The following is a 54,325-nucleotide window of genomic DNA, read 5'->3' as shown; positions in this document are numbered from 1 at the left end:
GCCATTTTTGATACCAGTAAATCCACCCCACGAATTGGTCAATTGAACCCCGCTCAGGAATGGGATGGGGTGTTACTGGTATTGTTTGATGATGAATATCAGCCAATAGAAATATTTTATGCTTCCAAGCAGATTATCCAGGAAGCCCTGAATGATCGTGAGAGTAATCGTAAAAAACGTGGTGCCATGTCTATCGCCCAATTCAAAATTATCGGCGAACGGATCTGGACGGCTGAAAATGGAGCAGAACCTGAAGTCTGGGATAATCAGGCTACGTGATTTATGTTGGCAGGTTAATGGAGTTGTACGGACGTTGTTATGCAGGATGATTTACAACAGATTTTTGCCGATGGCGGCATTCTTGCCAGGCAAATCAAGGGATATCATCCACGTCAGGCACAACAGGAAATGGCTCAGCGTATTGCCGATACTCTGGCCTCTGCTACAGTTTTAGTCGCTGAAGCGGGTACCGGCACTGGAAAAACATTTGCCTACCTGGCACCAGCGATTTTATCTGGTCAAAAAGTCTTTATTTCTACTGGTACCAAAAATCTTCAGGATCAATTATTCAGACGCGACTTACCCACATTGCGTAAAGCGTTGGCCGTACCATTTCAGGCAGCCATCCTTAAGGGGCGTAGTAATTATCTATGCCATCACCGATTGACGCTCGCCGAACAGGATCCTTTACTACTTTCACAAAGCGACACGTTAAGGTCATTACGTGATTGGTCACAAAGCTCCAAAAATGGCGATTTAAGCGAGTCAGATCTACTGGAAAACCAATCAAATCTATGGCCAAGAGTGACCTCGACTGTAGATAACTGTCTGGGACAGCAGTGCCCTGAATATCAGCAGTGCTTTATTGTGGAAGCCCGTCGTCGGGCTCAGGAAGCTGATATTGTGGTGATTAATCATCACTTGCTGATGTCTGATTTTGCCTTGAAATCCGCAGGGCAGGGTGAAGTGTTACCAACAGCCGATGCATTTATAATCGATGAGGCACATCAGCTACCAGCAATTGCAGGCCAGTTTCTCGGTAATCGTATCAGCAGTAATCAAATCAACGAATTATGTCGTGATACCGTGCAGGAAGTTCAGGAACACGCAGCCGACAGCAAAACACTGGGATTACACGCAGAAAAACTACAGGCAAAATTACAATCATTACGCCTGCACATCGGCAACGTCGAACAACGTACGCCTTGGTTAACTCATTTGTTTAATGACGAAATTAAAAATAACTTCAATGAGTTAGTGGACTATCTTGAAGTGTTTGAATCAGAGCTTGAACCTTTGGCGGTACAAAGCCCGGGGCTATCACAATGCCATGTTCGAGCTAAAGAATTAGTCAATATTATTCAGTTATTCTCTGAGCAAAATGACGATAATCTGGTGTTGTGGCTGGATAATCGACCAACAGGATTTGTTTTACATGCCACCCCGTTTGAAATTAGTCAGCATTTTCAACAATGGCTTGAAGAAAAACCGGCAGCATGGATTTTCACCTCAGCAACCTTAACCGTCGCCGGCAAATTTAATCATTTCTGCCAGCATCTGGGCATTGAAAACGCTGAATATGCCAGTTGGGAAAGCCCATTTGACTACGCAAAACAAAGTCTTTTGTATTTGCCAAATATTCCAGTTGAACCCTCAGATCGACAATACAATCAATATGTTGCTGATATAGCTAAAGAAGTCATTTTGCACAGTCAGGGACGCATCTTTTTATTATTTACCAGTTATCGGGCCATGCATGAAGTGGCAGATTTACTGGCCGATCTGGATTATCCCTTAATGGTACAGGGTAGTGGGGCGAAAGCCACCTTACTGGAAGAGTTCCGTCAGCATGGAAATGCCGTTTTGTTAGGCACCAATAGCTTTTGGGAAGGCGTTGATGTGCGGGGTGAAGCTTTATCTTGTGTATTAATCGATAAAATACCGTTTGCCTCACCGGGCGATCCGGTATTGGAAGCACGTATCAATAACCTGCGGGAGCGGGGTGGTAATCCGTTTCGCAGTATTCAAATTCCTTCTGCAGTAATCCAGTTAAAGCAGGGAATAGGTAGGTTAATTCGTGATGAACAGGATCATGGTGTATTGATCCTGTGTGATCCACGGCTATTAAATAAACCATACGGCAAAGTGTTTATGCGGAGTTTACCCGCCATGCCGATCACACAGGACATCAATCAGGTCGAAGACTTCTTTGTACAACGACAAGTTAAAACTACCATTTAGTTATTTAAATTCAATAACTAAAAATGTAAACATCACATCAAATCTAATGCATATTTTTTCAATAACGCTAACGGAACAATCTCAGTAGCACGCTGATGAGTACTGGCAAGCACGACTTTTGGTGCTACTTCATGTTGTTCGGCCTCAAGCCAGCGCTGTGCGCAAAGACACCATCTATTACCCGGCTTTAATCCGGGAAAATCAAAATCCGGGACAGGGGTGCTTAAGTCATTGCCACGAAACCTTGAAAACTCAAGAAACGCCTGAGTCACTTCAACACAAACCGTATGCGAGCCAAAATCCTGATCATTGGTATTACAACATCCATCGCGGAAAAATCCAGTGAGCGGATCATGACTGCAACTTTGCAACGGTTCACCAAGAACATTTAATGCAGGGTTGATTTCCAGTTCCATGATTAGTCGTATTTAATATATTTAAAACGGGCATCATCGGGNNCTTCAATCAGGCCTGGCTGCCACATAACGACTTCTTCGATTTTACTCGCTAGCTCAAAATCTTTATCAGTAATGCCTTTGGCAGCATGATTCGTGAGCTTAACAATAACGAAAGCATATGAAGCAGTCAGGTCAGGGTGGTGAAAAGCGGCTTCTGCCAAATGTCCAACCGTATTGATCACCATTAATGTGGATTTCCAACCACTGGTTTTATATTTACGGCGGATCCAGCCATTCTCCAGATACCAGTTAGGTAACTCAGCCTTGAGTCGTTGTTCAACTTCGGCATCAGAATAGGTTTTCTCGTTTTCAGTTTCTCTCCAGCTCATATTTACATCCTCATTTTATAAACCAACTGATAAGAGAGTCAGTGTAAAGCAATATTAAGTTTCACACTCACTACAGAATTGTTTGGCAATCGTTAGGGCTTAATTTAGATTCTTTGGATTCTAACTCATGGAGATGGATTTTCAGCTCACAATCTGCTTGATTGAAATTAGCATCTTTAAGCAAGTTAGCAATGTTGAATGTTTCTGGTAAACAAATAGTGTTTCTATCGTAACGCTTAAAATTTGGATGGTGCTTAATTTAGGTTAGTACCAATACAGAAACATCGCTTTTTAGTCTGAAAATGTATGGGTTAAGACAAAACGGATAGGCTTATCAAAATTAAGTTGCTAAGTACTCACATTCGTCATAGAACTTATTAATCAATACTTAATTTAACATAATATACATTATACGAATTTATAAAAAGACAAGAAATCGAGATAAGCCATGCTCAAAAACCAATTTCGAGTTAACTTCAGATAATATGCGTTATGACAAACAGATTGGTTTTCTAAGGTGGTTCAGAATTTAAAATCTGAGCGTTTTTACGATACCAAACCCCACAAGATTTTAAATTCTGCACGGCTTGTAATTCAGGTACTCCATCTGAATGATTCGATAGAATCATTTTTCACATTACAAAATATATCGTCATCAGGTTTCTACCAACCAATGAAATCATGGAATAATCTTCTCAGCACGTAAACGATCAAACAGATCGAAAAATGCAGCTCTTGTTTCGCGGAAATGATCAAAACCAAAATCACGAGACTTAGTCGTATCGTTGACGCATTCTTGATCCCGACCCAGGTCTGCATCGGTATGCCACCAGGAAGCCAGTTTACTAATGTCCGTCTCAACCAAATCATGCTTTTTAGCAATTTCACGCCAGGTCACATCTGCTTCGCGCATCTGATTTTCCAATGGCTGCGGCGTTTCAGGGCAATCCGCAACTTCAAGACCGAAATACTCGCCGATTTCACGCCACATACGTCTCCAGCGAAAAACATCACCGTTAACGGTATTGAATGCCTGATTTGCTGCACCTGGAGTTGTGGCGGCCCACTCCATCTGACGTGCCAAAACCAGTGCATCGGTCATATCGGTTAATGCATTCCATTGAATCTGCGAACCTGGAAATACAAATGGTTTATCTGTTGCTCTGCAGATCGAGGCGTAAACGGCAAGTGTTGTGCCCATGTTCATAGTGTTACCTCGGGCGTAGCCAATTACTGTGTGTGGACGATGCACATTCCATGAAAAGCCTTGACGCTCGGCGGTTTCGAACAAAACATCTTCCAGCGCATAATAAAAGTTGTCGCCGGGGACGCGTGGTTCGGATTCGCGAAACGGTGTCTCAGTGCGACCGCTACCGTATGCTTCGAATGAACCGAGATATTGTTTGGTCCCGGTTACTAGTGAGGCGTGTTGTAGGTCGGCATCTTCAAGCGCTGAGAACAGATTACGCATCATGGCACTATTGGCCTCAATGTTAGCTTTCTCATTATCGCGACGGATCCAGGTGCAGTAGAAAATATGCGTGATCGGCAGACCAGCTAATGCCTCTCGTGTAGCCGAATCATCCAGCAGATCTGTGGTTACCGGAATAATGCCGCTCTGTTCAGTCGCGTGTCGTGAAAGACCAAATACCGTCCATCCGCTGGCAACCAAATATGAAGCCAGATTACCGCCAGTTATTCCGGTGGCGCCAACGACTAGTGCAGTACCTTTTCGCATGATTTTTTCCTTTCGAAAAATGAAAAATTAGTTTTATTTTATGAGATGTTATGGAATAGACTCGCTTTAGATAAGAATCTATGCGGTTTTTAAATTCTGCAGGGTCGAGCAATTACAAATTGATTTTATTCAGGCTTTTTCAAGTTTCGGTTAATAATTTCAATAGCATGATCAATCTGTGCTGTGTCAGTATAACGGCCGAAACTAAATCTGAGTGATGAGGTAGCTTCTGCTTCTGTAAGACCTATGGCAGACAAAACATGTGATGCTTGGGGATATTCGCTATTACAGGCTGACCCAGTAGATGCACAAATTTCGGGTTGCATCGCTGCCAATAAGTTTGTGGCATCAACATCTGCAAACCTGATATTCAGGCAACCCGGATGGGTGTTATCAGTTGTGCCATTAATAGTGAAATCAATATGTTTGTCTCTGAGCCCCTCCAGAAATCGTTGTCTCATGGAAGTTAGCCAGGTTCTGTTGTGCTCTGCCCCTTCCCTGCTTAATTCCATAGCTTTGGCAAAACCTACGGATAAGCCGGTAGGCAGCGTACCTGAACGTTGACCGAACTGCTGACCGCCACCATGAATAAACGGTGGCAATGATGCTTGCAGTGAGTTTTTGATGTAAAGCGCTCCAATCCCTTTTGGGCCATATACCTTGTGTGCCGATAAACTCAGCATGTCGACATTCCATTGTTTGACATCAATATCCATGGCTTCAAGAGCTTGTGCGGCATCACAGTGAAATATTGCACCAACGTCATGGGCTAATTCAGCAAGTTTCTGAATGGGCTGAATGATACCGATTTCATTATTGACAGCCATAATTGAAACGAACAAAACTTGATCATTAAGCATGGATTGATACGCATTAATATCCACTAAACCGGTTGAATCAACCGGAATTTCGCTCACTTGATAGCCCAGTTTATGACCAAAAAAATACGCTGCATTTTTAATGCATTTATGTTCAATTGAACTGATAAGAATCTTATTACGCTTCGTCGTATTGGCAAACAGGACACTTGCAATCGCCTGGTTATTTGATTCGGTAGCACCCGAAGTGAAAATAATCTCTTCGGCGGATGCACCTATACAGGACTCAACTGTGGATCTGGCCATTTCTGCTGCCTGAGCAGACTGGCGGCCAAGAAAATGTGCTGAATGAGGATTGGCAAACAAATCATCACTATAAATCGCCATGGCTTGACGAACTTCCGGTTCCAAGGGCGTTGTAGCTTGATAATCTAAATAGATGGAATTGCCAATCAGCACGATAATTTCCTGTAATTAAGCGAATTGTTTATTTTGTCTGCCATTTAAACTTATGACTGTACGTTATTCAAATAAGTCACCCTATCAGCTGCAACCATGAAAACAAAACGATCTACTCCTGATATGCAGAAGTAGATCGCTGAATATTTTAAAAATTAAAACGGAAATTGGACCTACCCGTATCTGGTTTTGATTCAGATAGTTTTGTCAGCAGTGTAATGAGTATCTTTACTGTCAATAACTGTTGCTTTCAAAACACCTGATTTAGTGGGTTTGAAGGTGAAATGCACACTGGGATCTTCGCTGAAGGAAATACCCATATCGACACTGAATAAAGGTTGTTCGGCATAATTTACCGACATTGTTTTTACATAATGTGCTGGAATATAACGTCTGGTCTCCTGGTCGAACTGTAAGCCATTGTAGTTTGGGTGACTGATCATAACCTGGGCCGGAACGGCATGACCTAATTCGGGCTTACGCATTCTGATTTGCATTTTACCCAGCCGTGACTTAACCGCTTCTGGGTCTTTTTGTACCGGGGCACTACAGCCACCTGATGCTTTCACAAAACGCGATACCATATGTAACGTACCGTCATTCATTTCAACAATAGCCCGGACATTCGAATATTGCTGAAAGCGCATGCGAAACGTCAAATCCACCTGTTCCATAGCTGGATTAAGATGAAAATTGGCGGAATAAGGATCCGGATTATCATCAATTATGATGTGGATATTTTTAATATAACTTTCCGCTGTCTGAGGTTTGAGTGATTTAAGCGTCAACGGGACGATTGCAGCATCTTCTGCACGCGCTGGTGCATCCAAAACCAGCCAGTCATCGGCATCGGTTAAAATTGTTTTATTGTCAAAATATATCTCTTTTAGAACAGGCCACATCGGTTCTTTTTCTGTTTTAGCGTAAGCGGTGTTTAATAGCATAAAAGTAATAGATACTGCACAAAATGTGTGACGTAAGATATTGTTAAACATGTTAATTCCCCTTATTCCCATTCCAACTCAGTAAATGCAGATGTGACATTGCGTTTGTGATATTCATCAAACAGCAGCCATTTATCTTTTTCGCTCACGCCGACATTTTCAGTTGCCTGATTGATGGTGCCCATATCATTGATAATCTGGCGAATTTGTTGACGAATAAGGATGAAGTAATTTTTTTCTGTTTCCAGCGCTGCTTTCCAGTCTTGATGAAGGACCGGGCCGTGTCCTGGAATGACAGTGGCGATATCCATCTCCTTCAATTCTTCTATTGCATCCAACCAGCCATTAATACTTCCATCCAGTGCTGGAATACGCTCAACAAAAAGCAAATCACCGGTCCACATCGTTTTGGTATTGTTGTCGAGAACTACTAAATCGTTATCGGTATGGGCCGTGGGGAACGCCATAAGTGTCAGTTTTCGCCCCCCTAAATCGATATTTTGTGTCTCGCCTATACTGACTAAGTGGGTAGGTGCAATAAATTCAGCATTGCCGTATGCATCACCCAGAATTTCCTTGAACCTGGTTTCATAAAAGCTACTCCTTGCGGCCATTGCGGCGGGTAATTTGGCACTGCCGACAAAAGTGGTTTGGGGGTCTTTAAATGCCGCATTGCCCAGAATATGATCAGGATGGACATGCGTGTTGATGACATAGCAAATCGGTAAATCACTTTGTTTTCTGATTGCTGCAAGTAATGATTTTCCTTCGAGATAACTTCCACCGGTGTCGATTACTGCAATGCAATCATTACCTATAATAAAACCGACATTGGCAATTTTGCCCTGATTTGCTTCAGTGGCATCTTCATGTACACCTTCATGGAAAAAAATACCCTCGGACACTTCATTCACCACATAACCATTATCAGCATGTGATATTTGAGCCGTCACACTCGCCATCAATAAACAGCATTTCATTAACAATTTGACAGAATTTTTAGTTAGGTAAGGCATCATCACCCTCCTTCGTTGTAAGCCGTTTCAACACATGTAATCGTATTAAATCGTTGGCTTCAGGATTTGTTTGACTTCAGAGATATTATTAGCGGGAAAACCACCTTTTTCGGCATGTTCTCTAATCGTATCGGCATCGGGTGCACGATAAATACAATAGATTTTATCGTCGGTTACATAGCTCTCTACCCATTCGATTCGTGGGCCCATATCTTTTAATACGCAGCATGATGTCTCGGTAATCTTGTCAAACTCGGCTTGAGTCAATTTACCTGCACCAGAAATTTCTCGTTCTATTACAAACTTTTTCATTATTAATCTCCTTCAGTATAAGCGACCGGTCGTCTTTAATTTGATGCTAAAAAAAAGCTTTTTGGTTTTGTTTTGTTAATTAGTGATGTAGTTATCCAGAAGTTCTGCAGAAAAGCGTTGCAACGGAATGATGGATTGTTCAATTTTCATATGCAGTAATGCACCCTGCCAGGAATCAAAAAGCAGCCTTGCCATCGTTGCAGGCGAAATATCGGTACGCACAATTCCTTGTTGCTGCGCTGATAGCAGCCCCTGTTCCAATAATGTGCAATATTGATTAATAGCGGTTTTCAAAGCCTGGCGACAGACATCACTGACACCACCGATCTCCCCCATCAAATCGCCCAGCAAACAACCACCTTTGAAATCAGAACTTTCCAACTCTTCGGTCAAAGAATCAAAATAGGCTTTTATCGCGGCCAAGCCATCAAGCTCAGAATTGTTCAGGTAATACTGTAACCGAGTTATAAACGGCTCGATATAATGCGTGATCGCTTCTGCCGTAAAATTCTCTTTGCTCTCAAAATAACTATAAAAAGAACCTTTGGGCACATTCACGGTATCCAGCAGTAGTTTCACCCCTGTGCCGTGATAACCGTGCATCATCATCAGTTGAATACCCTGATTGAGGATTTGTTCTCTTTTAAATTCTTTTAGATTTGCCATATCATGAAAATACGACCAGTCGTCTTTAAAGTCAAGTGCCAGAGTGAAAAATGATTGGATATAGACTCTCAGGTAATGAGATGAGCGACCTATTAAAATCGTAAGGCTCGAAGCAGAAAGAAATCTCATCAAGCCTTGATTGGTGTATTTTCAATCTCATTATTTTGACTAAGAAAGAACAACTGAGCTGGAACACTCTGTAGCTGATTTATTTACAGATTATTTTTGATTTTATTGCACATTGCTATTAACTGATTAACCTCAGTCTCATTTAAACCCGTTGCACACAATGCCAATTTGGCAATGTGTTCACCCTCTTCAGCAAACTCACGGCCCTTTGGAGACAAGACCATGGATTTGGTTTTATCATTATCTGGTACATTCTCTCTGACGAGATATCCGTTAGATTCCAACTTTCTTAAAATGGGCGACAAGGTTGCTTTGCTTAAGCCAACTGCTTTTGCAAGCTGCGTGGGTGATGCACCATCGTTTTGCCATAAGCCCATCATGACAACAAACTGTGGGTAGGTTAAACCATGTTGTTTTAATAGCTTTCCATATGCCTTGGTGACCTCCCCACTTGTTGAGTACAAAGCAAAACACACTTGATCTTGTAGTAACGGTCCCATGGATATCCTGTAATTTTAAATAGGTACTTGACTTACTTGTTTTCGGGTTATATTGTTTGTGTACGAACATTTCGCTAACAAACAATAGGATAACTCAAATGAAACAGTACTATTCAATATTATTAATGACTTTGCCGTTGTTACTACCCATTAACCTTTCTGCCAACGAGATGGCAGCAGAAGATAATTATGTACCAACATTAATTACCGAAACGCCATATGAAGGCCGGCAGTTGGCCATTAAAATCGTACGAAAAACCATTGGAACCATTCAGACTGATGCTGCTGCCAAACATCGTGTAAGAGCAAAATATGCTGAAGATCCTGCCCTGTTAATGGATGCCGCTGAGCTTGTGGCAATTGAATTCAAAACAATAGCTATTGCCAACGATTATTGGCGTGAATAAAAAACTGCTTTTTTGGCTTTGTAATGGTTATCGGTTTAACCCGGCTTACCATCAGGTCTGGGTGTCGTTAATATTGGTGAATAAATAATGACATACAGCGTGTAAGCCGTTGCCCAGGCAAGGACGCTAAACCATAACCAAAATGATATTTGTGCTGGTAACAGCCAAATCATAAAAGTTCTCATTAAGCCGACGGCGATAATCAATATAAATGCCAATGTCATTAATCTCTTTGGTGTTAATGCTCTGCCACTGTGTCCCAATGAGACCCGAGACATCATACTGAGAATCATTGTCCCCATAGCACCGGCAGTCAAAGCATGCAAGGCCACACTATACGGTATGTCGAGACCGGCATAATGGGCTGAAAACATTGCTAATCCTAACGATATAAACCAGTAACCGATATGTAACGACCAGAGCAATGGAACATGAAACGTTATCCAGATCTTCCACCGAAACCCACGAATAAATACCAGCACTGCTGCAATAGCAAACAACACGCTTAATACGATTGATGGAATGAATTTCGTCAGCATTAAAAAATGTAAGGCAAACAGCAGCCAAACACTCATTAGTGCCGTTTTATCCAGCCAGGCAATATTGTTTACTTTGGCCGTTTGAGTACCATTTGCGGTAAACATGGGAATTACACGACCACCAATCACCGACATTAATAGTGTTATCAGTAAAACGGCACTGAGACTGCCTGCCTGCTGAATATCCGGGCGCGCCATCACAAGACTTGCATACATAAACGCATTGCAGATAGTCAGTAATAACAGCACAGGAATGAAAAAAAGGTTTTTGTTTTGTTTGGCTCGTAAAATAGGTTTCGCCAATAACCAGGCGCTTACCGGTAAAAAACTGAGATCAATCGCTATTACTAACCATAGTGGCAAACCTGCACCAAATAATAATGCCAGTCTTCCGGCCAGCCATAACAGTACGATAATTATTAACCTGGTGCCGTGCGGTGCTCGTTGCCCTGTCCAACTCTGGACTGCGGTTAACAAAAATCCAATGACTATTGCAGTAACAAAGCCGAAGATCATTTCATGGCTGTGCCAGAATAGTTGGTTACCAACAAACTCGATGTTAAGTTGTCCGGAAATAACCAAGCCCCACAAGAGCATGGCAATTACACTGAAGCTTGCCCCAAACAAAAATAGCGGTCTGAATGCCTGACGAAATAAGGGAATGATGGCTTTTTCTTGTTCAGATAGTTGACTTTCTTTCGTCATAATTTAGTTTCCCGGAGTTACAGAGGGTGCGAAAATCACGTTGTACCCTTAGAAATTTTTACCTCTTCATAGGGGTAGGTGACTAAGTTGGCGTTTTGCACAATCGCGCCTTTAGTCAAGCTTGCTGGTTCGATTTTGTCGGTGTTCATTAAATGAAATACACTTTTACCGCGTGCAATAAGATGATCAGCCACTATTCTGCGATGACATCGCCACCATACAGCCTCAGAGCACATTAAGACGCAGCATTCTTTTCGTCCTAATTTTATGAGTTTTTCTAAACCGTCTTGAAAATTAGGTGTCATCGCGTAGTCAGCATAATTTTGGAAACTACGGTTTTTCCAAAAGCCATTCGTTTCATTTGAAATCGCTTTTATCCTGCTGCGACGTCCACCAAGTTCAGCCAGATGGAGGTAACCAATATGGTGCTTGGCTAAAGTGAGTGGCAAAACATCCTCGTTATATTGAGGATTTGTTCGTGAACGCGGAAACGAACGAATATCCACCACAAGCGTTATATCTGCTGAACTTAACAATTGGATAAACTCATCTACCGTAAGGGTCGAGTGGCCGACGGTATAAAACGGCAGCATTATGATTTCTGTTTGCTCGATGTTTTTGTTAGTGCTGACTCTTTGTGCGCGGCGATATGATCGGTTTTATCGCTTTTGATTTCGTATTGAGGATCATCTTTGGATGCGCGATGTGTGTGACCTTTGTAATCAAAATCCTGTGTGTGAACTTTGCTGATCGTGCCTCCAACTTTACCTGCTTCGGAATTCCAGGTGACATGGTCACCGACCTTGAATTTGTGAGACATAAAGCTTCCTCCAAATCAATTTTAGATAACTGAACCTGATCAATGCTGGTTCAGCTTGAAAATTTTGTTAAGGATTGGTTTCTATTTCCTTAAAAATATCCGGATCTTTTTCTCCGATAGCCTCAATAACACCCCAGGCGCCTTTATCTGTTCTCATCAAGGCATGATCAACCAGCACATAATTCCCAGGATAATCCACTTTAAACTCCACAATAGTGGCGCCACCGGCCGGGATATTCGTGGTTTGTACATTCTTGAATTGCGCGCCATTCATAGAGGCTTCAGGGTATACCGTATCAAAGATCTCGCCGACCAGATGAAATGAGGAACTCATCGCCACTCCGCCATTACCGATAAACAGTCTGACGGTATCACCGACATTCACCTGCATATTGTCGACAACAGCGCCGGTTCGTCCATTAAACACGACATATTCCGGTTCAGAATCGAGCATTTTTTTAGCATCAAACACCTGCAATCCTTTCCGGCCAATCGCACCGGTGGTGTACAACTCTCCCTGCATCAGATAAAACTCTTTATCCACGGCTGGCAAACCTGCTTCAGGCTCAACCAGAATGAGGCCATACATGCCATGCGTCATATGCACCGCCATATTAGGTACAGCGCAGTGATAAACAAATAGCCCAGGATTGAGTGTTTTGAATCGTATGATTTTACTTTCGCCAGGTTCGACCACGGTGGCTTCGCCACCTCCACCTGGGCCGGTGACGGCATGCAGGTCAATATTATGCTGATGCAGGCTGGTCGCGTGGTTATGTAATGTGAGCTCGACTGTATCGCCCTCTTTAACCCGAATCATCGGTCCTGGAACTGTTCCGTTAAATGTCCAGTAATTAAACGTGATACCCGGCGCAAGTTCAGCCAGAACTTCTTTAGTTTCCAGAGTGATTTTGGTTATGTTTTCTGGTGCGCTGTTCTGACTAGTAACTGGAGCAGGCACACTATTGGGATCATGAGCAATATCATCAATCCACTCAAATTGACCGATATGCCGAAAGAATGTCAGCACATTATTTAAGGGCAAACCTGGGCCTTTCCCCGGACCGTATGATTCAACGTACATCGGGTACTGAAACATATACATTCTGCCAATAGATACAGACAGAAATAGCGCTATGCCCACAATAAATATCACCATCGACATGACATAAGCACGGGAGTGCATTTGATGAATCAGTCGCATAAAGAAAAATAGCGAAGCCGTTGCAGCAATGACAAAACCAAACATCTGGATCAAACTGGTTTTGAGATAAGCTAATAGCGAAAATCCACCAAGAGCCAATATCACCATCACACTGAGTAATAACGCCACGGCCACAGTAATGGCCAATATATTTGAAAGCCGGTAAAGATTCATTATCGTTCCTAGATGAAAACGGAGACTTTCGCGATTAAAGCCAAAGATTACTTATCAGGAATATAACAAAAAAGAATAATATAAGCCCGGTAATGCGCATTTATAAAAATATAGAAAAGTAAGACTTGGATTTTTAATGTTGAGGTTTTTCACCTTCCAGAAAATCCTCTAAGGCAATATTGGCATGCGAGTCATATACCTTTTTATTATCTGGGTGAAATACCGATAATGCTATTACCAGCATGCAACACAGGCCAATAAAAAACGTCACCACAACCAGCCAATGTGATGTTAAAAATGCCACAATTATTTTTGCAAACAACCACAAAATATCCATCATATTAACCTGGTTGCAATGTCACTTTTATTTCTGATGCTTTTTTATTAGCAAGATAAATCGTTGTGATTACATTAAATAACATCACTACTGCGCCACAAAAGAATATAAATCCTCCCATGGCTCGCATAATGTAATAAGGATGCATCTGTGCCACGGACTCTACAAAGGTATAAGACAAATTCCCATACTCGTCATAGGCACGCCACATTAACCCCTGCATGATTCCAGCCACCCACATAGAGGTGATATAAATTGCTGTGCCTATGGTGGCCAACCAGAAATGCACATTGACTAAGCTGACGGAAAACATGGTGGTGTTCCACATCCGTTCAACCATATGATATAACGCGCCAATTGAAACCATGGCGACCCACCCTAAAGCGCCAGAGTGCACATGCCCAATTGTCCAGTCGGTGTAATGCGATAACGCATTGACCGTTTTGGAAGCCATCACCGGTCCTTCGAAAGTGGACATGGCGTAGAAGGCGAGCGATACAATTAAAAAACGTAGAATATAGTCTGTTCGAAGTTTGTCCCACGCCCCACTGAGTGTAAACATCCCATTTAACGCCCCGCCCCAGGACGGAATGATCATCGCCAATGAAATGGCGGCACCCAGAGAGCCTGTCCAGTCAGGTAACGCTGTGTATTGAAGATGATGAGCACCGAGCCAGACATAGCCAAAAATCAATGCCCAAAAGTGGATGACCGATAAACGATAGGAATAGATTGGTCGCTCAGCTTGTTTTGGTACGAAGTAATACATGATTCCCAAAAAGCCAGCAGTCAGATAAAACCCAATGGCATTGTGGCCCCACCACCATTGAACCATCGCATCCTGAACGCCGGCAAAGATGGAATAGGACTTCCACATGCTCACTGGTATCGACAGACTGTTAATCACATGCAAGTAAGTAAACATGATCATCATGGCCAGGAAAAACCAGTTAGCAACATAGATGTGGGTGTTTTTTCGATGACTCAATGTGAGGATGAAGTTAATCGTATAGGTGAGCCAGACTACGGCCAGCAGGATATCAAGCGGCCATTCCAGCTCTGCATATTCCTTACCTTGGGTAATACCTAATGGCAAAGTGATCATGGCGCCAATAACATATAAATTCCACCCCCAGAAAGTGAACCACGCCATGGCATCGCTCCAGAGTCGTACACCGCAAGTTCGTTGGATCACATAATAGGCTGTCACCATTAATACAGATCCACCAAAGCCATACACAACGATATTGGTATGGACAGGACGTAAGCGTCCAAATGTAATATAGGGGATATCAAAGTTAAGAAATGGCCAGGCGAGCTCTGATGCAATCCATACGCCGACTGCCGTGCCAAGCACTAAATAAATACACGCACTGACACTGAAATACTTCACCACATCATAATTGTAATTTTGATGTTCTTTAGTATTCATATTGAAATCCAAATTCTTTGATTATCATTGTTACGAGTAGTTTGGACCCTCCTTTTAGATATGTATAATGAATAATATCTTTATTTAAAATCAAAATTATTGATGGATATTAATCAGGCTCGTACTTTTCTGGAAATCATTCGCTTAGGCAGTTTCGGGGCTGCGGCAGTAAAACTGAATGTGACTCAAACCACAGTTACTGCTCGTGTGCATAACCTTGAAAATCAGCTTGGTTGCCGGTTATTTATCAGGAATCGCTCAGGTGCTACTACTACGCTTGATGGTGAAAAGTTTATTGAACATGCGGTAGCGATTGTGCAGGCATGGGAAGGAGCCAAGCGAAATTTACCGTTACCGACAGGTACCGAAACTATTTTCAATATTGCTGGCGAAATCAGTCTTTGGAGTCCGTTAATGCTTCAGTGGCTAAATAATCTTAGTCAGGATATTTCCGAAACGGCGATTAATGCAGAAATCGGTGAACGAACATCGTTGCATCACAAACTCCAGCAAGGTTTATTAGATGTCATTGTGGTACATCAACCGGAATACGGCCCTGGAATACAAGTTGAACAAGTTCTGGAAGAAAAACTGATCTTTGTCTCATCTAAAAACAAAGCTGAACCCTATATATATGTAGATTGGGGAGAATATTTCCGTAAACAGCATGATATCGCTCTTCCACATCTGGCAAGACCCAAGCTGACTATTAATCTTGGTCAGCTCGCACTCCAGCACATTCTGGAAAATGGTGGCAGCGGTTATTTTCGAACACGTGTAGTCCAAAAATATTTACATTCAGGAGATTTGATCAAGGTTGATAATTATCCAGAATTTACTTTTCCTGTGTATATGATGCATAAAAAGCAGACCAAAAATGCGCTCTTTCAAAAAGTGCTTAATGCACTATTTAAGGCGGGGAAAATATCTGAACCATGGTTGTGATATTGTTGAATAGCGATGATTTAAGATTGAAAAACGGATATAGAGGCTAGCGAAATTTTTATCAACTAATTCAGGTGGCCTATGTGGTACTACATAACTAAAGTTGTTGTTAGCGCTGTTGTTATTGTCGTAATTTCTGAACTAGCTAAACGAAGTTCAGTCTTTGGTGCCATTATGGCCTCAGTGCCTTTGATTTCAGTTATTGCCATCATTTGGTTGTATCAAGAAACGGGCGATGTAACAAAAACCAGTATCTTGGCATCCAATATTTTCTGGTTGGTTCTTCCCTCTTTGGCTTTGTTTATTACCTTGCCAATTTTGCTGAACATGGGCGTACATTTTTACTGGAGCCTCTTGATTGCAATCGGTGCCACCGTTGTTGGTTATTACTTTATGCTGGTTGCATTACGGTCATTTGGCATTAATCTTTAGACTTATATTCCTGATCATATTCTCTATGGTGACTTCCGCTTATTGATTATTTGATTGGGGTTAATGTTTAGTTAATACCATCTGAAATATTTTAATTAATCCTATTTATCTAAATAGCATCTCGTGTAATTCTCCCGTCAACTTGTTTAACTACCATTAGGAATCTTCTTATGAAAACTATCGGTTATGCAGCTCAATCTTCTGATTCTCCCTTAGCACCGTTATCTTTTGAACGACGTGCATTACGTGACAATGACATTGCCATGGAAATTCTTTATTGCGGTGTCTGCCATTCTGATTTGCATGTGGCGAGAAATGATTGGGGAAGCTCGACTTATCCTGTGGTACCTGGCCATGAAATTGTTGGCCGTGTTATCGAAGTTGGATCTGCGGTGACCAAATTTAAACCGGGTGATAATGTGGCTGTAGGTTGTATGGTAGATAGCTGTCAGGATTGTGATGAATGCCATAATGATCACGAGCAATACTGCCGTAATGGATTTACCTTGACCTATGGTTCTCCCGATAGAATTTCTGGTGATATAACCCATGGTGGTTATTCCAAAAACCTGGTGGTTCGTGAAGAGTTTGTATTACGTATCCCGGAAAATCTGGATCTGGCACTTGTCGCCCCACTCCTTTGTGCAGGTATTACCACGTATTCACCACTCAGAGAATGGAACGTGGGTCCAGGTAGCCGAGTGGGTGTTGTCGGTATGGGCGGTTTGGGCCATATGGCAATTAAACTGGCGGTGGGTTTAGGTGCTCACGTGACAGTTATCAGTACATCTCCAAAGAAAGAACAGGATGCCAAAGATCTTGGTGCACATGCTTTTCTGGTTTCTAAAGAAGAAGCAGCAATGGAAAGCGCGGGTTCGAGCTTTGATTTAATTATCGATACCGTTCCGGTCAATCATGACCTGAATCCCTACATTCCATTGCTGGATAATGATGCCACGCTGGTTTTGGTTGGACAGATCGGCCCGGTTGAAGGGCCAAATACGGCACCTATGATTTTCGGACGTCGCCGTATTGCGGGCTCGTTGATAGGTGGCATTGCCGAAACGCAGGAAATGCTGGATTTTTGTGGTCGAATGAACATCTTGCCAGAATGCGAAATGATCAAAATGGATGAGATTAATGAGGCTTTTGATCGTATGGAAAAATCTGATGTACGTTATCGTTTTGTCATTGATATGGCTTCATTAAGCGCATAACCTGATTCATGATTTACAACAGATTTCTTAATCGAAACGCCTAGGCGTTTTGCCATCCTGACCAAATTGGCCCGATCGGTTTTCAGCGATCGGGCCGCTTCACTCCAGTTACCATCAGCTTGGGTAACAGCGGTTAAAATGCAATGTTTTTGAAATTCATTGGTAGCGGTTTTGAGATCCATGTCGGGCGATAGACTGGGTTTGAATTCAGCGGTATTTTTAACTGAATTTTCAGCAATAGTTGTTGCTGGTAACTCAAGAAACTCTCTATTTAATGAAATGATGCCGGTAGTCGTCGGTTTTGCTTTGGCTTTTAACGATGCCCGGCTGATCACATGTTCCAGTTCACGAACATTGCCCGGCCAGTGATAGCTTGTCAAAGCCTGTTCTGCATCCTGGGTAAGACGTAATTGCCTGATGCCTAATTTACGACTGGTTTTTTCCAGAAAGTAACCCGCCAGTAATAACACGTCTTGTTCTCTATCTTTTAACGGTGGGACCTTGATTGGATAAACCGATAAACGGTGGTACAGATCGGCTCTGAAACGTCCCTCGCTAACCTCTTCTTCAAGATTACGATTGGTAGCCGCAATCACGCGAACATTAACCTGCTCGACATTATCTTTACCCACCGGTTGTATTTCACCACTTTGCAATACGCGCAGCAGCTTACTTTGCACGGCTAACGGCAACTCTCCGACTTCATCAAGAAACAGAGTGCCACCATGGGCTAATTGAAATTTACCGGCTCTTTCACGATCCGCTCCGGTAAAAGCGCCTTTGGTGTGTCCAAATAATTCGGCTTCAGCCAATGTTTCAGGCAAAGAAGCACAGTTGATATGGACTAAGGGTTTATCTTTTCGCAATGACAATTGATGCACCGTCCGTGCAACCAGCTCCTTACCCACTCCTGTCTCACCCGTGATCAACACGGTGTAATCTGAGCCGGCGACCAACTGGATTTCGTTTTTCAAAATCTGCATGGCAGTGCTTTGACCAATCAGCTCTCCCCCATCTTTTAACAAGGCTTCCTGAGTCAGTTCCTGCACAAGTTGCTGAGCATGCTGGGCACTGATTTCGAGCTTTTTAAATTCCAATGCAGTTTTCAATGTTGCTGCAGACAATGCGGCTATCAGTTCAAGCGTTTTGGGACTTATAGTGTTAAAGCTGCCAGCCTGAAGACTGTCGATGGTGACCAGACCAATGACTTTTTGGTCCGAATACAATGGTAATCCCATACAGGAATGCACTGGAAGATCGCCGGTTCTGGCCAATAACAAACCATCATAGGGATCAGGTAAATTACAGTTATCGGGAAAGATTAGTGGTTTGCTGGCATTGCATAGCTGCTCGAGTCTGGGATGTTCTGTTAGATAAAAACGTCGACCCAATACTTCTGAGGACAAGCCTTGAATGGCCAAAGGCGTTAGCAGGTTTTCATGCAGGCCCAATAAGGCAACAGCATCACATTTAATGGCCTTACGAATTGATGCCAACAGGCGATCAAAACGATCATCGTTATTGATACTGTTCGCCAGATCCAGTGCGACTTCAAGTAATAAGGTTGAATCAAAATCTTGCATAGCCACCTCGATTATTCAATTAAGGTCAATTTAGCACTATAAGGTCAAAAAGACACGTTCCTTCCATGTCAATGTGACACAATGGGTGAGGCGTATTTATGTAATTAATTGATTTATAAAGATTCTTATAAGTGGCACAACCTCTGCAACCACTAATAAAGAACAAGTTGTTTGAATTCGTTAAGAGGTTATTTATGTTAGATAACAGAACCATTGAAATAGTTAAAAGTACCATCCCATTATTGGAAAATGCCGGGGTTGAAGTTACCGATCATTTTTATAAACGCATGTTCAGTCATAACCCTGAATTGAAAGATATTTTTAACCTTGCTAATCAGGCCACCGGAAGACAGCAATTTGCCTTGTTCAGCGCTGTAGCGATGTACGCCAAGCATATTGATGATCTGGGTGCTTTAGGTGAACTGGTCGAAAGGGTGGCCCATAAACATGTCAGTTTTGATATTCAGCCTGATCAATATCAGATTGTCGGTCATCATTTGATTGAAACACTACGTGAAATGGCACCCGAAGAATTTACCGATGATGTAGCCGACGCATGGGTTAAAGCCTATGGGCTATTAGCCAAAGTGTTAATTGGTCGTGAGCAGGATATCTATAGCGAATACCAAAACAAAAGCGGTGGCTGGACCGGTTCACGTTTATTTAAAGTTAAAGATAAAAAACCGGAATCAGAACTGGTCACCAGCTTTACCTTTGTTCCAGTCGATGGTGGTGAAATTGCCAATTACCAACCCGGTCAGTATCTGGCCGTTAGAGTAAAACCTGAGCAGGCAGAAAATATTGAAATCAGACAATATTCTATTTCTGATAAATTTAATGGGGAAAGTTACCGGATCAGTGTCAAACGTGAATCTCACCCTCGAGCTGGCCTCGTTTCCAATCATTTACACGATTCAGTACAGGTTGGTGACCATGTTGAGCTAATGCCACCCACGGGTGATTTCTATTTAGCCCATTTAGACAAACCGACAGTTCTGATATCTGCCGGTGTTGGTATTACACCAATGATGGCTATGCTGGAGACCCTGCTGGCCAGCCAGACCGAACAACACATCTGGTTTTTGCATGCCTGTCAGAATAAAAATCAGCACACCTATGCCGAGCAGCTTAAAAGTAAGGCAAATCAGCTGGAGAAGCTGCATTATTATTATTGGTATAAGCAGGATGATGCTGAAGATGATCAGGCGCTAAATGGTTTGTTAAAGATAGACCGCCTGCAATTTGAGCTGCCGCTGACGGATGGTCATTTTTATATCTGTGGACCAGTTGAATTTATGCGGTTTATCAAACAGCAGCTACTGGATTTAAACGTGGCTGCCGATCAAATTCATTACGAAGTATTTGGTCCGCATAGTGATATCTAAAAAGATGGTGGAGAGCGAAGTAGCTCTCCACTTTTCTGTTGTAACAGACAATCTTGACGCAATCTTCATCTGCATAGGCGTAAAAGCAACCTTTAATGTAAAACAGGATGCATCATGAAAAAAATAAATACCGCACTACTTATTAGCATAATGTCGCTTATTTCACTCACGACTTACGCTGCCCCACCCGTCAATACTGAAGTATGTGATGACTGGGCCAGCAAAGCTGGTTCATATATGTTATTTCGACAAATGAATACGCCGATTCACGAAGCAATGGAAAACGCCATGGGTAATGTGACCCGCGGTCTGCTGCTGAGTGCCTATCAGCAACCTGTAGCGGAAACCAATGAAGGTAAGCAGCAAGCTATAGATAATTTTAAAAATCAGACTTATGAAGACTGCATTTCACAAATGGAATAAATTTTAAAATTCATATTCAAGCAAGGCTCGCCAATTGGTATCGGCAGTTTTGGAGGATAATCCAGTAAGCACGCCTACTTCCCAATGCAGTTTTTTGCCAGGAGAAAGACGGATATCTCCCAGAAACACCGGTCCTAAAGCACGCGTATCTTCGCCGGCATAAAACTCAATGGCCGGTTCAAAATAGCGAGAAAGTCGATAACGGGTTTGTAATGATAAAGCGGTTTCAAATTCACTTTCCTGGGTTTCACCCCATTCATATTTAAGCCAGAAATTGCTGGTTGCAACCCATCTTCCCCACTCTTTCAGGGCAATTAATCCAGCCGCTACTTCCCAGTTTTCATCATCACGTTGTCGTTCGAGTTCGGTTATCAGTCCCCAATCAATACCGTATTCACCTTGTTCGGTCAGTTGCCAAAGCGCTTCAACTTCAAATGCCTGCAAGCGAAAGTCATTATTTTGATTATCTTCGCCGATCAAATAACCTTCGATAAACAAACGGTCGGAAAGACTTTTCCCCAATCCCAAGCGTTGAATCTGTCGCCCATCAGAGTCTGTCATTCGCCATTCAATTTCGCGTTCCAGTGGCTGCACATAGGGTGCATAAACTTTATCAACCGGATTACCATCGGCATGACTGACCATGGGTAAAAGACAAGATATTAATAAACCTGTGTGACGAAGATTAATCATATTTCGATTGATCCTGTAAAAAACGTGCAGAAGCTATGACCAGTATCATCAGTGCCAGACTGGTCAGATAGACCACTATCTGGCTCCATGTTGGCGTCGCTTCATACGCCATCAAGGCATACAGCAACTGACCGGGTAACGAATGTTCGCTGATAATATGAGAACTGTCCCAGACCGGTTCTGTTGAGGGCAACCAGTCCGCCTGGATGAGAAACTGAGTGGCCTGAGACATCATGCTGCCGCCAACTATCACCACCAGAACACAGATAAATTTGGTCGCGGCGGCTGGCTTTAGAGCAATCATCAAGTGGTATAAAAAAATACCGCAGCTGACCCCAATGGCTAAACCAATCAGACTGCCTGATAGCACAGACCGCATCAAAAAATGGTCGCTACGAAACCCGGAAATATATAACATGATTTCGGCACTTTCCCGGCTGATTGCCAGGATAATCGCTGCCATCATCACCGCTTTGACCAGTCGATTTGGTAAAAGGATATTGCTGGAAATAAGCCATAAAAAACCGGTTAGAAACAGATAAATACCGAGGTGAATGATGGTATTAGTGATTTCCTGGCCAATACCTTCCAGCCAATTTGAAATTTCCGGTAAAAAATACGCGTAAGTAGCCCCGGCAACCAACCCCAACAAAATCGCTTTCAGTAAAAAGTAGCGTGATTGCTGACTTACTGTAGTAAATGCCATGAACAGGCTGACCACCATTGCGGCTTCCAGTACTTCACGTAACACCAGAATAACGCTATTCAACAGCATGGTTATTTCCCACTCTCTTTGACAATAATTTTGCCTTGAGCTGTTTTAGGGAAAAATTCTCCAAAAAATGGATAAATGCCGGGCGGTAATGGCCCGACAAAAATAATTGCCTGGGTATTTCCCGGAATCACTTTTTCACGATTAAGTTCATAACTTTCAAACTCTTCGGGTGTTGCATCCTGGTTTTTGACCAATAATTTAACCTTGGTATTGGCTGGAATAACCAGTTCATCAGGATAAAACAGATGATCTTTTATCAAGATCTCAAATACTGGTGGTGCAGCATAACTATTCAATGGAATCAGCATGATAGCCATGCATATAAAAAAATATTTCATCATGTATTGAACGCCACAGGAAAATCAATCACGACCTTGAGGCCACTCCCAAAGGTAGACTGGGTGAGTTTAATATCGGCATGATGCATGTCGATAATATGTCGAACAATGGCCAGTCCCAGACCACACCCGGGTAATTGCAGATCACTGTTTTCGTTCTGGTACCGATAAAACCGGTCAAAAATACGTTCATACTGGTCCGGTGGAATTCCTGGCCCATCATCTTCAACGGTTAATCGAACACCTTTTTCAGTCTGATGGACATGAATCACGATATGCCCATTTGTTGGCGCATATTTGCTGGCATTGTTCAGCAGGTTCTGTAATAGCGTTTCCAATGCAAACATATGGCCTTGGATAATGACTGAATCACCAATCAATTCAATATGTTGCTGGCGTTTATCAAATTGCTGATAATCACGGGCAATCACATCGCTGGTCAATTTATACAGATCAATTGATTCATCTTTTGCAGCAATTTGTTCAGGTGCTGTGCGATACAGCATAAGGATTTGGTTAACCAGATGGCCCATTCTATCAACAGCTGCCTGCATGAGTTGCCAGTCTTCCGTGTTGTCGCCATAGGTTTGTCGCAGATTATGTAAATGAATCTGTAAGGCACTGATGGGCGTTCGTAATTCATGCGCCGCATCAGCAGCAAATCGTTGTTCGCGCTGAAAACTCTGATCAAGTCGCCAGAACAGCTGGTTGATGATTTTCACCAACTGACTCATTTCACTGGGCAATGGTGCCATTTCAATCGGCCTCAAATCATCAGCCTGTTTACTGGCAAGTTGTCTGGAAAGATTTTTTAACGGTTTTAACCCTGTTCCGATAAGCCACCAGATTAAAATGGCGGCGATAACGATGCCAAAAAATGCCGGAAAAATGGTTGCTAAAACAATATCTTCCGCCATAGAGCTACGAACATCACTACGTTCACCAACAACAATCCATCGTTGAAATTGGGGATCAGGATAAACATAGTTATGCCAGCGAAAGCCATTAAAATTGACATCATAAAAGCCTTTTTCAAAACGGCTCAGTGCTATATGTGGGGCTGTGTCGGATCGGGTTAGCAGTTGCCCGTTTGCATCCCATATTTGAAAAAACAGGTAATCACTGGTGGGTCTTTGAGCTGAATCAGACGTGGTTTGATCAACATGGGCTGATGCAATTAATTCAGCGGTGTTAATCAACCGTTCATCAAATAAGCCTTGTGCGGTTTCGATACTGGACTGATAGCCTTTCAGCAGGGATACAAACATCACCAATATCAACGTGGCTACCAGTATCAGCAGTAAATACAGTCGGATAGATTTCATTGATTACTGATTTGATAACCTACTCCGCGAATGGTTTTAATAAACCCTTCCGGAAGTTTTTTGCGTAAATGATGCACATGTACCTCAACAGCATTACTTGCCACTTCTTCTCCCCAACTGTAAAGCTTGGATTCAAGACTGTCTCGAGTCTGCACCCGTCCAACATTCTCCATCAGAATTTTCAGCAACATAAATTCGCGACGCGGTAATTCAACCAAGACATCATCGACTGTTAACTGCATGGTTTTGTTATCAAGACTGACGGGGCCAATCTGCAATGCAGCATGTTGCTGACTGCTCAGACGACGTTCAAAAACTCTTAACCTGGCCAGCAGTTCGTCGATATCAAATGGTTTGGCCAGATAATCATCAGCACCGGCATCCAGCCCAATGACCCGATCATTGATGCTGCCTCGAGCCGTTAATACCAATATTGGTAAGGTTGCATTCACCTTACGGATCTCTGCCAATACGGCTGTGCCATCCATGTCCGGTAAGCCCAGATCGAGGATCACGATATCCGGAGCAGTGGTTTTAATACTGTTAATTGCCTGACGTCCCAAGCTTAAATGATTGACGGTAAACCGGTCATGACGCAGCGAGCGGATAAGGCCCTGCGCCAATGACAGATCGTCTTCAATTAGCAGTATTTGCATTGGTTTGGTCATTCATATGTTTGTTCACTTCAGCCAAAGCCCTGTCGATTTCCATTAAACGGCCTTTATCTGCCAGCGGTCTATCTGCTCTGGGAGCCGCTTTTTTAGCAAATAACAGATAAGACTCAGCTTGTTTATAGTGTTTTTCATCCATTAAAAACAACGCATAAAAGTAATTACTATCAATACCTTGCGGGTTTAATCTTAATGCATTTTTCAGTAATTTTTCCGCTGTCGCCTTATCCCCGAAACCTAATGGCCAACCAGGCACTTTGTAGTACAAAGTCCCTAACGTAGTATAGGCTGAACCATTCAATGCCTGTTCATCAATTTCAATGGCTTTTTCCAAATCGGCTTTGGCTGTTTTGGCCATGGATAACGCACTCAGGCCACCTTTAATACCCGCGTAACTGGCATAGATAATCCCCCGCCAGATTAATACATCCGGTTGCTCGGAGGAGTGTTTTTTTAGTTCATCCGCTTTGGCGGTTAATAAGTCAAATGCCTCAATCTGCTGTTTGTCGCTTAATTCATAATTGGCATGTTCCCAGCCTGACTGTAACTGTAATGCTTCCGGTGATATTGCCTGGGCAGATAAACTGAAAATTCCGAATACCAAGCCAAAAAAAGTTGCATATGTTTTTTTCATTTTGTTGCTCCTGTCCAATAACGTTGAATCAAGGGGAGTTTTTTGGCGAGACCTTGATCTATCCATCGACTGTTAATTGCATTCAGCCAACCGAAAAAACGTTCCGGCCAGCCTAAAAACTGCTCACTACGGTGGTTTTTTTGAAAAAAATCGACAAACTGGCTGGCAACGCTTTCAACACTATCACTCTGATTTCCCAATGCTTTATTCATGGCTGTCACGTTGTTATCGTTCATCGTGGTGCTAATGGTGCGCGGTGCAAACAGACGAACCGTAATTGTGGTATCAGACAGTTCACGACGCATCGCTTCGGTAAATCCCCGCAGACCAAACTTGCAGGCACTGTAGACGCTGAATCCCGGAAACCCGAGCCGGCTGAATGCCGAACCGATATTGATGATCTGGGCCTTATCTGCTTTTGCCAGTATCGGCAGTAATAAACGTGTTAATTCGATGGGTACCAACAGGTTAGTTACCAGCATCTGCTGCACGGTAATTTCGTTCATCTCTTTGAGCGGCCCGAAATGATTGCTGGCTGCATTATTAATCAAAACATCAATTCCGCGGTTAAACTGCTGGCAATAGGCGAATACGGCCTGTCGTCCCGAGCTTGTAGTCAAATCACCGGCGATGCAGTGGTGTTGTCCACCCAATGCACGATTAAGCTGTTCCAGTTGAATATGATTTCGTCCACATAAAACCAATAACACTCCCTGAGCAGATAACGCTTTTGCCAGTGCCGACCCGAGACCTCCGGTTGCACCAGTTAAAACGATAGTGATGGGATGGGTGTTCAGAGACGTATTCATACCGTCAGGCTCCGGAAAATATCGCCATACAGGTGGTAAAACATTTTGCTGCTGTGAGTTATCTGTTGCTGTGCCAAAGGATCGTCTATACGGTTCATCAAAGCTTCAAAAAATTTCACATGGTCCTGATCCAGCGCACCATGTGAACGCAGATAACTAAATGCTTTGTCCGGTAAAAGCAAAGCATTCTGAATTGCTGTCGCTGCATTATCTGCGGTAGCAATACTGGTACCTTCCAGGACGTGAACCATGCCAAAAAATCCCAGCGGATTGACGCGGAAAACCGTATCGTATGCATAGGCCACCATAAGCTCGGTGGCAGAATTTGCACGACTGTTTCGCACCAATTCTTTATCATGACCACAGGCGGCTATATCATTCAGGATCCATTCCTGATGTCCCAACTCTTCCTCTATATATTCAGCAACCGCTTCACGTAACCATTCATACTGTTCTGGCAATTGCGAACCAACCGCCATCAGTAGCGGTACGGTATGTTTTACATGATGATAAGCCTGTGTCAGAAAAGCGATATACAAATCCAGCGTCACTTCCCCTCGCATCGCCTGATCGATAATGGGGGCCGATAATAAGTGTTGTCGCTCAACCTCGGTTTGCTGGCAGAGTGTGTCAAAAAATCCCATACTGTGGCTCCTGATAAATGGATTCCAATTCATGTTGAAAAAAAGTAAAAATTTGATCGCGTTTGGGTCGACCATTGGCTGTGAGTAGTCCAGCTTTTGCTGTTAACGGCTGTTCAAGTCGCTGCCATTTGCTAATTTGTGCGTAGGCTGGAAGCTTTTTATTAACCTGTAATAGCCAGTTTTCCAATGCGGCATCGTTTAAACGGGTATAAATCAATGCGGTGCAATACGGTTTAGCATCACCAAACAAAACACATTGCAGAATCCCAGGATGAGCAAGCACCTCACTTTCCACCCACTCAGGATTAATATTTCGGCCATAACTGGAAATCAGCAGCTGTTTTTTACGCCCCTTAATGACTAAAAACCCATCCGGATCCAGATAGCCCATATCGCCGGTGGAAACCGTGTTTGAGTGTGAGAAGTCCGTGCCGATATAACCCAGAAAGGCATTACCCGAGACCGTGATTTCACCCTTTTCAGTCTGGATATCGACATGAGGCAATATCTTGCCAGCTGTTCCAGGCTTATCTTGTGTTGGCGTATTGAGACTGACCACTGAACTACATTCAGACAAGCCGTATCCCTCATAAACAGGCAGGCCAAACTTACGAGCACGTTCAATCATTTCGCTGGCAACACGACTTCCTCCTACCGCAATAAATCGCAAGGATTCCGGGGGCTGCCATCCCTTTTCAGCAGCTAATAATAAAGCCGACAAGAGTTCCGGAACCAGAATCAGACTTTCTGGTTGATAATGGGAAATTGTGCTCAATAATTGATAAATATTGCCTGCCAGACTGCCGGAAAACCCGGTTTTTTCCATGCCCAGCAATATAATCTCTCCACCACTTAACAGGGGTGTGTAAAGTCCTGCAATATTTTCCAGTAACGTGCTTAATGGCAGTAATGCCAGATGCCGTACATTTTTCATCTGCAGCACGGTTAATAAACTCTGACTTACCTGATATTGATTGTCGTTACTCAGGCACACCCCTTTTGGGTCGGCTGTTGATCCGGAAGTGAAGGTAATTTTTGCTGTGCCAGGAGGTAATGCAATGACTGAGATATTTCGGCAGGCTGTGAAGGTGATCATCAGACTTTTTACAAAGTGACTTTCACCCAGAAAATCGTTATCGATCATTAACGGTCGGTCATGCATCAGCCCAATAGCTCCCGCACTCTGCAAAGCATGTTGCAGTTGAGCTGGGGTAAAAAACAAGGGCAATGGCAATAAAATGATTCCGGCCCGCTGTGCTGCCAGATCCATAATTAACCATTGCACGCTGTTATCAGCCAGTAAACCAATTACCTGGTGTTGATATTCCTTTAGTTCTTCAGCGACCGCTTCAACCTGTTGCATCACCTGTTGGCGTGTCCGTTGCTGAACGTCATCCAGCACACAAATTTTGTCTGGCTGTTCAACGGCAAGTTTTTCAAAGGATTGTAAAATTTTGCTGTTCATTGCCGAATCATCCTCGCCGTGTTTTCTACAAAATCCTTATGGGTTTCCAATAACGATTGAATCACCTGATGTTGGCGCAGATGTGCGATAGCCGTCGCCAGGTGACCGGCCAATACCATAGGTTGATGCTGGTAATAACTGCCCCACTGTTGGGTTTTATCAATCAAACGTTGGGGATCAGCATCACCTAAGGTGATGGTTGAAAGTTGTAGTCGGGAAATCAGATGCCTGACCTGACGGGTTGCCGTAAATACCACCCACTTGTAGTTGGCCTGATCTAATACCGCTGCCAGTAAAATAAATAATAACGGACTGCCGCTATTAAAACTGGCCGCCAAATTACCTATTTCGACCATGTCTGGCCGTCCGGTGTGAACACCATGTAATTTCAGGGTGCGTTCAACAGATTGAGAAAGATACTGCTCGAGAAATAACGGTTGCTGCTGAACCGGTTGAAAACCAATAGCAGAATCAATGTCACCATCCATATGACTGGCGAGAAAATAAGGCAGGAAATGCTGAATTTCAGCGCCAAAAGCATCATTAAACCGCTCGCTGATAAAATCCTGCACCACGGATTGTTCACTGGATTGGTCATCAATTAATGACAGTGATTTATGCGGAAACAACAAACGTTGTTGCCAATGTTTTACATTCTGTTGTGTCGAATTCTGTAAGGTAGTTGCTTCCATAAATCATCTCCTGATGTTTATGGTTGCCTAGGATAAAGCTGGATACTTAAGAAAAACTTAAGCTGCTTTTAATTCTAACGTTGATAAAAAAGCCTGAAACTATCTGACAGATAATTTCAGGCCTGTAATTTCAAGACTGTTATTACTGTATTAAATCGGGCATATCGTAGCGTTGTTCCCGATAGAGCCATGAAGGCAATAACACATGGGCCAGTGCCTCATGCTCATCTTCAATCGATGCAGATCCGATAATTTTCAATTGTCGGGTGCTCAGCGAATAATGCCCTTCAAGCGCCGTGTTATGTGGCCTGAGTACAGTCACATTTTCTCCCTGCATCAATGCATAATTGTCAGCGAATTGCATCAAAGCCCGCCCTATCGACTGTTGTTCGCTTTCCACCGTTAAATCTCGGCCAATCATGGGGGTTTCCGCACTTATTCCCATTAACGACAATAAAGTCGGTGCCATATCGATTTGGCTGGCAATGGTGGCTATGCTGCGTGGTTTGATATCTGCACCCAAAATTAGACCGGGTATTTGAAAACGTTCAATGGGCACCAGTGCATCGCCATAAACATTTAAATCATGATCTGCAATGACCAGAAACAGAGTGTTTTCCCAGTAATCACTTTGCATGGCCTTATCAAAAAACTGTCCCAATGCATAATCAGCATATTTCACTGCATTGGTATTACTTTGTTTGACAGGATTATCCAGCTCAATACGACCATCCGGGAATTCATAGGGTGAATGATTACTGGAGCTGAATACTAAACTGAAATAGGGTTTACCTTCCGCTTGTTTTTGCTGAAGCTGCTGATGGGCTTTATTCAATAGATCCTCATCTGAAACGCCCCAGCTTCCGGTAAAAACCGGATTTTCGTAATCATGCTGATCAATCACCGATTCAAAGCCATTGCCAATAAAAAAACTCGCCATATTGTCAAAATGGGATTCACCGCCATAGATAAATTCGGTGAAGTAACCCCGTTGTTTGAGTAAATCAGCAATGGTGAAAAAGTTTTGCTGAGATAGCGATAGCTTGACCACACTTCGAGCAGGAGTCGGCAAATAGCCACTGATTATCGCCTCGATACCTCTCACTGAACGTGTACCGGTGGCATACAGCTGTTCAAACCACCAACCCTTTTGTTTCAGGCGTTCCAGATGTGGCGTCACTGCATATTCCCCACCAAGGGATTTAACAAATGTTGCGCCGAGACTTTCTTGCAAGATAATGACCAAATTGAGGGGCTTATCACGCTTTACAGTTGCCTGATGGATATTTAATGTGGGGAATTTACGCTGAGTATCCAGACCAATCCACGGATAATTTTCATGTAATTGAGCCAGAATTGCTTCATTCGTCATTGTGCCATAGACGTCAGCAGCATTTGATTCGTGCTGCATATTATAAATCGCAAAATACACTGACCAGGCAGAGTTCAGCATAAGACTATTCACCATCGCATCTGGTGTTAGAGCAAAGCTGGACGGATTGGCAGGTCGATGACCAATAGACGATCGAATCATTAAAGCAAGTATCAACAGTAACAATGGCCAGGTAAGCCAAACTTTCCATATTGGCCAGGTTTTCTGATGAGTGTGCAGCCAGCGTTGCAATAGTTTCTCTGCCACCACTCCGGAGATAACGGTGAGAGTCAGTCCTATCAATAACGGCCAGCGAAATCCCTGCCAAAGTGTGGCAAAGACCTCTTTCGGATAACGCAGATATTCAACAAATAAGCGGTTAGGACGCAGGTCGTACTGACTAATAAAAGCGGGCGTTGAGGCTTCCATAAAACTGATAAGGACAATAACCAGCACGCCCCAAATCAGCACTAGATTTTGCCAAATCTTCCATCCAATTCGATTTGCCAGTAATGGCATGCCCAGCGCTAATGGCACAAGCAGCATTCCCATCATAATCAAATCTGCACGAATTCCTTGCCAGAAAATGGTGGGGAGTGATGTAGCAGCAATAACTCTATCCCACTGCCACACGACTAAGCCAAGACGCGATAAACTCAGAATGACCAAGCCGGTGAGAAGCAGCTTGAACAATATCAGATAAGGGCCAAAAAAAGACTGTAATTTAGTCATCATCAGCCCCGCCCTGTTAAAGGCCACAAGATTGTCAGCCAGGTGGCCAGAGCAATAATAATGGCAATAAGCACCGCCAAAGAACCGTAATCCTTCGCTCGGCCTGACAGCAGATGATGCTCGGTACTGATGCGATCAACGACACATTCGATCGCCGAATTCAGTGCTTCAACCATTACCACAAGCAATAAAACTGTGATCATGGTCAGTCGTTCAACTGGTGATACATCGAGAAAAAAACTGCTAATGCCTGCAGTTAGAAGCAGCAGAAAGGCTTGTCGAAAAGCCGTTTCATAACGCAGTGCAGCGAAAAGCCCCTGCATGGAATAACCAAAAGCATAAAGCAGCCGTTTGCATCCAGTATGTTTTTCCACAAATTTGCCCCATTACTCAAAATGAGGCTAATGCTACGACGCCAATACTTAAGTAAACCTTACGGGATTAAATTTTGTTTGATTGGTCAGTCTTTTTGTTTTGAAGCTTGTCTAGATTTAAACAGCATCAATAATAAGGAGCTTTTATGAAATCCAAATTAACTTTCTGGCACTATCTGGTGATGGGCATTATTGCCTTTGGCTTTATTGACGCGGGCGTCATGTTTTATCTTGCCACCATGCATTGATATCAGCGTCGGGTATGTGGCCGATTAAGATTTAGAATTGGCCCGGCTGGTACCACACCCGTGGGATTAATGGTTTTATGACTCCGGTAATAATGCTCTTTGATGTGCTGCATGTTTACCGTTTCTGCAACACCAGGCCACTGGTATAACTCGCGAACATATTCAGAAAGATTCGGATAATCGGCAATCCGTTTCAGGTTGCATTTGAAATGGCCGTGATACACGGCATCGAAGCGAATCAGTGTGGTAAACAAACGCCAGTCTGCTTCGGTAAGAGCATTACCGACTAAATAGCGATTTTTGCTCAGACGTTCATCTAACCTATCCAATGCGTCAAATAATGGAAAAACGGCCTCTTCATAAGCCTGTTGTGTGGTGGCAAAACCCGCTTTGTACACACCATTGTTAATGTTGTCGTAAACTTCATCATTGATGGCATCAATATCGTTTCTCAATTCAGCAGGATAGTAGTCACCCGCTTTGGCACCAATCTCATCAAACGCACTGTTAAACATACGAATGATTTCGGCCGATTCATTACTGACCATTGTGTTCTGTTGTTTGTCCCATAACACTGGAACCGTTACGCGACCGCTATATTGCGGATCAGCATGGGTATAAATCTGGTGTAAAAATTTCGCCTGATGCAGCGGATCCTGAATCACACCTTCCGCATGATCAAATGTCCAGCCATGTTCCAGCATCAATGGGTTGACTACCGACAACGAAATCATATCTTCCAGTCCTTTAAGCTTACGAAAGATTAAGGTTCTGTGCGCCCATGGACAAGCCAGAGAAACATATAAATGATAACGCCCTGCTTCCGCTTTAAAACCATCTTTCCCTGACGGGCCAGGACTACCATCAGCGGTCACCCAGTTGCGGAACTGTGATTTGCTGCGAATAAATTTTCCTTGATTGGAATCAGTGTCATACCAGCGATCGACCCACTGGCCTTCCATTAATAAACCCATAGATAACTTTCCTTAAATTATATTGACTGTTTTATTGGCGAAGCTCACAATTTGTGCACTTCATTGCGAATAAGTTCATGAAACATCCCCACGCACAGCAGTTTGACCAGCGCCCTGCCAATTTCTGGCAGCTGTGTGTATTGCTGTTGTTGCTGAATAGTCTGGCGTTTACCAGCTGGATTGATTTTCGTCAGGCAAACCTTTCAGGTGATTCGGGTTTTATTGCTGATTTTAATCAGCTTACCTTAGCCAATCATCGAGATCATTTCCGTTCACTGCTGGATCTCAAAAATCTGCCAGCACCAAACACGTTTGATGGTGACAACGAACACCATTGGTTAGTGTTTTCCAGCTTATTGTCTCTTCCTGTCGCGATACTGCTGCAGACGGATGCCTTAGGTTATCTAACATTGCTTATCCCCAGCAATGCCAAATATTATTTACCACTCAATCGCGCACCACCGAACTCCTACTAATCCCACTGCTAAACCTTTTTTGTTTAAAAACGAAGCTATCTTCGAGGATTATGTATGCGTTCCTTCTATTCAAGGGCTGTTTTATTCAGCCTGATTATCATTATGGGCCTGCTTAGTGCATTGCCTAATGTGTTGCCAACGTCGACGACACAACATTTACCTTCCTGGTTTACTGAAAATACCTTTAAATTAGGCCTTGATTTAAGCGGTGGTTCTCATTTGCTTATGCAAGTGGATACCAATGATTTACAACTTAACGATCATCAGCAGTTAGCGGAACAGATCACCGATGCATTACGAGAAAAACGGATCTTTATTCAGCCTATTTCTGTATCGAAAAACCACCTGGTCATCACCCCGAAAGATCCTGCTCGGATGGCGGATATCAAACAACTTGTCCAGACCTTTATTAAAGATCCCAAAGGTGGTTTGGCTTTGTTTTCGCTTGATGCTGAGACGAATAAACTGACTATCACTCCAACCAAGCTACATAGTGAAAAACTCACTAAAGATGCCGTTGAGCATAGTTTAAAAGTGGTTCGTCAACGTCTGAATGAAAGCGGGTTGGTCGACCCTACCATTACCAAACAAGGTAGTGATGGCATTCTGGTGCAATTACCTGGTGTGGATGATCCAAGTTATATTCGCTCTTTGTTGGGCACGACAGCGAAAATGACCTTTCACTGGGCCGCCAGTGCTGATTCCAAGGAAGTCATTCAAGCGAAAGGCATTGATTCAGATGATGTGTATGCGTTAGAGGCACGCGTCGCGCTTGAAGGGCAACATATTCAGGATGCCAATCTGGTCTTTAGTCAGGAGTCCGGTCAGCCGGTCGTCAGTTTTGTTTTGGATAAAGAAGGTGCCCGGCTGTTTACGGAAATGACCAAAAACAATATTGGCCGCTCTCTGGCAATTGTATTGGATGATGAGGTTATCACTGCGCCTGTTATCCGCAGTGTAATTGCCGGGGGACGTGGCGAGATCAGTGGCGCATTCACTGTAGCCGAAGCCAATGAACTTGCCTTGCTGCTGCGTGCTGGTGCCTTACCAGCACCACTTAATGTGATTGAAGAACGTACCGTGGGGCCTGATTTAGGCAGTGATTCGATCTCGATGGGCATTACCACTGGGATAATCGGTGCCATGCTAGTGCTGTTGTTTATGCTAGCAATCTATGGCAGCTGGGGCTTGATCGCCAGTCTAAGTCTGACACTCAATATTGGTTTGATATTTGGTGTGCTGAGCTTATTAGGTGCTACGTTGACGCTACCTGGGATTGCCGGGATTATTCTGAGTATCGGTATGGCCGTGGATGCCAATATTCTGATAAATGAACGGATCCGTGAAGAAACCCGTCGTGGAAAACGAGCGTTTATGGCACTTGATGCTGGTTTCAGACGTGCTTACAGCACGATTCTGGATTCCAATATCACCTCATTGATCGCAATCAGTTTGCTGTTTATGTTTGGCAGTGGTCCGGTTAGAGGCTTTGCGGTGGCAATGGCCATTGGTCTGATTACGTCTATGTTTACCTCCATTTCATTTACTCGTTTACTGATGGAATGGCGAGTCAGCAAAATGCCGAAACAGGCTTTATTGGAAATTTCCGGTATTAAAAGTCTGGATCGGCTCAGCAATAGCAAGATTGATTTCATGCGAGGTCGATTTATCGGCATTACCGCTTCTGCTATTTTGTCACTAGCCTCCATCGGTTTATTCTTCCAGCCCGGACTGCATTATGGCATCGACTTTAGCGGTGGTACGGTAATGGAGGTAGCGGCGCCCAATACCGACGTGGAACAGCTTCGTCAGGCTTTGCAAGAAAAGGGTTTTGCGCAAGCTGCTATTCAGGAGTTTGGTGATGATGACTATTATCTGGTGCGTTTACCAATGGAAGGTGCTGAGCAGGTCGCCAGCGGCAAAACGGTTGAAGAAATCAAATCTGCGGTGACCGAAATATCTGCTGATGCCAGTTTCCCACGAGTTGAGCTGGTGGGACAAAAGGTTAGTGGTGATTTTCGCGATGCAACCATTCTGGCGATTGTTTTTGCTGGTTTTGGCATGTTGGCCTATTTGTGGATCCGCTTTGAGTACCATTTTGCCCTGGCAGCTACATTAACGATTGGTTTGGACTTGACCAAAACCATCGGTTTTTTTGTATTAGCCGGCGTGGAGTTTAATCTCACAGCGGTCGCAGCGTTATTAGCGTTGATCGGATACTCAGTCAATGACAAAGTAGTGGTGTTTGACAGGGTCCGGGAAAATCTACGGCTGACACCTGATAAACCGATGCTGGAGTTATTGAATGAAAGTATCACGTCCACATTAACCCGTACGGTATTTACGTCAGTGACCACTTTTCTGGCATTGATCCCTATGGCTGTTGCTGGGGGAAGTGCTGTCGCCAGCTTTGCTTTGCCAATGCTATTTGGCATTGTGATTGGCACCAGCTCATCGGTGTTTATCGCGGCACCTATTGTGTTTTGGATGGGGCAGCATCGTATGCGTAAAGGTCTGTCGCAGTTGCGTCCATCTGCTGAAGAAATGCAAAAGAAACTGGATGCCATTATGTAGAAAAATCGAGAATCCGTTTGTAACTAATTAATAATTATGACTTTATGGTGAGGCAACTCACCATAAAGTATTTCAAGGAAAAAAAGATGACGTGGTTGATGTTGGGTGCAGGATTAATTCTATTAATCATGGGAGCAGAGTTACTGGTTAAAGGCGCCTCACGTTTAGCGACCAGTTTCGGGATCCCGGCTTTAGTGGTTGGTTTAACGGTGGTGGCATTTGGCACCAGTGCCCCCGAAATGGCTGTCAGTGTCAAAGCCGCTTTTTCCGGGCAGGCTGAACTGGCCATTGCTAATGTGGTGGGCAGTAATATTTTCAATATTCTGTTTATTCTCGGTCTCGCGGCTTTAATCATGCCGTTGATGGTTTCACAACAATTGATCCGTCAGGACGTACCAATAATGATTGGCATCAGTTTTGTCGCTTTGTGGATGATTCAGGATGGCATGATTGGCAAACTTGAAGCAGCTATTTTGTTAACAGGCGTCATTTTGTACACGGTGTTTCTGTTTTATCAGGGCAAAAAAACTGGAATTGATGCCACAGTTGAGATAGATAAGAATCCGGCACCGACCTGGCAAAATATCTTGCTGATCGTAATCGGCTTTGCTTTACTGGTACTGGGCGCCCGCTGGTTGGTTCAAAGTGCGGTGACGATTGCTTCTTCATTTGGTGTCAGTGAAGCAGTTATTGGCTTGACTATTATCGCTGCGGGTACATCACTACCAGAGGTCATGACTTCTGTCGTTGCCACCATCAAAGGTGAACGGGATATTGCGATTGGAAATGTGGTGGGTAGCAATATCTTCAATATTCTTGCGGTATTGGGTTTGTCGGGCTTGTTCTCCCCCACCCCTTTACTGGCCAGCGAACAGCTGATGCAGATTGACGTTCCCGTTATGTTAGCTGTAGCAATTTTATGTTTGCCCTTATTCTTTTTGGGAAGCACATTAAATCGGTTTGAAGGTTTCTTATTCCTGGTGCTATACGTCGCCTATGTCTGGTTTACCATTACAATGGCATTGTCTTTACCTTATCTGCCACAATTGCAAGCCGGACTGGTTTATGGATTGGCTCCACTGGTTGGCTTTTACGTATTACTTTGCTTAGTAAATGATTTATTACGCAGACGCTATAATTAGTATTCACAACAAACCATTATCTCTCACTTCAAATAGGTACTGTTTGGGGTGAGGGATAATTATTTTATTGAGCATTTTCTATCTCAGGCCAGCCGTTAATTTCTGGGTCAAACCCGGGTTCCAGTGCCTGAATTCGTTTTACCAACGGCGGATGTGTAGATAACATTCCGGACATTTTATTTGAAAGCTCGGCAAACAACATGTGTCTGGCTTCTTCCAGTTCATCATGCTTGGCTTTATTGGTACCTTGTTGACTTAGGGCACCTATTTTTTTTAATGCTCCTGCTAACGCGATCGGGTTTCCGGTATAGCGTGTGGCATCCGCATCAGCAAGATATTCACGTTGACGAGATATAGCTGCCTGCATAATTTTGCCCATAAATGCCCCCAGTAATCCCAGCAGAATCAGAGCAATTCCAATCAACAGTATCTGAGCACCACCTTTTCTGCTACGACCTCCAGAGTGCATCAGAATCCGCCCGACAACATAAAGTGCCATCAAGCCGTGAATCAAACCGATTACACGAAGGTTGAGCCGCATATCGAGGTTACGTATATGCGCAAACTCATGAGCGACTACCGCAGTCAGTTCATCGCGATTCAATAACGTTAATGCGCCACGAGTCACGGCAATAGCCGCATTATCAGGTGCGCTGCCCGCTGCGAAGGCGTTAATTCCGGGTTCGTTTTCAATGATGAAAATCTTTGGTGTCTGGATGCTGGCTCCCAGCGCCACTTCCTCAACGATGTTTTGATAACGGGTAACCAGGGGATCACCGGTTAGCTCGTTAATATCGGTCGCTCCCAAAGCCTGAGCAACCTTTGCACCGTCACCGCCCATGGTGACTATTTTCCAGATAGAGGTCAGAATAATCACCGTAGCAACGCCGGCAGCAACCAACCCAAATAATTGCCAGTTAACCATTATCTGTTCAGTCTGATTAATGCTGTCGCTGGTCATCCTGACAGAGGCCAGAGCGGCAATCACGGCTGCGATCAACGCCACAGAAAAAATAAACAAAGTCATCATCAGCCGGCTTTGTTTTCGGGCATTTGCACCAAGTTGATAGCTGCTCGTTGCAGCCATTTTTAAAATTCAACCTTGGGAGCTTCTTGAATCGCTTCACGGTCATCAAACTCCAGCTCTGATGCGCGAGTAAAACTGAACATGTTGCCTAGAATATTAGTCGGAAAGGTTTCCAGAACATTGTTATATTCAAGCACCGTATTATTGTAACCGCGGCGCGAGGCTGCCACTTTGTTTTCAATGCTGGTCAGCTGCTCCATAAGATCACGGAAAGCACCGTCAGCTTTCAGATCCGGATAGGCTTCTGATAACGCAAAGATACCGCCCATTGCTTTACCTAACACCCCTTCGGCCTGCCCAAGCGCCAGCATTGACTTTGCATCGCCCGAGTCAGTTTGATCACGCATTTTTTCCGCTTGATTGCGAGCTTCAATTACCCCATTAAGCGTTTCCTGTTCATGCTTGGCATAGCCTTTAACGGTGCTGACCAACTGAGGAATCATGTCATGACGCTGTTTTAGGGTAACGTCAATCTGTTTGAATGCATTCTGAAAGATATTGCGATACCGCACTAATTTATTGTATTCAATAATCACATATAAAATCAGTAAGCCGACAATCCCTAGTAATACCCATTCCATATTTGCTCTCCTAAGATTGAATTTAATGTCGTGATTGATTATGGATTAGTTACCCACAGTATTAAACAGCTTACTGTTTATGAAAGCCAAGGGCCATTAATGTTCAGCCCAATACTACTCAATATCATTGTCGAACTTGTTTTTGAATCCAGACAAGCATCATTTGCAAACTGACTCGCATTGCCTGGTTTGACTGAATAACAATTGTCTGTATTATCGCTGGCAGTTTCAGGTGCCCTTATTGCAACATGTAATAAAGGTTAAACGGGAAACAGGTGCGCCAATGATTTGGCTATTCCTGTACTGCCCCCGCAACGGTAAACAGTTATTTCATAGCTCTGGTCGCTATCTGCCTGATAGATCGACAGTCACTGTACATTGACAGTATGGGAAGACGAGAAATGAAGCTTAGGTACTGTTTTATCTTTTATAGCCACCTCTGTAATGGCCAGAAAAGATAATCAGATACTGACATAGCTAAGCTGTAAGTCCGGAGACCGGCCCGAAGCTAACGATGGAGTCGTGGCGGGGTGCCTGAACGTTTCCGAGATTACACCCATACTGTCCCCTGCCCGCTATTTACCATACTGGTAGCTGTTTTTGCTGCGGCAGGATGTCTGATGTCTTATATTTTTAATTATCGATTACCTCTTTACAGAACCGTTTATCTGTTTGCCCTGTTGTTTTCGCTGTTAACTTCAAGTGCGTATGCCAGTGAGCATCACGTAACGGTTATTGTGTCAGATCGTTCGGCCCCGACATTGGTCTCTGGTGCACATCAATTATTACAGCAAAATCCCGATGCAAATATTCAAATACGCACGGTCAGTCAGCTTAATGCTTTGGACGATGCTGACTTACAGCAATTAATTGATAACAGTGAAAGCTTATTAGTGGTTGGCGTATTTGGCGATCCGATTGAACGTTTACTGGCTCGTCAATATAACAGTGATCAAAAGCGTTATGTTTTACATAGTGACCAGCGACTTATCGCCTTAAATAGCGACCCAGTTACACAATCCATTCCTAATTATATAGTGAGTGATAAAGCTTCACTAAGCACTACAACTTTGTTGGAGGCCAAACAGGCCCAATATCCCGAGTATGCTAACTGGTTACAGGCTCGTGCTTACTGGGTTAACCGTTCGACAGAAAATTCACGCAGTCTGCTGGACATGTTGCTCACAGAAGGCAATAAAAAAGCCGAATTACAACCGGTTGGGGCTTTACGTTTTGCTTTGCATAACGACGATAAAACTCACTGGTTAAGCTCTGATGAACTAGTGACACAACTGGATGCCTCACGGCCTGTGGTCTGGTTGGTCGATCATGATACCGGCGATCTGACGGGTGAATGGAAACTGCATCAACAGTATTGTCAGGCCCTGAACAGTCAGTGCGTTTCGGTGCTGGCTGCATGGGGTGAACCCAGTGTTGCAGCTGTTCAGACCATCAAAAATGTCATGAGTAAGTCTTTGCCAAACACACCATGGGGAATCGTTTCTTTACAAGACTTTGTGATGGGTGGCGGTGATGGCCGTGAGACGGTTGAACAACTATTTACTGAGCTTAATGTTCCGGTTTTAAAAGGCATTCGTCTTAACGAATTGAGTGAGGCGGATTATGCCTTATCTTCACAGGGTATTCCTCGCGATTCCATTCATTACCGAATTGCCATGCCGGAGTTACAAGGTGTCAGTCAGCCACAGATTCTGGCGTTAACTGAGCCTGCAAAGATTGACCAACAAACAGGGGCTCAGCTGACTCAAAGCCTGCCTATTACTAAACAAATAACCCGTCATGCGAAGCGTATGCAACGCTGGCTGGATCTGCAACAAAAAGAGAATGCTGATAAGCGTGTCGCCATTGTGTATTACAACCATCCCCCCGGCAGACATAATATCGGTGCGGACAATCTGAATGTGCCTGAAAGTCTGCTGGAAATATTGAATTCTCTGAAAAACGCAGGTTATCAGACCGGTGAACTGCCCAAAGATGCTGAGGCTTTGCTTGATTTGCTACAACTTCAAGGGGTGAATTTACCTGAAGACGCACAAGCTTTATCTGCGATGTCCAAGGTCGCCAACACCATGACAGCGGATGATTATCAACGCTGGTTCAAGCAGTTACCGGCCACGGTTCAGGCTGAAATGATTGATGGGCCTCTGGCAGCATTACAGCAGCGTATGCGTGATGCTATTAAGCAGGCTCTGGCATTGGAAAATGTAACCGTTCGTCAGTCTCAACTGCAGTTACTGTCAGCATTTATGCAGCAGACCTCTACGGATATTCATCATGCGCTGGATGGTTTGCGTCATCCCGGCCGCAGTCGGGCATTGAATTTATTAACCCAGCTGGAACAGGATTATCAGCAGATCATCGACTCTGCTGCACAAGGCCATCAACCAGACTGGCAACATAGCGAATCATTACATGATGCATTATTGGAAATGCAGATCGAAGGTATTCGTGGCTGGGGTGACATCCCAGGCAAGGTGATGGTCTGGGATAATCAATTACTGATTCCCGGCGTGCAATTTGGCAATGTGTTTATTGGCCCTCAACCGCCTCGCGGTTGGGAGATCCATGAAGAACTGTTGCATGCCAATATGTCCTTTCCACCGCCGCATCAATATCTGGCGTTTTATCACTATATTCAGTCGATATTTAACGCCGATGCCATGGTGCATGTCGGTCGACATTCCACCTATGAGTTTTTACCCAAACGCAGTGTAGGTCTGGGCGAAGATGATTACCCCGCTATTATTGCCGGTGATGTGCCTGGACTTTATCCCTATATAGTCGATGGCGTTGGTGAAGGCATACAGGCCAAACGTCGCGGGCAGGCAGTTATCATTGATCATTTGACTCCCCCGCTTGCCGTGACTGAACTATATGATGATTTGCTGCAATTACGTCAATTGATTGAAAGCGCCGAAGCGGCTTCAGATAAAGCCACACGGGATCGGGCTATTCGCAGCCTGCGTGAACAAATCGAAACCATGGGGCTGCGTGATGAATTAATTGCCAGCATGGATGAGGAGCTGCAAGTTCGTGGTGCCGGTTTCGATGAAATTGATGATGATTTTCTGCTGCATGAAGTCGGTCATTATCTAACCAACTTTCAGGAGACCTTTATGCCGCTTGGACTGCATGTATTTGGCCGCAATTGGTCCGCGGATGGACTCGATACCATGATGAACTCAATTCTGGACAACACAGATTACAGCGAGGATCAACGCAAAGATATCTATCAAAAATTGCAAATATCTCCAGCTGCTGAGATTGAAGCGCTTTTAAATGGTTTGAATGGTCGTTTTATCTCTCCAGGGAAAGGCAATGATCCCATCCGCACGCCGGATGCCCTGCCCACTGGACGTAATTTTTATGCGTTGGATGGCAGTTTGCTGCCTACCCGTGTGGGTTTTGATATTGGTCAGCAACTAGCTGCACCTGTATTGTCCGGCGAAAAAGGCAATATTGAAGGTCATGAAGTTGGCGATCGCAATAAACAAGGCGTGATTTTATGGGCCTCTGATTCGGTGCGGGATGAAGGTGCGATGATTGCGTTTGGTATGAAACTGTTGGGAGTACGCCCCATATGGAATAGCCGAGGCATTATCAAAGGTCTCGAGCGTCTGCCTCTAAATGAGGAGCAACCGCAGCGGCTGGATGTGCTGTTTACTACCTCAGGTCTATTCAGGGATTTATATGGCGAACATCTGGTGTTGCTTGATAAAGCCAGCTTATTGGCCCTGGATGCCAGTCATGATCTGATTATCCGTAATTATCCTGCTCTGGCAGTCGCCCTTAACGCTGCTTTGCAGCCTTTAGGTGAATGGCAACAAGGTGGCGATGAAGCGCTGGATAAAAATCTGGTGGCCGCCAATTGGGTTAATGAAACCAGACAACGGCTGGCCCAACAACCGGATATCGATCCGGCTCAACTAGGTCGACAGACCAGTCTGCGGGTGTTTGGTATTGCCCCGGGTTCTTATGGTGCCGGAATTAATCGTCTGGTAGAGCGATCTTCTGCCTGGGAAGATCGTAGTGAACTGGCGGATGTATTTATCAAACGTATGGCACATGCTTATGGCAGTGGTCTGCAGGGTGAATCGCAACCGGACTTGTTCAAACAGCAACTTGCCGGAGTATCACAGACCTTTCTGGGACGTGCCAGTAACCTGTATGGCCTGATGGATAATAATGATGCATTTGATTATCTGGGTGGTTTTAATCTGGCGGTGGAAACAGTCAGTGGCCAGCAACCTGGAAGTGCGGTGATTAATCACAGTAACGACGATAATCTACGGATCGATAATCTGCCACAAGCCCTCCTGGTGGAGCTGCGAGCCCGTTATCTGAATCCACAATGGATTAAGCCGTTAATGAACGAAGGTTATGCAGGTGCCCGCACCATGGGCAGTGAGTTTATTGAATATCTTTGGGGTTGGCAGGTGACCAGTCCCGAGATCATTACCGATCAGGTCTGGGAAGAAGTGAAAGCCGTATATGTGGATGACAGTCTGCAGTTGGAACTGGATTCGTTTCTAAGTGATGGTCATAAGCAACACGTGCAAACCAATATCCTGGCAGTAATGCTGGTCGCCATTGATAAAGGATTCTGGGATCCTGACCTGCAGACGCAAAAACAATTGGCCGAGCAGTTTGCTGCCAATATTATTGAAAAAGGCATTCCTGGCAGCGGTCATACTCACGCCAATCATCCAATGTATGATTTTGTGAAATCACAGCTTGATACGGACACAGCTGAAGCATTAGAAGCTGTTCTGGCGCGAAGCCGAATGCAAACCTTAGAAACGGCTTCCTCTCCAAGTCATATACAAGAATTGCAATTGAATCAGCAGGATAGCCAGCAAATCAAGAATAGTAATCAAACTGCTGAGGACACTACAGCAACCAGCTCCACCGATAGCAAAATGCTTTGGTTGTGGACGTTGCTGGCATTATCAGTAATCGTTGCCGCAGGATTATGGCGCGGTCGTAAAGGAGCTATGTAATGTATCCGCATTTTTCATTGGAATTGATGCACCAGCTGACCGGACTATTATTAACCCCGGTGGTTTGGGCCTTATTATTTTTTGTTGGGTTAGCCGTATATGAAACAGGGATTGCCATTGGCGAGCGTTTTTGGGGAATTGCCCGCTTATCTCGTCAGGCAGACAGTGATTCGTTGATGGCTTTGGGCAAACGCAGGATAGAACGGGCCGATTTTATTACCAGACTGGCACCAATGCTCGGTTTGATGGGCACCTTGATTCCATTGGGTCCGGGACTTGCCGCATTAGGCGAAGGACAACTAAGCATACTGACAACGGCAATGACAGTGGCGTTTGATACCACAGTGATTGGCTTATTGGCTGGTATGATTGGTTTTGTCATTGGCCGAATGCGTCGGCGTTGGTACGATGCTGCACTTACGCTGTTGGAACAGCAAAATGGATAAATGGCGGCGCAGTTCATTTCTCGATACTGATGAAGATCCGTTAGGTCCATTGGCCAATCTGATTGATATTGTGCTGGTATTTGCCTGTGGTTTAATCGCTGCACTGGTGGCGTTCAGCACTGATTTACAGGATCACTTTGAAGTTCAGCCGCAGGAAATCACTCTCGGTAAAGAACTGCCAAAAATGCCCGACAATATGCAACAACAGATGCAGGATGGCAGTGGTTACGAAGCTGTTGGTCAGGTATATCGAGATCCACAAACCGGTAAGCTGATTTTAATTGACGAGTGATTTTCGAGTCGAACGATCGTCAAACCTTAAGTAAAAGATTTTCGCCCAGCCCGCGAATCCAAAAGCAATTTCAGGTAGAATCACCGCTTCTACTGAACTCCTGTTTTTATTGGATTTTAAAATGGCTCAATACGTATACAGCATGAACCGCGTTGGCAAAATCGTCCCACCCAAACGCGAAATTTTAAAAGATATTTCTCTATCCTTTTTCCCTGGCGCCAAAATCGGTGTATTAGGTTTGAATGGCTCAGGTAAATCTACCCTGCTCCGCATTATGGCGGGTGAAGATAAAGATTATATTGGCGAAGCCAGACCAATGCCGAATATGAAAGTCGGTTATTTACCTCAGGAACCTGAACTGGATGACAGCAAAACGGTTCGGGAAATCGTTGAAGAATCAGTTTCTGATGTTAAAGCCGCATTGGATGAACTGGATGCGATTTATGCAGCTTACGCCGAACCGGATGCCGACTTTGATGCATTAGCCAAAAAACAGGGCGAACTGGAAAACCTGATCACTGCCAAAGATGGACATAATCTGGACAATGCCCTGGAACGGGCAGCTGATGCGTTACGCCTGCCACCCTGGGATGCCAAAGTTGCTGTGTTATCCGGTGGTGAGCGTCGTCGCGTTGCGTTATGTCGTTTATTACTCGATCATCCGGATATGTTATTGCTTGATGAGCCGACTAACCATCTGGATGCTGAATCGATTGCCTGGATTGAACGTTTTCTGCAGGAATACCCCGGCACCGTGGTGGCGATTACCCATGACCGTTATTTTCTGGATAATGCCGCAGGCTGGATTCTTGAGCTGGATCGTGGTCGTGGTATTCCTTATGAAGGCAATTACTCTTCCTGGCTGGAACAGAAAGATCAACGTCTGGCCCAGGAATCCAAACAGGAAGCCTCTCACAATAAAGCCATTCAGGCTGAGCTTGAATGGGTGCGCCAGGGAGCCAAAGGTCGTCAGGCAAAATCCAAAGCGCGTTTGAAACAGTTTGAAGAAATGAATTCAAAAGAATTTCAAAAACGTAATGAAACCCAGGAAATCTATATTCCACCTGGTCCACGTTTGGGTGATAAGGTCATTGAACTGCATAACGTCACTAAATCCTATGGCGACAAACTGTTGTTCGAAGATCTCAGTCTGACGATTCCCCCCGGTGCAATTGTTGGCATCATCGGCCCTAACGGTGCGGGTAAATCTACTTTGTTCCGCATGATTACCGGCGAAGAAAAAGCTGATTCCGGTGAAATCGAAATCGGCAGTACTGTGCAACTGGCTTATGTAAATCAGGCCCGCGAACTGGATGGCAAAAAAACGGTATTTGAAGAAATTGCTGATGGTGCCGATATGATTACTGTCGGAAATTATCAGACCCCTTCTCGTGCCTACTGTGGACGCTTTAACTTTAAAGGGTCAGATCAGCAGAAGTATGTGAAGGATTTATCCGGTGGTGAGCGTAATCGTCTGCATATGGCCAAACTGCTTAAAGAAGGCGGCAACGTTTTATTACTCGACGAACCAACCAATGATCTGGATGTGGAAACATTACGGGCATTGGAAGAAGCCATCTTGGCGTTCCCGGGTTCAGCCGTAGTCATTTCGCATGATCGCTGGTTTTTAGATCGGGTATGTACCCATATGATTGCTTATGAAGGCGATTCCAGCGTGGTATTCTTTGAAGGTAACTACAGCGAATATGCAGAAGATTACCTCAAGCGTTATGGCAAAGATCATCAGCCGGAACGTATCAAATACCGCCGGATGAATTAGTTTGCGTTCTTAACCACAGAGACACAGAGGGCACAGAGGTTTAAAACGGATCTTGTCGGGTTACGCTACGCTAACCCGACCTACCCATGTAAAAAACTTATTTAATTTCTCTGTGTACTCTGTGTCTCTGTGGTTAACTTTAATCTTTTAAAGGCTTATGCATCATCTCAGGTGTACGTTCAGGACCGAGGATACCGACACGGATCAGAAAATCACCAAAATGCTCATCTTGCTCACGTTCTGCAGCAAACTGTTCAATCATTGGTTTCAACGTATTCAGAATGGTGGTTTCATCCACATTTTCCAGATACAGACGATTTAGTCGCTGACCACTGAAATCTGCCCCCAGATTCAGGTTATAGCGTCCTATCGCTTTACCGGTTAACGCAATTTCACCCAAGTAAGGTCTGGCGCAGCCATTCGGACAGCCGGTGATACGGATATTAATCAGTTTTTCCGGCAGGCCCACATCACTCATTATCTGTTCAAGTTTGCTCAGAAATTCAGGTAAATAACGCTCAGATTCAGCCATCGCTAATGCACAGGTAGGTAACGCAACACAGGCCATGGCATTTAAGCGTAATGCCGGACGGCTCTCACCGATATCAAGTTGATATTTTTGGACCAGTTGTTCAATAAGCGGTTTTTGCTCAGGACTGATATTGGCAATAATCAGGTTCTGATTACAGGTCATGCGAAATTCGCCCGTATGAACTTTGGCGATTTCACGCAGTGCTGTTCGTAATTGCAGTGATTCCGTATCTTTGACTCTACCGCTGTAAATATACAAGGTCAGGTGCCATTGACCATCTTCACCCTGGATCCAGCCAAAACGATCACCATTACGTAATAACTCAAAGGATCTGGCAGCTGTCATTGCCTCACCATGGTATTCGGTGAATTTCTCGTTAAACCAGTCGATACCATGATCATCAATGGTGTATTTAAAGCGCGCATGCGCCCTGACACTACGGTCACCAAAGTCACGTTGAATGGCAGCAATGGTTTCGCAGGCTTTAACAATCTGGTCTTTTGGCACAAAACCGGCCATGGTGGCTAAGCGTGGGAAAGTTGCGGTTTCACCGTACGTCATACCCATGCCGCCACCGACGGCGACATTGAATCCAACTAACTCGTCGTTTTCAATAATGGCAATTAACGCAATATCGTTGGCCAATACATCGCTGTCGTTTTCAGGTGGAATAGCGATACCGATTTTAAATTTACGCGGTAAATAGCGATCACCGTAAAACGGCTCTTCAGATTTTCCCGGTTGATAGACACATTTTTCACCCAGCCATATTTCAGCATAGGCACCCGACTGCCAGCACAAATGATCGCTGATAGCTTTGGATATCTGATAGACCTCGGCATGAACAGATGATTGATGCGGATTGACGTTGGTGACGACATTACGATTAACGTCACCACAGGCACCTTTGGTGTCCAACATCAATGCATTGACCTGTTGCATTAATGAACGCAGATCTTTTTTCAATACTTCATGATATTGAAAGGTCTGCCGGGTAGTTATCCGCAGCGTGCCATTCGAGCAATCATCTGCAATCTCATCCAGCCCCAACCATTGTTGCGGGGTGACCACACCACCCGGAATACGCAGTCGAACCATAAATGAATATAACGGTTCCAGCTTTTGACGACGACGTTCATCACGCAGATCTCGATGATCCTGCATATAACTGCCATGGAATTTGGTCAGCTTGTTGTCATCTTCGGAAATCGCTCCGGTAACCACATCATCCAACCCTTCGGCTATGGTGCCACGCAGGTAACGACTGTCGAGTTTGAGTTGTTCGGCTTCAGGTAATTTGGTATTCATTAGTACACATCACGTTGGTAGCGTTTATCACGCGTCAATTGACGCAGATATTCAGTGGCATCTTCGCGGCTTTTTTTGCCTTGCTGGCTGATAATATCAATCAGAGCTTCATTAACATCCGGTGCCATATTGTCGGCATCACCACAGACATATAAATAGGCTCCATCCTGCAACCAGTTCCATATCTCAATGGATTTTTCACGAATACGATGCTGCACATAGATTTTCTCAGTCTGATCCCGAGAAAATGCCACATCCATATGGGTTAATAATCCAGATTTACGCCAGGACAGCCACTCGGTCTGATAGAGAAAATCAGTCAGGAAATGCTGATCGCCAAAGAACAGCCAATTAGATCCTCGAGCACCTCGTTCTTCACGTTCCTGCATAAAGCTTCTGAATGGGGCAATACCGGTTCCGGGGCCAATCATAATAATTGGTGCATCATCATCGGCAGGCAATTTGAAATTTTTATTGGGATCGATATACACCGGAATAGTTGCATCTTCGGCTAAGCGGTCGGCTAACCAGGTTGAGGCTACCCCGCCTCGCTCACGGTTATGGGTGTTATACCGTACTGTTGCCACGGTGATATGCACCTCTTCATCAACCGCAGCCTGACTGGATGCGATCGAATATAACCTTGGCGGCAATTTACGCAGCAATTTGATAAAGCCGTTGGCATCGATGTCTGTTAATGGGTAACTTTGTACCAAATCCAACACATCACGACCGCGGATCCATTCGGTAACTGCCGATTTGCTCTCCATCAGCTTATTCAGTTCATCCGACTGGGACAGTTCAGCCCATTTTTCCACTAACGGTCGGGTCAGCACGGTAATTTCACGATGATGCATCAATGCATTGGTTAAGGTTTCTGTTTGTTCATCAAGTTCTACTGGACCATCAGCATCAAATCCCAGCGCATCAATCAGCATGGAGACCAGAGCGGGATCATTCTGTGGATAAACACCTAAGGCATCACCCGGCTGGTAGTGCAATCCCGAACCTTCCAGTGAGATTTCAATATGCCGCACTTCCTTGCTGGAACCGCGCCCACTGAGTATCTGGTTCTCTAGCAACGGTGCAGAAAATGGATGTTTACGATCGTATTGAACGGAGGTTTCAAGCTGACTCATCGCTGCAGAAGCTGACGGAGGTGCAGCACTGGCTTGCATGGAGCTGGTCAGTGACTCAACAAATTCAGCGATCCATTTTTCCGCCAAATCATCATAATCCACATCACAATCAACGCGCGGAATTACCGCGGTTGCACCAAGTTTTTGCAGACGCTGATCAAAGTCTTTGCCAGTCTGACAGAAATATTCATAGCTGGAATCGCCCAAAGACAGCACGCTGAATTTCAAACCTTTTAATCCTGGTGCTTTACGGCTCCCCAGAAACTCATATAAATCCATCGCGTTATCCGGTGGCTCACCTTCACCATGAGTTGAGGTTAACACCGCAAGATATTGTTCGTTCTTCAGTTCTCGTGGTTTGTATTCGGCCATATCCCATAACTTGACTTCAATACCACTGGCTTTAGCTTTTTCGGCTAGTTGTCCGGCCACTGTTTCGGTATTACCGGTTTGTGAACCATAAAGCACGGTAAGTTTGATCGTTTGATCCGGCAGAGAAGGTGCAGCTTCCGTAACAGCTGTTCCACCCTGAGCCGCACGATAGCCTGACAAATAGCCTGACAGCCAATCTACCTGCCAGCCTTCCAGGCCTTGCAGTAAATTATTCAGCTGTTGCAATTGTTCATCGGTTAATGGAGCGTTGGGCAACCTGATATTCATGTTGTTGGTTTGTCTCTTAAAAATTGAGCTGTGAGTCCGCACAAAATAACAAAAACTTTATATAAATAGAAACTATATGTTTTGATTTTAATATAATTAAAATGAATATAAATTGATACTAACAACTATTATTGTAGAAAAATTAATGCAAATTATTGTGAATGTTTTGGTGTGAAGCGGTAAAAATTAATGGACTATATTTAATATTGGTCCGTAGCTGTATATTTCAACCGCTTTAAGATCTGTTTATATTTCAGAGGCGGAAATAAAAGATCAACAAGCTCTAGTCACTTTTATGCTCGTATAAATCAGTATCAGCGTACATATACAAAGATTGCAAATCGATGTTGTCCATCGCGTGACTGGAAGCCGTACCAACAGTATATTCAATATTAAGGTGCGGGCTGACATTAGCATTATAATTTTTTACTGCTTCAGCCAGTTGTTCCAGTCTGTTTTCTGATTGCTCACACACACTTAAAACGACAAACTCGTCATCAACCAATCGAGACACTAACTCAGTATCAGTAAAGATTTCTGTCAATATTCGGGAAAAATGAATAAGGGCTTCATCGCCTGCAGAAATTCCGTGAGCATGAGAGATGCGCTTGTAATTATTCACATCAAAGTAATACATAGTAATACTGGCCTGGTACGGTACAAAAATATTCAGTAATTTTTGTGCTCTGCGTTCGAAAGCCTCTCGATTCATTAAGCCGGTCAAATTATCCTCATCTAACAGTGGATTATAGTCGATTTCCTCTTCGACCATTTCCGTCAATTGTTTTAATAATTGTTTATCTCTATCCGAAAAGCTCCTTGGGCTAGGGTGTTTTAAACATAAAGCGCCCAACTTCTCTCCGGAACTGGCACGAATCGGACAACCGGCATAAAACCGTATATAGGGTGCTGAGGTAACCATGATATTTTCAGCATAATGTTTATCATTCAGTGTATCGGAAATGACAAAAATATCTTCCTGAGCAATCGTCTGGTTACAAAATGCCACTGAACGTTCCGTTTGCCGTTGACTGAATCCCTGTGATGATTTTATCCATTGTCGATCTTCGTCTATCAGTGAAATTAAGCTAATCTCCACATCGAATAACCGGGTACAGAGTTTGGTTAAACGATCATAACGATGTTCCGGTTCACTATCCAGAAGTCCCAGGCCATGCAGGCGTTTAAGCCTTTGCAAATCAATATGTTTTGACGTGTTTTTTGACCAGTCAATAAAAGCCTCAGGTAACATGGGACGACCAATAAAATACCCCTGAGCCTGATCACAGCCCATTTTACGCAGCAGATCCAGGGCAGCATTATCTTCGATACCTTCTGCAGCCACTTGCATATTCAGACTGTGGGCAAGTTCAATAATCGCCTTGATAACCAGTCTTGATTCGCGTGAATCCGCAGAGGTCATGACAAAGGTTTTATCCACTTTTACTTCTGAAAATGGCATACGAACCAAGGCCAACATCGACGAAAAACCGGTGCCGAAATCATCTATGGATAAACGGAATCCTCGCAATCTCAACCTGGTCAGAATATCCAGAGACATCACCGGATCGTCCATTGCGGCAGTTTCAGTCAACTCCAGAATCAGTTGATCCGGTTTGATATTATGGGCTTCACAAAGCATTTCAATTTGTTTGAATAAATCCAGATTCTTGAGTGATGCAGCAGAAATATTCACCGAAAGCAATAAGCCCCTGTTCTGGATTTTTAGCGAAGGATCTGCTTCCTGAAGGTAATTTAAAAAAGGTAATGCCTGTTCAAACACCTGTAAGGTTAATTTGTCGATAAGATCATTCTGTTCGGCTAATGGAATAAATTTTTCCGGGGAAATAAAGCCCTTTTCTGCATGTTGCCACCGAGCAAGAGCTTCCAGGCCAGTTAGCGTGCCACTGATACAAGACACTTTTGGTTGATATACCAGATAAATTTCACCTGCATTAATCGCTTCTTCCAGCTCATTGACGGTAAGGGTATTAGCCTGGTTTTCAGCACGCAGTTGTTGACCAAATTTGTTATCAGCTGTGTTGATGGATTCAGAGTTGATTAAATCTCGGAAAGCTTTTGGATTAAAAGGCTTGGGAAGAACTCCCAGAACATTAAGTCCATGTGCTCCCGCCGAACGTGCAGCAGCATGCAATAGTTGCTGGCCGGCGCCACTGGTGATGATTAACTGGGCATCGATCTGCATACGGCCCAGTTCTCCAAGCACTTCTACACCATCCATATCCGGCATAATCAAATCAATAATCAGATACTGTGGGCTCCAGTCATTGATGAGCTCCAGAAAACTTTGAAAGTCGGAGGTTATTTTGGCTGACAGACCGATAAATTCAGCGACATTGGCAATCGCTCTTGCAGTGAGATTATTGTCATCCAGAATAAGTACTTTTAATTCGGTCATCGTCCCAGACTACTCTTGGTTATCCAATGAAAATAAACTTTGCAGACACTTTGTCATTTATGTCTCATTCTGCAAAGAATTTCGGATTTTAGTGGTTAGTTCATCTCGACTGTACGGCTTGCTCAGTAACATTACTCCAGGGTCCAGCCGACCATGATGGACGATAGAGTTTTCGGTATAGCCAGAAGTGAACAATACTTTTAATTGTGGCCGGATTCGCTGAGCTTTGTCCGACAGCTCTCTTCCACTCATACCGCCTGGCATCACTACGTCAGTGAATAATAAGTCAATATCTGCATCACTCTGAATGATCTCCATAGCTTCGAGACCATTTGATGCACTGATTACCTTATATCCCATAAACTCCAATTGCGAAATAACATAATTGCGAACCAATTCATCATCTTCAACAACAAGTATGGTTTCGTTGCCAATATGTGGCTGAATATGCAATACAGAAGCGTTTTCTGCTGTAGCAACTTCTTCCGGTGATCGAGGTAAATAGAGTCTGATGGTGGTTCCCTGCCCGACTTCCGAATAAACATTTATATGACCATAGCTCTGACGAGCAAATCCATAGACCATCGCCAACCCCAGGCCAGTCCCTTTATCTTTGCTTTTCGTGGTGTAGAACGGTTCAAACACTTTATCCAGGTTTTCTGGAGCAATGCCCACCCCGCTATCTGAGACACCAATAATCACATAATCACCTGGCGTAACATCATGTTGGGAACCATAGTCTTCGGAGAGTGAAACATTGAGTGTTTCAATTAATAACCTGCCACCTGATGGCATCGCATCACGTGCATTGATGGCCAGATTCAACAACGCATTTTCCAATTGCCCCGGATCAACTTGCGCCAACCAGAGCTCAGGTTCCAGAGCCAGCTCTAGCTGAATCGTCTCCCCAATGGATCGGCTAAGTAATCCCTGAAAATTCGTTAATAATTGATTGGCATCAATATGTTTTGGATCGAGAGCCTGCTTACGGGAAAAGGCCAGTAAGCTGCGAATTAATTCTGCTCCGCGGTCTGCTGCTTCCTGGATCATTTCAGACAGGCCACGTAATTTGGAATCACTGGCAAGTGACTCAGTAATAATTTCGGCATTGCCGACAATAACTGTCAACAAATTGTTAAAGTCGTGAGCAACGCCACCGGTTAATTGACCAACGGCTTCCAATCGTTGGGATTGCCGTAATTTTTCTTCTATTTCAAGACGATCAGTTATATCCGTAATACCGCCAACCATACGGATTGCTTCGTTAGCGTTATTGTAAATAACATAACCCCGGTCGATAACATCTGCATAGTCCCCATCCTGACGTTGAAACTTATAGTTGTCAGACCAGCTCTGCTGTTGGGTTTCAATTGCTCGCTCAAGATTGTTTATGACTCGATTACGGTCATCAGGATGAATGCGTTTTTCCCAGCCTTCAATAGAAGGTTTTTTTGATTGGGTATCAATGCCAAACAAGGTTGCAAAACTATCGCTCCACCAAAGTTCGTTTGTCAGCAGATCCCAGTCCCAGATCGCATCGTTGGTTGCTTTGGATAATAATTGAAAGCGTTTTTCACTCTCCCGAATATTGGCGTCTGCTTCTTTTTGCAGCGTAATATCGGTCATGTAGCCTTCAATCGCTGCTACATTGCCGTCTTTATCTCTTACACCACTACCCTGCTCCCAAAACCAGCGGATACCACCATCTTTATGAATTATTCGATACTCGACCTGAAACGGCTGGTTTTGCTCGATTGCTTTTATTGTTTCAACATACATCTTCTCGCGATCATCTGGATGGATAATATTGGCAAATTCAATCCGCTGGTTGCCGATAACATCTTCAGCGTTATAGCCGGTTAAACGTTCGAATGCTTCGCTTACATAGAGCATAGTCCATTGCTCATCA

Annotated in this window: 49 protein-coding genes, 1 pseudogene and 1 riboswitch; of the genes and pseudogenes, 15 read left to right on the top strand and 35 right to left on the bottom strand. The window is 44.0% G+C overall.

Features of this window, described 5'->3' with window-relative positions:
* Together B3M51_RS10075 and B3M51_RS10070 are read left to right on the top strand one after the other, a co-directional pair.
* Window positions 1-279: pseudogene (locus B3M51_RS10075) on the top strand (hypothetical protein); the annotation flags it as partial.
* Window positions 280-318: 39 nt separating this feature from the next.
* The gene (locus B3M51_RS10070; protein ID WP_292758864.1) at window positions 319-2,241 is read left to right on the top strand and encodes an ATP-dependent DNA helicase; all 1,923 of its coding nucleotides are present in this window, start codon (window positions 319-321) and stop codon (window positions 2,239-2,241) included.
* A gap of 32 nt (window positions 2,242-2,273) precedes the next feature.
* Here B3M51_RS10070 and B3M51_RS10065 read toward each other — a convergent pair whose 3' ends face one another.
* The 9 genes from B3M51_RS10065 to B3M51_RS10025 all read right to left on the bottom strand — a co-directional run bounded on the left by B3M51_RS10065 (window position 2,274) and on the right by B3M51_RS10025 (window position 9,610).
* On the bottom strand, window positions 2,274-2,645 hold the full coding sequence (locus tag B3M51_RS10065; RefSeq protein ID WP_292482468.1) for a DUF2237 family protein: 372 nt from the start codon (window positions 2,643-2,645) through the stop codon (window positions 2,274-2,276).
* Window positions 2,646-2,659: 14 nt separating this feature from the next.
* The gene (locus tag B3M51_RS10060) at window positions 2,660-3,028 is read right to left on the bottom strand and encodes a 4a-hydroxytetrahydrobiopterin dehydratase (protein WP_292758861.1); all 369 of its coding nucleotides are present in this window, start codon (window positions 3,026-3,028) and stop codon (window positions 2,660-2,662) included.
* 679 nt (window positions 3,029-3,707) lie between these two features.
* Window positions 3,708-4,766 (bottom strand): SDR family oxidoreductase, encoded by a 1,059-nt coding sequence (locus B3M51_RS10055; RefSeq protein ID WP_292758859.1) that lies wholly within the window; start codon window positions 4,764-4,766, stop codon window positions 3,708-3,710.
* A gap of 125 nt (window positions 4,767-4,891) precedes the next feature.
* Window positions 4,892-6,043 carry a cysteine desulfurase family protein gene (locus B3M51_RS10050; RefSeq protein ID WP_292758856.1) on the bottom strand — a complete coding sequence of 384 codons (1,152 nt, stop codon included), beginning with the start codon at window positions 6,041-6,043 and terminating at the stop codon, window positions 4,892-4,894.
* Window positions 6,044-6,237: 194 nt separating this feature from the next.
* Window positions 6,238-7,038, bottom strand: a complete 801-nt coding sequence (locus B3M51_RS10045; RefSeq protein ID WP_292758853.1) for a quinoprotein dehydrogenase-associated SoxYZ-like carrier — start codon at window positions 7,036-7,038, stop codon at window positions 6,238-6,240.
* Between the two features lie 11 nt (window positions 7,039-7,049).
* On the bottom strand, window positions 7,050-8,006 hold the full coding sequence (locus B3M51_RS10040) for a quinoprotein relay system zinc metallohydrolase 2 (protein ID WP_292758851.1): 957 nt from the start codon (window positions 8,004-8,006) through the stop codon (window positions 7,050-7,052).
* 42 nt (window positions 8,007-8,048) lie between these two features.
* The gene (locus tag B3M51_RS10035; RefSeq protein ID WP_292758848.1) at window positions 8,049-8,315 is read right to left on the bottom strand and encodes a DUF4242 domain-containing protein; all 267 of its coding nucleotides are present in this window, start codon (window positions 8,313-8,315) and stop codon (window positions 8,049-8,051) included.
* Window positions 8,316-8,390: 75 nt separating this feature from the next.
* Entirely contained in the window at window positions 8,391-8,981 is a 591-nt protein-coding gene (locus B3M51_RS10030; protein ID WP_292758845.1) for a TetR/AcrR family transcriptional regulator, read from the bottom strand.
* 212 nt (window positions 8,982-9,193) lie between these two features.
* Window positions 9,194-9,610 (bottom strand): MarR family winged helix-turn-helix transcriptional regulator, encoded by a 417-nt coding sequence (locus B3M51_RS10025; protein WP_292758842.1) that lies wholly within the window; start codon window positions 9,608-9,610, stop codon window positions 9,194-9,196.
* Between the two features lie 98 nt (window positions 9,611-9,708).
* Between B3M51_RS10025 and B3M51_RS10020 the strand changes: the two genes are divergently transcribed.
* A complete protein-coding gene (locus B3M51_RS10020; RefSeq protein ID WP_292356768.1) occupies window positions 9,709-10,017 on the top strand; it encodes a hexameric tyrosine-coordinated heme protein in 309 nt (102 codons plus the stop codon).
* Window positions 10,018-10,052: 35 nt separating this feature from the next.
* Here the strand turns inward: B3M51_RS10020 and B3M51_RS10015 are convergent, their stop codons facing one another.
* From B3M51_RS10015 to ccoN, 6 genes are all read right to left on the bottom strand, one after another.
* Window positions 10,053-11,261, bottom strand: a complete 1,209-nt coding sequence (locus B3M51_RS10015; protein WP_292758839.1) for an NnrS family protein — start codon at window positions 11,259-11,261, stop codon at window positions 10,053-10,055.
* A 35-nt stretch (window positions 11,262-11,296) separates the two neighbouring features.
* Window positions 11,297-11,854, bottom strand: a complete 558-nt coding sequence (locus B3M51_RS10010; RefSeq protein ID WP_292758836.1) for a DUF488 family protein — start codon at window positions 11,852-11,854, stop codon at window positions 11,297-11,299.
* The gene (locus B3M51_RS10005) at window positions 11,854-12,081 is read right to left on the bottom strand and encodes a DUF2945 domain-containing protein (protein WP_292398917.1); all 228 of its coding nucleotides are present in this window, start codon (window positions 12,079-12,081) and stop codon (window positions 11,854-11,856) included. The genes B3M51_RS10010 and B3M51_RS10005 overlap by 1 nt, the downstream gene beginning before the upstream one ends.
* A 67-nt stretch (window positions 12,082-12,148) precedes the next feature.
* Window positions 12,149-13,459, bottom strand: a complete 1,311-nt coding sequence (nirK, locus tag B3M51_RS10000) for a copper-containing nitrite reductase (protein ID WP_292758833.1) — start codon at window positions 13,457-13,459, stop codon at window positions 12,149-12,151.
* A gap of 133 nt (window positions 13,460-13,592) precedes the next feature.
* Window positions 13,593-13,799, bottom strand: coding sequence for a hypothetical protein (locus tag B3M51_RS09995; RefSeq protein ID WP_292758830.1), 207 nt, complete (start codon window positions 13,797-13,799; stop codon window positions 13,593-13,595).
* Between the two features lies 1 nt (window position 13,800).
* Window positions 13,801-15,228 (bottom strand): cytochrome-c oxidase, cbb3-type subunit I, encoded by a 1,428-nt coding sequence (gene ccoN, locus B3M51_RS09990; protein ID WP_292758827.1) that lies wholly within the window; start codon window positions 15,226-15,228, stop codon window positions 13,801-13,803.
* Window positions 15,229-15,330: 102 nt separating this feature from the next.
* On the opposite strand from ccoN, the gene B3M51_RS09985 reads away from it, so the two are divergent.
* The 3 genes from B3M51_RS09985 (at window position 15,331) to B3M51_RS09975 (ending at window position 17,822) form a co-directional block, all read left to right on the top strand.
* A complete protein-coding gene (locus B3M51_RS09985) occupies window positions 15,331-16,173 on the top strand; it encodes a LysR family transcriptional regulator (RefSeq protein ID WP_292481849.1) in 843 nt (280 codons plus the stop codon).
* Window positions 16,174-16,254: 81 nt separating this feature from the next.
* Window positions 16,255-16,605: a DUF3147 family protein gene (locus B3M51_RS09980; RefSeq protein WP_292758824.1), complete on the top strand. Its 351-nt coding sequence runs from the start codon at window positions 16,255-16,257 to the stop codon at window positions 16,603-16,605.
* A gap of 170 nt (window positions 16,606-16,775) precedes the next feature.
* Window positions 16,776-17,822 (top strand): NAD(P)-dependent alcohol dehydrogenase, encoded by a 1,047-nt coding sequence (locus B3M51_RS09975; protein WP_292758821.1) that lies wholly within the window; start codon window positions 16,776-16,778, stop codon window positions 17,820-17,822.
* Here the strand turns inward: B3M51_RS09975 and norR are convergent.
* Window positions 17,783-19,405 (bottom strand): nitric oxide reductase transcriptional regulator NorR, encoded by a 1,623-nt coding sequence (gene norR / locus B3M51_RS09970; protein WP_292758818.1) that lies wholly within the window; start codon window positions 19,403-19,405, stop codon window positions 17,783-17,785. The genes B3M51_RS09975 and norR overlap by 40 nt on opposite strands.
* Window positions 19,406-19,536: 131 nt before the next feature.
* On the opposite strand from norR, the gene hmpA reads away from it, so the two are divergent.
* A complete protein-coding gene (gene hmpA, locus B3M51_RS09965) occupies window positions 19,537-20,790 on the top strand; it encodes an NO-inducible flavohemoprotein (RefSeq protein ID WP_292758815.1) in 1,254 nt (417 codons plus the stop codon).
* A 114-nt stretch (window positions 20,791-20,904) separates the two neighbouring features.
* Window positions 20,905-21,213, top strand: a complete 309-nt coding sequence (locus tag B3M51_RS09960) for a hypothetical protein (RefSeq protein WP_292758812.1) — start codon at window positions 20,905-20,907, stop codon at window positions 21,211-21,213.
* A gap of 3 nt (window positions 21,214-21,216) precedes the next feature.
* Here B3M51_RS09960 and B3M51_RS09955 read toward each other — a convergent pair whose 3' ends face one another.
* The 13 genes from B3M51_RS09955 to B3M51_RS09895 form a co-directional block, all read right to left on the bottom strand.
* Complete coding sequence (locus B3M51_RS09955; RefSeq protein WP_292758809.1) at window positions 21,217-21,906, bottom strand: hypothetical protein; 690 nt, start codon at window positions 21,904-21,906, stop codon at window positions 21,217-21,219.
* Window positions 21,899-22,681 carry an FTR1 family protein gene (locus tag B3M51_RS09950; protein ID WP_292758806.1) on the bottom strand — a complete coding sequence of 261 codons (783 nt, stop codon included), beginning with the start codon at window positions 22,679-22,681 and terminating at the stop codon, window positions 21,899-21,901. The genes B3M51_RS09955 and B3M51_RS09950 overlap by 8 nt, the downstream gene beginning before the upstream one ends.
* 2 nt (window positions 22,682-22,683) lie before the next feature.
* On the bottom strand, window positions 22,684-23,022 hold the full coding sequence (locus tag B3M51_RS09945; protein WP_292758803.1) for a cupredoxin domain-containing protein: 339 nt from the start codon (window positions 23,020-23,022) through the stop codon (window positions 22,684-22,686).
* Window positions 23,019-24,344, bottom strand: coding sequence for an ATP-binding protein (locus B3M51_RS09940; protein ID WP_292758800.1), 1,326 nt, complete (start codon window positions 24,342-24,344; stop codon window positions 23,019-23,021). Before B3M51_RS09940 ends, B3M51_RS09945 begins: the two co-directional genes overlap by 4 nt.
* The gene (locus B3M51_RS09935) at window positions 24,341-25,000 is read right to left on the bottom strand and encodes a response regulator (RefSeq protein ID WP_292758797.1); all 660 of its coding nucleotides are present in this window, start codon (window positions 24,998-25,000) and stop codon (window positions 24,341-24,343) included. The genes B3M51_RS09940 and B3M51_RS09935 overlap by 4 nt, the downstream gene beginning before the upstream one ends.
* Window positions 24,981-25,649 (bottom strand): tetratricopeptide repeat protein, encoded by a 669-nt coding sequence (locus B3M51_RS09930; protein ID WP_292758794.1) that lies wholly within the window; start codon window positions 25,647-25,649, stop codon window positions 24,981-24,983. The genes B3M51_RS09935 and B3M51_RS09930 overlap by 20 nt, the downstream gene beginning before the upstream one ends.
* Window positions 25,646-26,458: an SDR family oxidoreductase gene (locus tag B3M51_RS09925; RefSeq protein WP_292758791.1), complete on the bottom strand. Its 813-nt coding sequence runs from the start codon at window positions 26,456-26,458 to the stop codon at window positions 25,646-25,648. Before B3M51_RS09925 ends, B3M51_RS09930 begins: the two co-directional genes overlap by 4 nt.
* Window positions 26,455-27,102, bottom strand: a complete 648-nt coding sequence (locus B3M51_RS09920) for a TenA family transcriptional regulator (RefSeq protein ID WP_292758788.1) — start codon at window positions 27,100-27,102, stop codon at window positions 26,455-26,457. Before B3M51_RS09920 ends, B3M51_RS09925 begins: the two co-directional genes overlap by 4 nt.
* Window positions 27,089-28,567 carry an AMP-binding protein gene (locus tag B3M51_RS09915; RefSeq protein ID WP_292758784.1) on the bottom strand — a complete coding sequence of 493 codons (1,479 nt, stop codon included), beginning with the start codon at window positions 28,565-28,567 and terminating at the stop codon, window positions 27,089-27,091. Before B3M51_RS09915 ends, B3M51_RS09920 begins: the two co-directional genes overlap by 14 nt.
* Window positions 28,564-29,259 carry a thermostable hemolysin gene (locus B3M51_RS09910; RefSeq protein WP_292481882.1) on the bottom strand — a complete coding sequence of 232 codons (696 nt, stop codon included), beginning with the start codon at window positions 29,257-29,259 and terminating at the stop codon, window positions 28,564-28,566. Before B3M51_RS09910 ends, B3M51_RS09915 begins: the two co-directional genes overlap by 4 nt.
* A 142-nt stretch (window positions 29,260-29,401) precedes the next feature.
* Entirely contained in the window at window positions 29,402-31,366 is a 1,965-nt protein-coding gene (locus B3M51_RS09905; protein WP_292758780.1) for an LTA synthase family protein, read from the bottom strand.
* Complete coding sequence (locus tag B3M51_RS09900; protein WP_292758777.1) at window positions 31,366-31,737, bottom strand: diacylglycerol kinase; 372 nt, start codon at window positions 31,735-31,737, stop codon at window positions 31,366-31,368. The genes B3M51_RS09905 and B3M51_RS09900 overlap by 1 nt, the downstream gene beginning before the upstream one ends.
* Before the next feature lie 250 nt (window positions 31,738-31,987).
* Window positions 31,988-32,959 carry a glutathione S-transferase family protein gene (locus B3M51_RS09895; RefSeq protein ID WP_292758774.1) on the bottom strand — a complete coding sequence of 324 codons (972 nt, stop codon included), beginning with the start codon at window positions 32,957-32,959 and terminating at the stop codon, window positions 31,988-31,990.
* 77 nt (window positions 32,960-33,036) lie between these two features.
* Between B3M51_RS09895 and B3M51_RS09890 the strand changes: the two genes are divergently transcribed.
* From B3M51_RS09890 to B3M51_RS09880, 3 genes are all read left to right on the top strand, one after another.
* On the top strand, window positions 33,037-33,435 hold the full coding sequence (locus B3M51_RS09890; RefSeq protein WP_292758771.1) for a hypothetical protein: 399 nt from the start codon (window positions 33,037-33,039) through the stop codon (window positions 33,433-33,435).
* Between the two features lie 54 nt (window positions 33,436-33,489).
* The gene (gene secD, locus B3M51_RS09885) at window positions 33,490-36,009 is read left to right on the top strand and encodes a protein translocase subunit SecD (RefSeq protein WP_292758768.1); all 2,520 of its coding nucleotides are present in this window, start codon (window positions 33,490-33,492) and stop codon (window positions 36,007-36,009) included.
* A gap of 86 nt (window positions 36,010-36,095) precedes the next feature.
* The gene (locus B3M51_RS09880) at window positions 36,096-37,151 is read left to right on the top strand and encodes a calcium/sodium antiporter (RefSeq protein WP_292758765.1); all 1,056 of its coding nucleotides are present in this window, start codon (window positions 36,096-36,098) and stop codon (window positions 37,149-37,151) included.
* Between the two features lie 64 nt (window positions 37,152-37,215).
* Here the strand turns inward: B3M51_RS09880 and B3M51_RS09875 are convergent, their stop codons facing one another.
* Window positions 37,216-38,238, bottom strand: coding sequence for a M48 family metalloprotease (locus B3M51_RS09875; RefSeq protein ID WP_292481896.1), 1,023 nt, complete (start codon window positions 38,236-38,238; stop codon window positions 37,216-37,218).
* Between the two features lie 2 nt (window positions 38,239-38,240).
* Window positions 38,241-38,819 carry a LemA family protein gene (locus B3M51_RS09870; protein ID WP_292758763.1) on the bottom strand — a complete coding sequence of 193 codons (579 nt, stop codon included), beginning with the start codon at window positions 38,817-38,819 and terminating at the stop codon, window positions 38,241-38,243.
* 213 nt (window positions 38,820-39,032) lie between these two features.
* Window positions 39,033-39,339, top strand: a riboswitch (cobalamin riboswitch).
* A gap of 100 nt (window positions 39,340-39,439) precedes the next feature.
* On the opposite strand from B3M51_RS09870, the gene B3M51_RS09865 reads away from it, so the two are divergent.
* The 4 genes from B3M51_RS09865 (at window position 39,440) to ettA (ending at window position 46,358) form a co-directional block, all read left to right on the top strand.
* Window positions 39,440-43,840, top strand: a complete 4,401-nt coding sequence (locus B3M51_RS09865; protein WP_292758761.1) for a cobaltochelatase subunit CobN — start codon at window positions 39,440-39,442, stop codon at window positions 43,838-43,840.
* Window positions 43,840-44,286: a MotA/TolQ/ExbB proton channel family protein gene (locus tag B3M51_RS09860; RefSeq protein WP_292758758.1), complete on the top strand. Its 447-nt coding sequence runs from the start codon at window positions 43,840-43,842 to the stop codon at window positions 44,284-44,286. The genes B3M51_RS09865 and B3M51_RS09860 overlap by 1 nt, the downstream gene beginning before the upstream one ends.
* Window positions 44,279-44,578 carry a DUF2149 domain-containing protein gene (locus B3M51_RS09855; protein WP_292481905.1) on the top strand — a complete coding sequence of 100 codons (300 nt, stop codon included), beginning with the start codon at window positions 44,279-44,281 and terminating at the stop codon, window positions 44,576-44,578. Before B3M51_RS09860 ends, B3M51_RS09855 begins: the two co-directional genes overlap by 8 nt.
* 121 nt (window positions 44,579-44,699) lie before the next feature.
* Window positions 44,700-46,358: an energy-dependent translational throttle protein EttA gene (gene ettA / locus B3M51_RS09850; protein ID WP_292758755.1), complete on the top strand. Its 1,659-nt coding sequence runs from the start codon at window positions 44,700-44,702 to the stop codon at window positions 46,356-46,358.
* A 139-nt stretch (window positions 46,359-46,497) separates the two neighbouring features.
* Here the strand turns inward: ettA and B3M51_RS09845 are convergent, their stop codons facing one another.
* The 4 genes from B3M51_RS09845 to B3M51_RS09830 form a co-directional block, all read right to left on the bottom strand.
* Window positions 46,498-48,198, bottom strand: a complete 1,701-nt coding sequence (locus tag B3M51_RS09845) for an NADPH-dependent assimilatory sulfite reductase hemoprotein subunit (RefSeq protein ID WP_292758752.1) — start codon at window positions 48,196-48,198, stop codon at window positions 46,498-46,500.
* A complete protein-coding gene (locus tag B3M51_RS09840; RefSeq protein WP_292758749.1) occupies window positions 48,198-49,997 on the bottom strand; it encodes an assimilatory sulfite reductase (NADPH) flavoprotein subunit in 1,800 nt (599 codons plus the stop codon). The genes B3M51_RS09845 and B3M51_RS09840 overlap by 1 nt, the downstream gene beginning before the upstream one ends.
* Window positions 49,998-50,280: 283 nt before the next feature.
* A complete protein-coding gene (locus B3M51_RS09835) occupies window positions 50,281-52,416 on the bottom strand; it encodes an EAL domain-containing protein (protein WP_292758746.1) in 2,136 nt (711 codons plus the stop codon).
* 57 nt (window positions 52,417-52,473) lie between these two features.
* Window positions 52,474-54,325 (bottom strand): hybrid sensor histidine kinase/response regulator (locus B3M51_RS09830; protein ID WP_292758743.1); only part of this gene is annotated, 1,852 nt, incomplete at its 5' end.

It is taken from the genome of Methylophaga sp. UBA2689, assembly GCA_002354555.1.
Classification (GTDB): domain Bacteria; phylum Pseudomonadota; class Gammaproteobacteria; order Nitrosococcales; family Methylophagaceae; genus Methylophaga.
Note: the sequence above shows the minus strand (reverse complement) of the source record. Positions and strands in the feature narration are given on the sequence as shown.

Bases quoted from the DNA above. Each gene is read 5' to 3' on its own strand.
- B3M51_RS09975 (WP_292758821.1), top strand. From the start codon at position 16,776: ATGAAAACTATCGGTTATGCAGCTCAATCTTCTGATTCTCCCTTAGCA.
- B3M51_RS10040 (WP_292758851.1), bottom strand. From the start codon at position 8,006: ATGATGCCTTACCTAACTAAAAATTCTGTCAAATTGTTAATGAAATGC.
- B3M51_RS09905 (WP_292758780.1), bottom strand. From the start codon at position 31,366: ATGATGACTAAATTACAGTCTTTTTTTGGCCCTTATCTGATATTGTTC.
- B3M51_RS09955 (WP_292758809.1), bottom strand. From the start codon at position 21,906: ATGATTAATCTTCGTCACACAGGTTTATTAATATCTTGTCTTTTACCC.
- B3M51_RS09995 (WP_292758830.1), bottom strand. From the start codon at position 13,799: ATGATGGATATTTTGTGGTTGTTTGCAAAAATAATTGTGGCATTTTTA.
- B3M51_RS09840 (WP_292758749.1), bottom strand. From the start codon at position 49,997: ATGAATATCAGGTTGCCCAACGCTCCATTAACCGATGAACAATTGCAA.
- B3M51_RS09980 (WP_292758824.1), top strand. From the start codon at position 16,255: ATGTGGTACTACATAACTAAAGTTGTTGTTAGCGCTGTTGTTATTGTC.
- secD (WP_292758768.1), top strand. From the start codon at position 33,490: ATGCGTTCCTTCTATTCAAGGGCTGTTTTATTCAGCCTGATTATCATT.
- B3M51_RS09870 (WP_292758763.1), bottom strand. From the start codon at position 38,819: ATGGAATGGGTATTACTAGGGATTGTCGGCTTACTGATTTTATATGTG.
- B3M51_RS09860 (WP_292758758.1), top strand. From the start codon at position 43,840: ATGTATCCGCATTTTTCATTGGAATTGATGCACCAGCTGACCGGACTA.
- B3M51_RS09935 (WP_292758797.1), bottom strand. From the start codon at position 25,000: ATGCAAATACTGCTAATTGAAGACGATCTGTCATTGGCGCAGGGCCTT.
- B3M51_RS10030 (WP_292758845.1), bottom strand. From the start codon at position 8,981: ATGGCAAATCTAAAAGAATTTAAAAGAGAACAAATCCTCAATCAGGGT.
- B3M51_RS10015 (WP_292758839.1), bottom strand. From the start codon at position 11,261: ATGACGAAAGAAAGTCAACTATCTGAACAAGAAAAAGCCATCATTCCC.
- B3M51_RS09835 (WP_292758746.1), bottom strand. From the start codon at position 52,416: ATGACCGAATTAAAAGTACTTATTCTGGATGACAATAATCTCACTGCA.
- norR (WP_292758818.1), bottom strand. From the start codon at position 19,405: ATGCAAGATTTTGATTCAACCTTATTACTTGAAGTCGCACTGGATCTG.
- B3M51_RS10010 (WP_292758836.1), bottom strand. From the start codon at position 11,854: ATGCTGCCGTTTTATACCGTCGGCCACTCGACCCTTACGGTAGATGAG.
- B3M51_RS09890 (WP_292758771.1), top strand. From the start codon at position 33,037: ATGAAACATCCCCACGCACAGCAGTTTGACCAGCGCCCTGCCAATTTC.
- B3M51_RS10045 (WP_292758853.1), bottom strand. From the start codon at position 7,038: ATGTTTAACAATATCTTACGTCACACATTTTGTGCAGTATCTATTACT.
- B3M51_RS09845 (WP_292758752.1), bottom strand. From the start codon at position 48,198: ATGAATACCAAATTACCTGAAGCCGAACAACTCAAACTCGACAGTCGT.
- B3M51_RS10055 (WP_292758859.1), bottom strand. From the start codon at position 4,766: ATGCGAAAAGGTACTGCACTAGTCGTTGGCGCCACCGGAATAACTGGC.
- B3M51_RS09960 (WP_292758812.1), top strand. From the start codon at position 20,905: ATGAAAAAAATAAATACCGCACTACTTATTAGCATAATGTCGCTTATT.
- B3M51_RS09895 (WP_292758774.1), bottom strand. From the start codon at position 32,959: ATGGGTTTATTAATGGAAGGCCAGTGGGTCGATCGCTGGTATGACACT.
- B3M51_RS09920 (WP_292758788.1), bottom strand. From the start codon at position 27,102: ATGGGATTTTTTGACACACTCTGCCAGCAAACCGAGGTTGAGCGACAA.
- B3M51_RS09945 (WP_292758803.1), bottom strand. From the start codon at position 23,022: ATGATGAAATATTTTTTTATATGCATGGCTATCATGCTGATTCCATTG.
- ccoN (WP_292758827.1), bottom strand. From the start codon at position 15,228: ATGAATACTAAAGAACATCAAAATTACAATTATGATGTGGTGAAGTAT.
- B3M51_RS09925 (WP_292758791.1), bottom strand. From the start codon at position 26,458: ATGAATACGTCTCTGAACACCCATCCCATCACTATCGTTTTAACTGGT.
- B3M51_RS10025 (WP_292758842.1), bottom strand. From the start codon at position 9,610: ATGGGACCGTTACTACAAGATCAAGTGTGTTTTGCTTTGTACTCAACA.
- B3M51_RS09910 (WP_292481882.1), bottom strand. From the start codon at position 29,259: ATGGAAGCAACTACCTTACAGAATTCGACACAACAGAATGTAAAACAT.
- nirK (WP_292758833.1), bottom strand. From the start codon at position 13,459: ATGAATCTTTACCGGCTTTCAAATATATTGGCCATTACTGTGGCCGTG.
- B3M51_RS09930 (WP_292758794.1), bottom strand. From the start codon at position 25,649: ATGAAAAAAACATATGCAACTTTTTTTGGCTTGGTATTCGGAATTTTC.
- B3M51_RS09875 (WP_292481896.1), bottom strand. From the start codon at position 38,238: ATGGCTGCAACGAGCAGCTATCAACTTGGTGCAAATGCCCGAAAACAA.
- B3M51_RS09940 (WP_292758800.1), bottom strand. From the start codon at position 24,344: ATGAAATCTATCCGACTGTATTTACTGCTGATACTGGTAGCCACGTTG.
- ettA (WP_292758755.1), top strand. From the start codon at position 44,700: ATGGCTCAATACGTATACAGCATGAACCGCGTTGGCAAAATCGTCCCA.
- B3M51_RS10020 (WP_292356768.1), top strand. From the start codon at position 9,709: ATGAAACAGTACTATTCAATATTATTAATGACTTTGCCGTTGTTACTA.
- B3M51_RS09865 (WP_292758761.1), top strand. From the start codon at position 39,440: ATGTCTTATATTTTTAATTATCGATTACCTCTTTACAGAACCGTTTAT.
- B3M51_RS09950 (WP_292758806.1), bottom strand. From the start codon at position 22,681: ATGCTGTTGAATAGCGTTATTCTGGTGTTACGTGAAGTACTGGAAGCC.
- B3M51_RS10005 (WP_292398917.1), bottom strand. From the start codon at position 12,081: ATGTCTCACAAATTCAAGGTCGGTGACCATGTCACCTGGAATTCCGAA.
- B3M51_RS09855 (WP_292481905.1), top strand. From the start codon at position 44,279: ATGGATAAATGGCGGCGCAGTTCATTTCTCGATACTGATGAAGATCCG.
- B3M51_RS09915 (WP_292758784.1), bottom strand. From the start codon at position 28,567: ATGAACAGCAAAATTTTACAATCCTTTGAAAAACTTGCCGTTGAACAG.
- B3M51_RS10070 (WP_292758864.1), top strand. From the start codon at position 319: ATGCAGGATGATTTACAACAGATTTTTGCCGATGGCGGCATTCTTGCC.
- B3M51_RS09985 (WP_292481849.1), top strand. From the start codon at position 15,331: ATGGATATTAATCAGGCTCGTACTTTTCTGGAAATCATTCGCTTAGGC.
- B3M51_RS10035 (WP_292758848.1), bottom strand. From the start codon at position 8,315: ATGAAAAAGTTTGTAATAGAACGAGAAATTTCTGGTGCAGGTAAATTG.
- B3M51_RS09880 (WP_292758765.1), top strand. From the start codon at position 36,096: ATGACGTGGTTGATGTTGGGTGCAGGATTAATTCTATTAATCATGGGA.